The 57,671-nt window shown below is 64.2% G+C and carries 40 protein-coding genes and 1 pseudogene (1 of these 41 running past the window's edge); 23 read left to right on the plus strand and 18 right to left on the minus strand.

The features are described from left to right. Nucleotides 1-1,061 (minus strand): Ig-like domain-containing protein (locus M2282_RS30050; RefSeq protein WP_280812427.1); only part of this gene is annotated, 1,061 nt, incomplete at its 3' end. Between the two features lie 625 nt (nucleotides 1,062-1,686). Between M2282_RS30050 and M2282_RS30055 the strand changes: the two genes are divergently transcribed. Next, on the plus strand, nucleotides 1,687-2,517 hold the full coding sequence (locus M2282_RS30055; RefSeq protein ID WP_280812428.1) for a response regulator transcription factor: 831 nt from the start codon (nucleotides 1,687-1,689) through the stop codon (nucleotides 2,515-2,517). A gap of 666 nt (nucleotides 2,518-3,183) precedes the next feature. On the opposite strand, the gene M2282_RS30060 is transcribed toward M2282_RS30055, so the two are convergent. Both M2282_RS30060 and M2282_RS30065 read right to left on the minus strand, forming a co-directional pair. After that, on the minus strand, nucleotides 3,184-3,999 hold the full coding sequence (locus M2282_RS30060; protein ID WP_280812429.1) for a helix-turn-helix domain-containing protein: 816 nt from the start codon (nucleotides 3,997-3,999) through the stop codon (nucleotides 3,184-3,186). 128 nt (nucleotides 4,000-4,127) lie between these two features. After that, nucleotides 4,128-4,841, minus strand: coding sequence for a response regulator transcription factor (locus tag M2282_RS30065; protein WP_280812430.1), 714 nt, complete (start codon nucleotides 4,839-4,841; stop codon nucleotides 4,128-4,130). 27 nt (nucleotides 4,842-4,868) lie between these two features. Here M2282_RS30065 and M2282_RS30070 point away from each other — a divergent pair, with 27 nt between their 5' ends. Continuing rightward, the gene (locus tag M2282_RS30070) at nucleotides 4,869-6,959 is read left to right on the plus strand and encodes a sensor histidine kinase (RefSeq protein ID WP_280812431.1); all 2,091 of its coding nucleotides are present in this window, start codon (nucleotides 4,869-4,871) and stop codon (nucleotides 6,957-6,959) included. 86 nt (nucleotides 6,960-7,045) lie between these two features. Here M2282_RS30070 and M2282_RS30075 read toward each other — a convergent pair whose 3' ends face one another. Both M2282_RS30075 and M2282_RS30080 read right to left on the minus strand, forming a co-directional pair. Further along, nucleotides 7,046-7,393 carry a YlcI/YnfO family protein gene (locus M2282_RS30075; protein WP_280812432.1) on the minus strand — a complete coding sequence of 116 codons (348 nt, stop codon included), beginning with the start codon at nucleotides 7,391-7,393 and terminating at the stop codon, nucleotides 7,046-7,048. Nucleotides 7,394-7,545: 152 nt separating this feature from the next. Further along, nucleotides 7,546-7,827: an Imm70 family immunity protein gene (locus tag M2282_RS30080; RefSeq protein WP_280812433.1), complete on the minus strand. Its 282-nt coding sequence runs from the start codon at nucleotides 7,825-7,827 to the stop codon at nucleotides 7,546-7,548. Between the two features lie 505 nt (nucleotides 7,828-8,332). On the opposite strand from M2282_RS30080, the gene M2282_RS31080 reads away from it, so the two are divergent. The 4 genes and pseudogenes from M2282_RS31080 to M2282_RS30095 form a co-directional block, all read left to right on the plus strand. Continuing rightward, entirely contained in the window at nucleotides 8,333-9,007 is a 675-nt protein-coding gene (locus M2282_RS31080) for a hypothetical protein (protein ID WP_348541754.1), read from the plus strand. 305 nt (nucleotides 9,008-9,312) lie between these two features. Next, nucleotides 9,313-13,707, plus strand: coding sequence for an RHS repeat-associated core domain-containing protein (locus tag M2282_RS30085; protein WP_280812434.1), 4,395 nt, complete (start codon nucleotides 9,313-9,315; stop codon nucleotides 13,705-13,707). 87 nt (nucleotides 13,708-13,794) lie between these two features. Further along, nucleotides 13,795-14,166 carry a DUF4288 domain-containing protein gene (locus tag M2282_RS30090; protein WP_280812435.1) on the plus strand — a complete coding sequence of 124 codons (372 nt, stop codon included), beginning with the start codon at nucleotides 13,795-13,797 and terminating at the stop codon, nucleotides 14,164-14,166. Beyond that, nucleotides 14,145-14,527 (plus strand): annotated as a pseudogene (locus M2282_RS30095) (IS3 family transposase); the annotation flags it as partial. The gene M2282_RS30090 and the pseudogene M2282_RS30095, both read left to right, overlap by 22 nt. 69 nt (nucleotides 14,528-14,596) lie before the next feature. On the opposite strand, the gene M2282_RS30100 reads toward M2282_RS30095, so the two are convergent. Further along, nucleotides 14,597-16,534, minus strand: coding sequence for a sigma-54-dependent Fis family transcriptional regulator (locus M2282_RS30100; RefSeq protein WP_280812436.1), 1,938 nt, complete (start codon nucleotides 16,532-16,534; stop codon nucleotides 14,597-14,599). Between the two features lie 301 nt (nucleotides 16,535-16,835). On the opposite strand from M2282_RS30100, the gene adh reads away from it, so the two are divergent. After that, nucleotides 16,836-18,356 carry an aldehyde dehydrogenase gene (adh, locus tag M2282_RS30105; RefSeq protein ID WP_280812437.1) on the plus strand — a complete coding sequence of 507 codons (1,521 nt, stop codon included), beginning with the start codon at nucleotides 16,836-16,838 and terminating at the stop codon, nucleotides 18,354-18,356. Between the two features lie 303 nt (nucleotides 18,357-18,659). On the opposite strand, the gene M2282_RS30110 is transcribed toward adh, so the two are convergent. Beyond that, nucleotides 18,660-19,232 (minus strand): helix-turn-helix domain-containing protein, encoded by a 573-nt coding sequence (locus tag M2282_RS30110; protein ID WP_280812465.1) that lies wholly within the window; start codon nucleotides 19,230-19,232, stop codon nucleotides 18,660-18,662. Between the two features lie 187 nt (nucleotides 19,233-19,419). On the opposite strand from M2282_RS30110, the gene M2282_RS30115 reads away from it, so the two are divergent. The 4 genes from M2282_RS30115 (at nucleotide 19,420) to avs3b (ending at nucleotide 28,751) form a co-directional block, all read left to right on the plus strand. Continuing rightward, nucleotides 19,420-19,749 carry a helix-turn-helix domain-containing protein gene (locus M2282_RS30115; RefSeq protein WP_348541755.1) on the plus strand — a complete coding sequence of 110 codons (330 nt, stop codon included), beginning with the start codon at nucleotides 19,420-19,422 and terminating at the stop codon, nucleotides 19,747-19,749. A 454-nt stretch (nucleotides 19,750-20,203) separates the two neighbouring features. Then, nucleotides 20,204-21,472 (plus strand): hypothetical protein, encoded by a 1,269-nt coding sequence (locus M2282_RS30120; RefSeq protein WP_280812438.1) that lies wholly within the window; start codon nucleotides 20,204-20,206, stop codon nucleotides 21,470-21,472. Nucleotides 21,473-21,832: 360 nt separating this feature from the next. Beyond that, nucleotides 21,833-28,093, plus strand: coding sequence for an AVAST type 3 anti-phage nuclease/ATPase Avs3a (gene avs3a, locus M2282_RS30125; protein WP_280812439.1), 6,261 nt, complete (start codon nucleotides 21,833-21,835; stop codon nucleotides 28,091-28,093). After that, on the plus strand, nucleotides 28,071-28,751 hold the full coding sequence (avs3b, locus tag M2282_RS30130; RefSeq protein ID WP_280812440.1) for an AVAST type 3 anti-phage proein Avs3b: 681 nt from the start codon (nucleotides 28,071-28,073) through the stop codon (nucleotides 28,749-28,751). The genes avs3a and avs3b overlap by 23 nt, the downstream gene beginning before the upstream one ends. A 268-nt stretch (nucleotides 28,752-29,019) precedes the next feature. Here avs3b and M2282_RS30135 read toward each other — a convergent pair whose 3' ends face one another. Then, a complete protein-coding gene (locus M2282_RS30135) occupies nucleotides 29,020-29,970 on the minus strand; it encodes a GntR family transcriptional regulator (RefSeq protein WP_280812441.1) in 951 nt (316 codons plus the stop codon). Nucleotides 29,971-30,131: 161 nt separating this feature from the next. Between M2282_RS30135 and M2282_RS30140 the strand changes: the two genes are divergently transcribed. Genes M2282_RS30140 through M2282_RS30165 form a run of 6 tightly spaced genes read left to right on the plus strand, consistent with a single transcriptional unit; the run spans nucleotide 30,132 to nucleotide 37,718 of the window. Continuing rightward, nucleotides 30,132-31,490, plus strand: a complete 1,359-nt coding sequence (locus tag M2282_RS30140) for an aspartate aminotransferase family protein (protein WP_280812442.1) — start codon at nucleotides 30,132-30,134, stop codon at nucleotides 31,488-31,490. 50 nt (nucleotides 31,491-31,540) lie between these two features. After that, entirely contained in the window at nucleotides 31,541-32,638 is a 1,098-nt protein-coding gene (locus M2282_RS30145) for a C45 family autoproteolytic acyltransferase/hydolase (RefSeq protein ID WP_280812443.1), read from the plus strand. 38 nt (nucleotides 32,639-32,676) lie between these two features. After that, nucleotides 32,677-34,281, plus strand: a complete 1,605-nt coding sequence (locus M2282_RS30150; RefSeq protein WP_280812444.1) for an ABC transporter substrate-binding protein — start codon at nucleotides 32,677-32,679, stop codon at nucleotides 34,279-34,281. Between the two features lie 13 nt (nucleotides 34,282-34,294). Next, nucleotides 34,295-35,239 carry an ABC transporter permease gene (locus M2282_RS30155; protein WP_280812445.1) on the plus strand — a complete coding sequence of 315 codons (945 nt, stop codon included), beginning with the start codon at nucleotides 34,295-34,297 and terminating at the stop codon, nucleotides 35,237-35,239. A gap of 32 nt (nucleotides 35,240-35,271) precedes the next feature. Next, entirely contained in the window at nucleotides 35,272-36,051 is a 780-nt protein-coding gene (locus tag M2282_RS30160; protein ID WP_280812467.1) for an ABC transporter permease, read from the plus strand. After that, nucleotides 36,048-37,718, plus strand: coding sequence for an ABC transporter ATP-binding protein (locus M2282_RS30165; RefSeq protein ID WP_280812446.1), 1,671 nt, complete (start codon nucleotides 36,048-36,050; stop codon nucleotides 37,716-37,718). The genes M2282_RS30160 and M2282_RS30165 overlap by 4 nt, the downstream gene beginning before the upstream one ends. Here the strand turns inward: M2282_RS30165 and M2282_RS30170 are convergent, their stop codons facing one another. Then, entirely contained in the window at nucleotides 37,719-37,967 is a 249-nt protein-coding gene (locus M2282_RS30170; RefSeq protein ID WP_280812447.1) for a hypothetical protein, read from the minus strand. A gap of 17 nt (nucleotides 37,968-37,984) precedes the next feature. Here M2282_RS30170 and M2282_RS30175 point away from each other — a divergent pair, with 17 nt between their 5' ends. Then, nucleotides 37,985-39,082, plus strand: coding sequence for an ABC transporter substrate-binding protein (locus M2282_RS30175; RefSeq protein WP_280812448.1), 1,098 nt, complete (start codon nucleotides 37,985-37,987; stop codon nucleotides 39,080-39,082). 333 nt (nucleotides 39,083-39,415) lie between these two features. Here M2282_RS30175 and M2282_RS30180 read toward each other — a convergent pair whose 3' ends face one another. Then, entirely contained in the window at nucleotides 39,416-40,555 is a 1,140-nt protein-coding gene (locus tag M2282_RS30180) for a pyridoxal phosphate-dependent aminotransferase (RefSeq protein ID WP_280812449.1), read from the minus strand. Between the two features lie 132 nt (nucleotides 40,556-40,687). Here M2282_RS30180 and M2282_RS30185 point away from each other — a divergent pair, with 132 nt between their 5' ends. After that, nucleotides 40,688-42,124, plus strand: a complete 1,437-nt coding sequence (locus tag M2282_RS30185; protein WP_280812450.1) for a PLP-dependent aminotransferase family protein — start codon at nucleotides 40,688-40,690, stop codon at nucleotides 42,122-42,124. A gap of 203 nt (nucleotides 42,125-42,327) precedes the next feature. Here M2282_RS30185 and M2282_RS30190 read toward each other — a convergent pair whose 3' ends face one another. Both M2282_RS30190 and M2282_RS30195 read right to left on the minus strand, forming a co-directional pair. Beyond that, nucleotides 42,328-42,843, minus strand: a complete 516-nt coding sequence (locus tag M2282_RS30190; RefSeq protein ID WP_280812451.1) for a DUF3237 domain-containing protein — start codon at nucleotides 42,841-42,843, stop codon at nucleotides 42,328-42,330. Between the two features lie 10 nt (nucleotides 42,844-42,853). After that, nucleotides 42,854-43,252 carry a nuclear transport factor 2 family protein gene (locus M2282_RS30195; RefSeq protein WP_280812452.1) on the minus strand — a complete coding sequence of 133 codons (399 nt, stop codon included), beginning with the start codon at nucleotides 43,250-43,252 and terminating at the stop codon, nucleotides 42,854-42,856. A gap of 165 nt (nucleotides 43,253-43,417) precedes the next feature. On the opposite strand from M2282_RS30195, the gene M2282_RS30200 reads away from it, so the two are divergent. Next, the gene (locus M2282_RS30200) at nucleotides 43,418-43,906 is read left to right on the plus strand and encodes a winged helix-turn-helix transcriptional regulator (protein ID WP_280812453.1); all 489 of its coding nucleotides are present in this window, start codon (nucleotides 43,418-43,420) and stop codon (nucleotides 43,904-43,906) included. Between the two features lie 186 nt (nucleotides 43,907-44,092). Here M2282_RS30200 and M2282_RS30205 read toward each other — a convergent pair whose 3' ends face one another. The 3 genes from M2282_RS30205 to M2282_RS30215 all read right to left on the minus strand — a co-directional run bounded on the left by M2282_RS30205 (nucleotide 44,093) and on the right by M2282_RS30215 (nucleotide 47,735). Beyond that, complete coding sequence (locus tag M2282_RS30205; RefSeq protein WP_280812454.1) at nucleotides 44,093-44,767, minus strand: hypothetical protein; 675 nt, start codon at nucleotides 44,765-44,767, stop codon at nucleotides 44,093-44,095. 106 nt (nucleotides 44,768-44,873) lie between these two features. After that, nucleotides 44,874-46,550, minus strand: a complete 1,677-nt coding sequence (locus tag M2282_RS30210; protein ID WP_432422955.1) for an FG-GAP repeat domain-containing protein — start codon at nucleotides 46,548-46,550, stop codon at nucleotides 44,874-44,876. A 702-nt stretch (nucleotides 46,551-47,252) separates the two neighbouring features. Beyond that, complete coding sequence (locus M2282_RS30215) at nucleotides 47,253-47,735, minus strand: hypothetical protein (RefSeq protein WP_280812456.1); 483 nt, start codon at nucleotides 47,733-47,735, stop codon at nucleotides 47,253-47,255. 414 nt (nucleotides 47,736-48,149) lie between these two features. On the opposite strand from M2282_RS30215, the gene M2282_RS30220 reads away from it, so the two are divergent. The 3 genes from M2282_RS30220 to M2282_RS30230 all read left to right on the plus strand — a co-directional run bounded on the left by M2282_RS30220 (nucleotide 48,150) and on the right by M2282_RS30230 (nucleotide 49,232). Beyond that, complete coding sequence (locus M2282_RS30220) at nucleotides 48,150-48,434, plus strand: ribbon-helix-helix protein, CopG family (protein WP_280812457.1); 285 nt, start codon at nucleotides 48,150-48,152, stop codon at nucleotides 48,432-48,434. A gap of 7 nt (nucleotides 48,435-48,441) precedes the next feature. Continuing rightward, nucleotides 48,442-48,735, plus strand: a complete 294-nt coding sequence (locus M2282_RS30225) for a type II toxin-antitoxin system RelE/ParE family toxin (RefSeq protein ID WP_280812458.1) — start codon at nucleotides 48,442-48,444, stop codon at nucleotides 48,733-48,735. A gap of 218 nt (nucleotides 48,736-48,953) precedes the next feature. Next, complete coding sequence (locus tag M2282_RS30230) at nucleotides 48,954-49,232, plus strand: hypothetical protein (protein ID WP_280812459.1); 279 nt, start codon at nucleotides 48,954-48,956, stop codon at nucleotides 49,230-49,232. 60 nt (nucleotides 49,233-49,292) lie between these two features. Here the strand turns inward: M2282_RS30230 and M2282_RS30235 are convergent, their stop codons facing one another. The 3 genes from M2282_RS30235 to M2282_RS30245 all read right to left on the minus strand — a co-directional run. Further along, nucleotides 49,293-49,838, minus strand: coding sequence for a hypothetical protein (locus tag M2282_RS30235; protein WP_280812460.1), 546 nt, complete (start codon nucleotides 49,836-49,838; stop codon nucleotides 49,293-49,295). 156 nt (nucleotides 49,839-49,994) lie between these two features. Beyond that, nucleotides 49,995-51,236, minus strand: a complete 1,242-nt coding sequence (locus tag M2282_RS30240; RefSeq protein ID WP_280812461.1) for a glycosyltransferase family 4 protein — start codon at nucleotides 51,234-51,236, stop codon at nucleotides 49,995-49,997. 34 nt (nucleotides 51,237-51,270) lie between these two features. Next, nucleotides 51,271-57,671, minus strand: the 3' portion of a protein-coding gene (locus tag M2282_RS30245; protein ID WP_280812462.1) for a calcium-binding protein. It continues 2,842 nt past the right edge of the window; 6,401 of the gene's 9,243 nt are visible here — the last part of the coding sequence; its start codon lies beyond the right edge, outside the window; the stop codon is at nucleotides 51,271-51,273.

The following is a 57,671-nucleotide window of genomic DNA, read 5'->3' on the forward strand; positions in this document are numbered from 1 at the left end:
GTGTCTTCGTCGGTCGTCTCGGTGTAGTTGGGCACCGTCGGTACGTCGTTCACCGGATCGATCGTGACCGTCACCGTGCTCGTCGTCGTGCCGCCATGGCCGTCGCTCACCGTCACGGTGAACGTGTCGGTGCCGTTGAAGTTGGGGTTCGGCGTGTAGACATACGTGCCATCGGGATTGACCGTGACCGTGCCGTTCGCCGGATCGCTGCCCTTGATGTATGTCAGCGTGTCGCCATTGTCCAGATCGCTGCCGACGACCCGGCCGCTGACGGGCGTGTCTTCGTTTGTGGTCTCGGTGTAGTCGGGCGCGGTGGGCGCGTCGTTGACGGGCGAGACGGTCACCGGCACCTTCACGGTGGTGGTGCCGCCCTTGCCGTCGCTCACGGTCACTTCGAAGCTGTCGGGGCCTTCGTAGCCGGGCTTGGGGGTGTAGAGGAACTGGCCCGTGGCCGGGTCGACAGTGACGGTGCCGTGCTCGGGGCCCTTGGCGACGGTGAAGTTCAGCGTGTCGCCGTCGGGGTCGGTGGCCTGCACTTGCCCGGTCACGGGCTTGTCCTGCTCGGTGGCGACGGGTTCGGCCTTGCCTTCAGGGCCGCGGTTTTGCGGGGGGAGCAGCGGCGGGATGAAGGCCGAGCCACCGCCGCCACCGCCACCGCCACCACCGCTCGCGGCGGCACCGACGCCCAGCACGCCGAGCGCACCCAACAGCCAGCCCTGCGCGCCGTCCGGCAGCAGCAAGCCGGCGCCGTCGTTCCATTCGATTTCGGTGAAGTGGAAGTCCTTCCAGGGAGCGGTGTACTGACCCCACCACTGCACGCCGGCGGCGTCTTCGAGCACGAGATCGTTGCGACCGCCATCCGGGTATTCGGCGAAGAAGCCGCGCACGGCGACCTCCTGGCCGTCGCGCAACACGAGCACGAGGTCGCCGCCGCGACGCTCAAACTTGAGCACGCTCTCGGGCGCGATCTTCAGCGAGACGATCGACGGGCGATCCAGAACCAGAGGGGTGTCTGCCGCCGCTTTGCGGGATGCGCCACCAGACTTGTAAACAGCTTCCATGATTTGTCCTTGCTTCTTGATTCCAGACCCCGGGGCGCCTCCGTCTTGGACGAACAACCTGGGTCGCACATTGGAAATCTCGAGTGCCGTGGCTCTCGAGGACTCGGCCAGCAAGACCCGACCGGGGTCACGCGGCTTGCGCTTGCACGGGGGGCATTCTTGGTGCGGGAGGCGAGCCGGGCGTTTGCCAAAGAGGCCGCGGCTTTTGCCGCGTCGGACAACCTTTTACAAAGGTGTGCAAACATCGAATACTTCACACGTATTGCGACATAAATTAGCTAATTCGTTGGTGGGCAACACCGGGGGCGGCGGCAATGGCGTTTTTGTACTTACCGGGTTTTGCCAGAGCGTCCAATTACTTTGAAAAAGCGAATCGTCCGGCTATTCCCCCGCTTGCGGCAACACCGGATTGGCCGCTTCCCGAGGGTCAGTTCCCTCTGTCGGCGTCCTGCGGGGCGATGATTTTTTTGGAGGTCATCGAACTCAATGGCCGTCAGATCCACAGGCGTTACCTCTGGTCATTGGATGAATCTGCGAACTTTGTGAGAATGATTGCCAGTTAATTTCCTGGTTCACAGCTTCAACCCAAAGAGCGCGGTCCCACTGCGCCGCGCCCGTTCTTTCCATGTCTTATTGGTCACCTCCGGAGCCCCGGAGAGTTCATCTTCTGGTGGTCCACGACAGCGTCGACGAACTCAAGCTCTTGCTGGAAACGCTACGGAGCGCCGGCTACCGCATCACCCTCGCTTTCGACGCGATGGAGGGCTACCGGCGCGCGACGACGCTGCAGATGGACTTGGTGCTGCTCGACGTGCGTCATGGCAACACGGACGGGTTCGCCGCCTGCCGCCTGCTGAAGGCCGACCCGGCCACGGCGGACATTCCGGTGATCTTCCTGACCTCATCGAGCAGCCTGGAAGAGCGCTTGACGGGCCTGCGGGCCGGCGCGGTGGACTACATCGTGAAGCCCGTCGATCCGGCCGAGGTGATGGCCCGGCTCGAGATTCACCTGGCACTGGCGGAATCCCGCAGGTCGCGCAGTGCCCCCGCGAAATCTGCGCCCCCACCCGAGCGTCCTGCGGCGAACGATGACGGCGCGCCGGGCTCGGGCATGGACCGCGCGCTCATGCAGGCGGCGGAGCGACTGATCCTCGCCGACCTGAGCCACGTGTTGCCGCTGCGCGAGCTGGCTGCGCGCGTGGGCACGCACGAGAAGCGCTTGTCGCGCGTGTTCAAGGAACTCGCGAACCGCACGGTCTTCGAGTTCGTCCGCGAGGCACGGCTGCACGAGGCACAGCGCCTGCTGCTCGAATCGGCCATGCGCATCGAGGAGATCGCCGCGGCGGTGGGGTTCTCGAGTGCGGCGAATTTCGCGACGGCATTTCGCGAGTACTTCAACTGCACGCCGTCCGCCTGCCGCCAGACCGGCGTGGGCGAACGGCCCCCCGATGCGTGATGCACCCGCTGCGCACATGGCCCCCAGGGGCACGCTGCTTGCTGCTGGGCTTGACGCTGTGGCTGTGGGTCTGCGCTGCCGGCGCGGTGGAAGCGACCAGATCCGGCGCGCTCAGCCGGGGCGACCTTGTCGTCGAACCACCGTCGAAGCACTGGAGGCCCCACGGCCCGCCCCTGGGCCAGCGAGGCGCGCACCTTGCCGACCGGTGAATCCGAAGCCATGAACAGGTCCGATCGGCAGCAGGGGAACTCGGATGGCGAGAGTCGATCCCTCGGGGACAACGACGCGAGGCGCATGGACTCCCGCTGAGCGCTTTGTAGCCGGGGCCGCACCGCCGCCAGCGCAACAAGCCCGTCACTAGGTGTGCCGTCTGCGCTTCGGTTCAGGTGAGCTCTTTCGTCGGCAGCAAGGAATACTGTCATCAAGAAAGAACTTCTCAAGAGCACAACGATCGACTGCGCGGGAAGTCCCTGGCGCCCATGCAGGCGCAGCCTTGATGCTGAGCCCGGTTGTGGAGTGCGGCCAGTGACCGGCCGGGCCCTGCCCCGCACTTGAATCGACCAAGGCCTGCTGCAGCGCGAATCGCGCCGCCCAGTGCTCGCGCAGCAGCACTTCGACAGCGCCATCGGCTCGGGTCGCGGCGCTGGCTGAGCGGAACGCTGCTTTTCAGACGCCGCACGCGCAGCCGCCACACAGCCGCCGATACGCCGCAGGCGTGCTGCCGAAGCGTTCCCTGAATGCCGTCGTGAAGTTCGCCGCGCCCGAGAACCCGATCGCGTGCGCCACCTCCTCGATGCTGAGCGTCGTCTGGGCGAGCAGATGCTGCGCCCGCGACAGCCGCTCCTCGCGCGCGAACTCGAGCACCGTGCGCCCCGTGTGGGCACGGAACGCCCGCGTCAGCCGCTTCTCGTGCGTGCCCACGCGTGCGGCGAGCGCCGGCAGCGGCGGAATGTTCGCAAGGTCGTTCTCGATGAGCCGCTGCGCAGCCGTGGCGATCACGCGGTCCAGGTCGTGGGGTGCTTCGTCTTCGGACGCCGGCGGCCTGCGGGGCGCCTCGGCGGCACCGTCGGGTGGTTGCGCGCCGCGGCGTGCGAGCGCGAGATGGACCGAGATGCGGACCAGCACCTCTTCGGGTTCGAAGGGCTTGAGGATGTAGTCGACACCGCCCGCTCGCAGGCCCGTCAGCCGCTCCTCGAGCGTGGCCCCGGCGGTGAGAAAAATCACCGGGATGTGCGCGGTGGCGGGGTCCGCCTTCAGCAACCGGCAGGCCTCGAAGCCGCTGGTGGCCCCCAAGTGCACGTCGAGCAGGATCAAGTCCGGCAGCAGCACCGCCGCGCGGCGGTAGCCCCCGAGCGCGTCGAAGGCAAGGCTGATGCGATGGCCGGCGCGACGCAGCGCGGTGAGCAGCTCCTGGAGCTCCTCGACGCTGTCGTCGATGACCATGATGTGGGCAGGCTCGGAAGATTGGAACCAGTAGGACATGAAGATGCGGCGCGTTGCGCGTACCGCATGGTGCAAGCCCTGCTCGCTTGTTTCATGCGCCCTTCCTGACCATTTCTGACGGTTCCTGACCATGCGCCGGGCCCCCTACGCCCTGGCAGCCGGCAGCGTCAGTTCGCGAGCACGTACCCTTTGCCGCGCACCGAATGCAACGGCAGGCGCATGCCGAGCTTCGCGGCCTTGCGCCGCAGCCGGCTGGCGATCGCATCGATGCGGTGCTCGTCGAAATCGAACACGTCGCCGCCGAGCGCGCGGATCAGGTCGTCGCGGCTCGCCGCCGTGCCGCGCTGCCCGAAAAGGCAGCCGAGGAAGGCGCGCTCGCTGGTGGTGAGCGCCATCTGCCGCCCTTCGGGGTCGCCGAGGATCCAGTCGCCCTCGAGCAGGCGCCAGGCGCCGGGTGCGGGCGGCGCGGTCGCTGCGTTCCCCTGCGGTTCGACCGTGAGTCGCCGACCGACGGCCTTCAGCGTCTCGGCCAATTCCAGCATGTTCACCGGCTTCACCAGGTAGGCGTCTGCACCTTCGCGCAGCCCCAGCAGCCGGTCTTCGAGCTCGCCCCGCGCGGTCACCAGCACCAGCCCGAGCCGTCGCGGCATTGCGCGCAGATGTGAGACGACCGCGAGACCGCTCTCGCCTGGCAAGCCGATGTCCACCACCGCGATGTCGCAGGGCTGGACCGCGAACGCCTTGTAGAACGACGGGGCGTCGCCGAAGCCCTCCGTGTCGAAGCCGAGCTCTCCGAGTGCGAAGACGGTTTCTGCACGGATGTCTTCGTCGTCCTCGATCACATGGACGAGAAGACCGGTACGCTGGCTCGGGGATGGCATGCGCGGAAAGTATAAAGTCGCGTCCCAATGCGCCTCGACGTCGAAACCACCCGGGCAGGTCCGGGACGCCTGCTCGCTCTTCTGTTCCTGCTGCTGTGGTGCTTTGCGATGCCCGCCAGGGCGCTGGTCCTGTCGGCCTCCGATGGCCTCGGCCGCGGCGTCCAACTCTCCGGGGGCCTCGAGATCCAGCGCGACCCCTCAGGCGGGTGGCGTATCGCCGACGTCGCGCGCGGCGCGCAGCAGAGCGGCTTCGAGCCGCTCGAAGGGCCGGTGCAGGAAGGCTTCAGCCGCAACGCCGTGTGGCTGCGCTTCTCGCTCGCGCGCACGGTCGACGCGCCCGCACGATGGCTGCTGCGCGTGCGACCGCCGCGCATCCACGAAGCCACCTTGTATGCGCCGGACGGGCGTGGCGGATTCGTCGAGACGCCGCTCGGCGACGCCCGCCCGTTCACTGCGCGCGAGATCCTCGACCACAACTTCGTGTTCCCGCTCCACATCTCGACCGAGCCAGCCGTCTATTTCCTGAGGGTGCGCAACGACGGGCCGTCGCTGCGGGCCGAACTGGACCTGTGGCAGCCTGCCGGCTTCGAGCGCGACCACACGGCCGACTACACCATCATGGGCATGCTGCTTGGCGCCGTCCTGCTCGCCGTCTGCATGAACCTGATCTTCGGGGCCTGGCTGCGGGACGGGCTCTACGCCCACTACGCGCTGTACGTGCTCTGCATCGCGGCTCTGTCGATCAACCGCCAGGGGTTCGCAGCGCAGTGGCTCCTCGACGCTCGCCCCGAACGCGTCGCTCAAACGCTGCTTGCCGTCAATTGCTTCTTCAACATGGTAGGTACCGCGTTCATGTCGCGCATCTTCCAGTTCCGGCGCCATTGGCCGCCCGCGGCACATTTCTTCAATGCGGTGGTGGCGTTCAACTTCGTTGCGTTCGTGCTGGTCCTGGCCGGCCATCACGCGGCCATGGCGACCTGGGCGAGCGCAGGCAGCACTGCGTCCACGCTGTTCGGCGCGGTCTTCGTCTGCTACCTGCTCTTCGTGCGGCGCCAGTTCCAGTACCTCCTTCCGGCCTCGGCCTTCGCGGTGGGGACGGTGCTCGGGCTCTACGGGCTGTTGAAGCTCTGGCTCGGCGACGGGATGCCCGGCGTGCCGCCTGATCGCATCTATTGGCTCGGCACCATGTGCCACCTTGTCCTGCTGAATGTGGCTGTGGCCGACCGGACGCGGCGCGCCGAGCGCGATTACCGCGCCGAGCGCGAGCGCGTGCGCGCAGTGCGGCTGGAAGCCGAACACGTGCTCGAAGGCACGGTCGTGCGGCGCACCGCCGAGCTGCAGCAGACCAATGCCGCGCTGCATGAGGAGATCGCGGCCCGCGCCCGTCTGGAGGCCCGGCTGCGTGAGTCGCTCGAGGTCGAGCGCCAGGCGATCGTGCAACAGCGCGAGTTCGTCTCGATGGTGTCGCACGAGTTCCGCACGCCCTTGACAGTGATCGACGGCGCGGCGCAATCGCTCGACATCTCGAAGCTCGGCGGGGAGCCCGTGGTGAAGCAGCGCACCGAGCGGATCCGGCGCGCCGTGCAGCGCCTGACCATGCTGATCGAGAACATCCTGCTGGCCGACCGCCTGCAGCCCGAGAACCGGATGCTTCGCCTCGAAACCTTCGACATGGCGGCGCTCGCGCGCGGCCTGTGCGAGAGCTTCCACTTTCCCGGCGCTTCGCGCCTTTTCATCGACGTGCGCGAACCGCTGTCCAGGGTGCGCGGCGATCGCGCGCTGCTCGAGATCGCCCTGCAGAACCTGATGCAGAACGCGTTGAAGTACTCGCCGCCGGAGCGACCGGTGCATGTCGTGCTGCGGCAGACGGGCGACATCGTGCAGGTCGACGTGATCGACCGCGGGCCCGGAGTCGCGATGAACGACAAGGCCCGCATCTTCGAGAAATATTTCCGAGCCGGAACCGCGAGCGCAGTGGCCGGCACGGGACTGGGGCTTCACCTGGCGCGAGAGATCGCGATGCGCCATGGCGGCGACGTCATCCTGCACGAAACTGGCACCAGCGGGTCGACATTCCGCCTTGTGCTTCCGGCTGCGCCGCCCGAACCAGGCACATGACCGTCGCACGGCATGCGGGAACACGGCCTATGGCCTATGCACCGACTGCGGCTTCGAGAAGGGGAAAGCGCTTCACGCAGGCCCTCTCACATCCATGCCTTCTGGCTGTCCGTGCAGTCGGTTCGTGTCAGGTACTTCATCGGTCTGGAGACTGCACCTCGCTCCTGTCCGATCGCCTTGCGCGCGATGTCGAGCCGGGATTTCATCGCATCGAGGACCTCGTCCGCCGCATAGGATTCGTCCGTCTTGAGCGCGCGGGCAAGCGATGCGCGTCCGCGCATCACGAAATCTTGCTGCGCCTTGCGCCGACGTGCCGCATCGATCGAAGCCTGCTCGACGAAGTGCGACAGCGTTTCCCCTTCGAGGAGCACGTCCTCGATCTGTTCTCGAACCGCAGCCGTCACTCGAACCGGCGGGAGTTGGGTCGTCTTCATGGTCAAATTATTGCAAAGGCTATGCGGCGGCCGGTCGCGATAAACAGGCCGGTGGAACTGGAACTCTCTCCCGCAGCCTCGGCCGAAAGCCTCATCCGCCTGCGAGGATTTGCGAAGCTGTGTCGCCGTCTCCGGAACGCCACTCGATCGGGTCACTGAAGAACCGCGTCCTGCAGTCCCTCGGCAGAGGCCACCAGCGCGCCCTCGAGCAGGTCGAACACGTCGCGTCCCGCACTCGACACGAAATAGTGGCCGAGGCTCGTGATGCGCGGCGCGATGTTGTCGCCCCAGGGCGGCATGGCTTGGCGGTTGTCGATGTCCCACACCACCGACGTGGGCGGCAAACCACTCAGGGTCGCTTTGGCCTGCCGCAGTTCAGCGAGCGCGAGCAAGGCATTCACATGTGACAGACGGCCTTGGTAGAGCGCGTTCATCAATTGGGGGAAGCGGCTGCCCAGCCAGCGGGCTCGCAATGCGCGCTGATGGTCGAGAAGAACGCGTGCACGAATGACGGTGCACCGAGCTCGACAGTGATTGAGCCCACCTTGACTCCGACTGCCATTCAATCCTCCTCGTGAAACCGGCGTCGCCCCTCGCGCCGCCTCGTATGACTGCGATCGGGGAATTCTGCCTTGAAGCCTGGACAGCAGGCCTGGGGCCGGTGGAAGGCTCAGTCCCGGCGCAGAGCATGAGTGAACGCGAAGCACTGCGTTCGCAGCCCCGCTTGGCCCGGCACCTCAAAGCAGTCTCCAGATCCTGATGCGCGGACCTCGAATGGCAATGGCGAGGCGCACGGGAAGCCGCATCGACCACTCATCAGTTGGCGAGCCCGGCCCCGCGAGCCCCTCCGTGATGCCGCGCATTCGCCAACCAACTGCTCCCGACCAGCCCACCGCAACAAGCTCTGCGGAGTGGATGGGCCGTCTCGCCCAGTACGCCATGACCAAGGCTGGCTTGGCCGATGCTTTGCGCCAAGCTTCCACTACGTCAGAGTGCTCGGAGGAGTCCAGATATGCGCCAGTGATCGCTGCTGCTCAGCGGCTGCTTCAGGCCAACGAGGAAGCCGGTACCATCCGCCCAGGCTTGACCACGGATGACTTTTTTTCTGGCTATTGCAGGCATTTGGCAAATCGATTCCAAAGGCGAATGGCAACCACGCCTGACGCGCCTTATGGATCTCGTGATGGATGGACTGCGCGCAGGTGCGCCCGCGCCCGGTTCCCATCATCAATGAAACCGGCGCGCCGCACCGACCCCGCCGCAGCGCGCGCAAGGCTGAACGCGAGAACGAACAGGGTAGCCTCGGGGCACCCTCCCCCGCCCTTCGCAGCGCCCCGAAGGATCCCGTGCCCGACCCCCGCCTTAGCTCGACCGGGACGCGGCGACGACCTTCACGCAGGGCGCCGCCGAAGCCTCGACATGCCTTTTGCGCAGCGTGGGTCAGAGGTCAGTGGAATCCAACAAGTACGCAACGGTCGACTTCCGGACGGTGCTGTGTATCGGTCCCGCCAAGTCATCCAGATTTCGTCTGGCATGCTTCCTTTTGCGTTTGAAGCAGCTGAAGAACACAGCGAATCGGCTGAAAGAATTCAGTCCACGGGCAGGACAACTTAACTATTCCAAAGCCCCGATGAAACACGATGTGAATTTAGTTCTGCGTTTGTAGATCGAACGGCGCTCGCGTATCTTCCGCCCACCTTCGATGGCCTCAAGACCCATGAAGGTGCTGCCGGGAGGGCAGGGATGCAAGAGGAGGGAGTGTCAGTTGCCATGGCAAGCCATGCGCAGCGGCGACACATCGCGCAGCATCAACGCACGACCTGCATGCCTTGGGGGCGATGCATGAAAGATCCGCGCAGCTTGCTGGCGCAGGATCCGCAGCGCTTCGCTTCGTCCAAAAATAGCGAGGAGTGGGGTCGATGAAATCATGCATTGCCAGGTGGCTGTGGATCAGCCTGGGGTTTTTTGCGCTGAGCTTCGGAACGCACGCGAACGCCGCGAGCTACTGGCTGGACTCGCGCTATGACACGAGCCAGACCCACTATCCCACGCCTGAAGACGCCTGCGTCATCGGCGAACTGCAGCGACGCATGGCGGGCTACACAGCCACCAGTTCCCTGCCCCATCGCTACAGCAATGCCTACACCGGTCCCGACATGGGACTGGGTGAACAGATCTGCCGGGGGAACATCGAGAAGCGACAGTTCAACATCTGGCTTCCCGTGGAAGTGGTCGATACCCTCGTGTACGGTCCGCTCGAGGAGCCAGCGCCAGCGTGCGACCCGTCGCTGGTCGATCCGATCACGGGCAAGTGCGCGGCACCCGAGCAGTCGTGCCGCCGCGACGGCGCCATGTTTGGCGCGCCGATCCTTCCGCCCACCGCGGAAAAGTACCGGTCGGAACTCGACTTCATTGACGGCGGGCCGTCGCCGCTTTCGTTCCAACGCACGTACCGCAGCACGTGGGGCGCCGATGCAGCCCGCCCGGCCGGCTCGCTGAGCAAGGCCTGGGCCCACAACCATGCGACGGTCCTGAAGTTCACCCCCGCCGTCAACCCCACGTCGGTCGCAATCAACAATGCAGAAGGCACCCTGCGGGCATTCACCAAGCCTTCAGGCGCCACGACCTGGACGACCACGAACAGCGCAGACACGCTGGTGCAGGCGGGCAATGGCACCTGGTCGTACCGTCGGGCCGACGACGACGCCACGCTGGCATTCGCCGCCGACGGCAAGCTGCAGACGCTCATGCAGCGCAACGGATGGGTCACCACGTACGCCTACAACACCGCGGGTCAGTTGGCGACCATCAGCAACGGGTTCGGCCGGATGCTGACACTGAACTACAACGGAAACGGGCTGCTCGCCTCCGTCTCGACGCCCGACCTGCGCAGCATCGCCTACGCCTATGACGCCGCGGGACGGCTGTCAGTGGTCACGTACCCCGACACGAAGACCCGGACCTATGTCTACGAGAACGCGACGTACCCGCAGGCCCTGACGGGCATCCTGGACGAAACCGGAGCGCGCTTCGCGACCTTCAGCTACGACGCCCAAGGCCGTGCCATCGACACGCAGCTTGCGGGAACGGTGAACCGCTACCAGGTGAGCTATCCCTCAGCGAGCTCCGCGACCGTCGTCGATCCCCTCGGCACGAGCCGCAGCTACAGCTACGGCACTACCAAGGGCACGTTGGCCGTGACCGGTGGTTCCCTGCCCTCCGGGAGCGGCGGCGCCGACGCGGCCTCCCGCATCCAGGACAGCAACGGCTTGGTGACCTCCGAGACCGACTTCAAGGGCGTGGTCACCGCCACCACCTGGGACCCGGTGCGACGCTTGCCGACCACCGTGGTCCGGGCATCTGGCACTCCCGAAGCGCAGACGGTCACGACGCAGTGGCACCCAACGTTCAGTCTTCCCGCCACGGTCACGGAGACCGGCCGCACCACCACCTACACCTATGACGCGAATGGCAATCTGCTGAGCCGCGCCGTGACGGACACAGCCACTTCGCCCAATACCACGCGAACCTGGCAGTGGACCTACAACGCACAGCGCCTGGCCGACACGCAGACCGAGCCGAACGGGGCAGTGACCAGCTATCTCTACGACACGCGGGGCAACCTCACCACGGTGACCAATGCGCTGGGACACGTGACCCTTTATGCCTATGACAGCGCGAACCGGGTCACGAGCACCACGACACCCAACGGCCTTGTCACCACCTACACCTACGACAACCGGGACCGACTGCTCACCAAGACGGCCGGGGCCGGGCTGGCCGGCCAGCAGACCACCACGCTGACCTACAAGCCAACGGGCACTGTCGACACCCTCACGCTGCCCACAGGCCTGGTGCTGAGCTACGCGTACGACGCCGCGCACCGTCTGACCGGCTGGAGCAACAACCGCGGCGAGAGCGGCACCTACACGCTGGACGCGATGGGCAATCGCACCGGCGAGCAACTCAAGAACAACGGTGGCGCGGTGGCCTGGAACGCCGTGCGGACCATCAACAACCTCAATCGCCTGGCGGCCAAGACCGAGGGATCGAACCAGACGAACAGTTTCGGCTACGACGCCAACGGCGAACTGAGTTCCGAGACCAATGGCCTGAGCCAGTCCACGCAGTACGGACTCGATGGCCTGCGGCGCGTGAGGACCATTACCAACGCCGCGAACGCCACCGCCGTGCTCGCCTACAACGCACTGGATTCCGTCACCGGCGCTACCGATTTCAAGGGGGTCGCCACGAGCTATGCGCGCGATGCGCTGGGCAATTCGACCGCCGAGGCCAGCGCCGACACAGGCGCCGCAAGCGCGCAATACGACAGCCTCGGACTTCCCAAGCAGATCACCGATGCGCTGGGACAGGCAACCACGATCACTCGCGATGCGCTCGGCCGCCCGACCCAGTTGCTCTTTGCGGACGGCCGCACGACCACGCTGAGCTACGACGCGACGACGGCAAGCAGGGGCTACCTGAGCTCGTTCACCGATCGCAGCGGTACCACCGCCTACACCCGTGATGCCTTCGGCCGGGTGGCGGTCAAGCAGCAGACCCTGGCGAACGGCAGCGCGCAACAAGTGCTGTACGGCCACAACGCGAACGGCACCCTCGGCAGCATCAGCTATCCCAACGGCAGCCTGCTGCTGTACAGCTATGACGCCACGGGGCGTCTGACAGGGTTGAGTTGGAACGGTCAGCCGCTGGTCACCGGCATCTCCTGGAACGTGCTCGGCCAGCCGACGGCGTGGACCTGGGCTTTCGTGTCGCCGGCGCTGTCTGCAAGCCGGGCGTACGACACGGCCGGTCGACTGACCGCCACCGAGTTCGGCAGCTACGTCTATGACGCCGCAGGCCGGATCACCAGCCTGACCCAGAACCTTTACAAGCCCGGCGACACCAACCCTGCGAACAGCACGATCGCCAATGGCAACATGACCTGGACCGTGGGCTATGACGCCGTGGGGCGCATCACCGGATTCAATGCGACCGGTGATACGGCGGGCTTCGGATACGACGCGAACGGCAACCGCAGCAGCAGCACGCGAGGGATCGGCGGCCAAACCACCAGTCGCTCATACACGGTAGGCAGCGGCAGCAACCGGCTCACGGGCTTCAGCCAGACCGCAGGCACCATCACCACCAACGTGACCTATGGCTACAACGCCAACGGCGACCTCACGAACGATGGTCTGCGCAGTTTTGCCTACGACCCCGAAGGACGGCTGAAGACGGCGACCACCGGTGCGACGGACAGCAGCCCCACCGTCCGCTATGCGCACAACGCCTTGGGCCAACGGCTGTTCAAGACCGAACCGGTCTTTCCCCTGCAGGGGACAGCGGGTGCCGCGCTGAGCGCCTTCTTCGCGAAGGAATGGACACCGTCGACCGTTCAAGCCGAGCAACTGGGCTTCGCATTTGCTTATGACGAAGCTGGCGCGCTGCTCTCGGAAACCGGCAGCGGTGGTGCCAGCAGCGCTGGCCAGGCGCAGTACATCTACCTGCCCACGGCCAACGGTCCGATGCCAGTCGCGGTCGTGATCGACGGCAGCATCTATGCGATCCACAGCGATCACCTGAACACGCCAAGAAAACTCACCAATGCGAGTGGACAAGCCGTTTGGCAATGGAGCTACAGCGCATTCGGGGAAGACAAGCCGACGCTGGCGAGGAACCGCTTCGCCAACCTCGAGACCACACCCAACCCGGGCACCACGAACATCGCCGCGGTGAAGTTCAACCTGAGGTACCCGGGACAGTACGCGGATGAAGAGTCAGGGCTGTTCTACAACTACTTCAGGAGCTACGACGCGAGGACAGGGCGTTACAGCCAGCCTGATCCGATTGGACTCGACGGCGGATGGAATCGGTTCAGCTATGCGGGCGGAGATCCCATTAGCTATAGCGATCCGAAGGGTCTCTACGGATGTCGACCCATCGCCGGGGGTCTGGGAATGGAGTGCGAGTATGGACCTTCACCTTGGGTCGATCCTGAGTACCCCGGGGAAGGCCGCCCCCTTATTCCGATGCCAAGCATCCCGATGCCATCGCTGCCCGAGGCTGGGTTGCCCGGGATGCTGATGAACGGCTGCAAGGCGATCGTTACGTCAGCAAGCGATCTCATCATGGAGATGGCAAAGGGCGGCAAGCAGAATATTCGAGACTCTGGTCTTGTAGGGGTATCTTCCGAGGAGATTAAACGACGCCTCAAAGAAGCCGGAACAAGCGCAGAAGAACGGAAGAGACTCGTCAAGGAGCAGAAGGCACGAGGTGAGCGGAATACGGATAAAGATAGTCGGAAAAAATAGCGATGCTGCCGATGACGGACCGACGCAGGGACCATTCGTACGAACGCACCAGTCAAGTGTTTTTAATCCCAAATCGAGAGGAGTTCTATGTGGTACGCCGCACACGCACTGTTTTACTTCAAGCTGATCGATGAGAGTCAAGAGTCCTTTCTTCTGCATGAAAACGTGTACATCGTCAATGCAGCCGACTCAGATGAAGCGAGAGTCAAGGCAGAAACTATCGCCAGAGCAAGCGAGGATTCCGGAGAGGACGGGCATCTGGAGCTAAACGAGAAGAAGGCGAGCTACGTCTTCGCAGGCATCAAGAAAATTATCGAAGTAGAAACCACACCATCGCCCGAAAACGCGCCGCTAGTGAGTGGACAGGAGCTGACGTACTCAGTGCTTGAAGTCGACACGCTTGATGAAGTCCTCGCCTTGGCAAGGGGGGAGATGGTGAACGTCTTGTATCGCGAGTGATCCACCTGCGCATGGAGCGCGACCTGCTGAAAAAGCGGCGGCCTACTCCCCAAGGAGTCGATGTGAAGTTCGGCTTCGTTGCGAAACACCGAGGAGCGTGGTCGTTGGCAACGATGTGCGAGGCGCTCGGTGTCTCGCGAAGCGGGTTCTATGCGTGGCTGGGCAGGCCGCGAAGCAAACGAAGTCTGGACGACGAGGTGCTCGGCAGCCAGGTGCGTCAAAGCTTCCTGGGTAGCGCACCTATGGCGCCGGACGTGCCTGGCATGACGTGCTGACGCAGGGGCAGCGATGCGGTTTGCAGCGCATCGAGCGACTCATGCGCGAGCAAGCCTTGCGCGCGAGGCCACGACGCCGAAACCTATCGCAGGGCTGATCCGGCGCGGCCGGTCATCGAGCGCCATGTCTCCGAGCTGCGTTACACGCGACAGAGTTAGCGCGGATCGAACTCACGCAGCTTCCGATACAGCGTGTTGCGACTGATGCCCAGGCAACGCGCAGCCTCCGAGAGGTTGCCGCCGCTGGCATGCACGGCCTGCTTCACCGTTCGTTCCGATTGCGCACGCAGATCGACGGTCTCGTCGATGGCTTCGCGCATCGTCGCTGCACCGCGCAGGTCGTCGACCAGGTCGTCTGGCAAGTGGCGCCAATCGACCACCGTGTCGCTGTCGTCGAGCAAGGCGCATGCAGTGCGCAGCGCATGATTCAACTGACGAAGGTTGCCAGGCCAGCGGTAGCGCGACATGGCCGATGCCAGGTCGGGCGCGATCTGGAGTTCGCGATCCGGGAGGATGTCGCGCAGCATTCCGGCCATCATTTGCAGCTTGTCCTGCCGCTCACGCAGTGGCGGCAACTGCAGCGTCAGGCCGTTGAGCCGGTAGTACAGGTCTTCCCGAAAGCGCCCTTTCTCCATCTCGGCGCGCAGATTGCGGTGGGTGGCGCAAACGAGCCTGAAATCCACGGCGACCGGCTTGCCGCCGCCCAGCGGCGTCACCTGGCGATCCTGCAGAACGCGAAGCAGCCGCGTCTGCAGGCCGAGCGGCATGTCGCCGATCTCGTCGAGAAGCAGCGTGCCGCCGTCGGCCTCGCGGATGCGGCCAGGCGCGCCATTGCGGCCCGCCCCTGTGAAGGCGCCCGGCCGGTAACCGAAGAGTTCGGCCTCGATCAGCGTCTCGGGCAGCGCCGCGCAATTGACCGCAACGAACGGCCCTCCGCCACGCGCTCCGCTCGCATGGACGGCTTTGGCGAACACTTCCTTGCCGACACCGGATTCGCCCAGCAGGAGCAGCGAGATCGGCTTGTCCATCACGCGTCGCGCGCGATCGATGGCCGCCTGCATGACCGAATCTCCCGTGTCCAGTTGCTCCAGGGCGTCGGCCGGTGCCGCGGCCTGGGGCCGGGGGGCGCTGCCGCCACGGCGGGCAACCAGCACGCCTCGACCCGCCTCCACCCGGGCCCAGAGCACGCTTCCGTCATGCCGGCGCACAGCCCGCGGCGCGGCCGCGGGACGGCGGCACCAATCGCCAAGCATCGCCATGTCCAGCTGCAGCACCCGCTCGATGGTGCTGGCGCCCATGTCGGCGTGCGAGAGCCCCAGCATCGCCAGTGCCGTGGCGTCGGCGCCGATGAGCCAGCCGTCGTCCGACAGGGCCAGCAGCCCTTCGGTCGCGCTGCCGATGCCCTCGGGCTGCGCGTGCAACCGCAGGCGCAGGTTCGTGGCGTGGCGCGTGTCGAACAGCTTCTGCTCGATCGTGCGCGCCGCCAGGCGCACCAGGCCCAGCGTGTGGCGGTGGTAGCTGCGCCGGTCCCCTGAAATATCGAGCACACCGAGCACCCGACCGCAGGGATCGGCGATCGGAGCGGCGGTGCAGGTCAGGAAGCCATTGCGCTCGAGGTAGTGCTCCCCACCGCGCACCTCCACCGGCACGCCATCGGTCAGTGCAGTGCCGATGGCATTGGTGCCGCGCCACTGTTCGTGCCAGCTGGCACCTGGCCGCAGCGCCACGCGCTGGGCCCGGCTTGCGAAGCCTGCATCGCCCATGGCCCGCAGCAGCGTGCCCTGTGCATCTGCAAGGATCACCATGCTGCCGGTGTCGCGCATCTGCTCGTGCAGGAATTCCATCATGGGCTGGGCATGGGACGCCAGTTCGCGCTGCCGGTCCAGTGCCCGCATCAGTTGCGCCGCGGAAGCATGCGGCGCCCCCTGAACACGGCCTGCGGGGACCAGGCCGAAGCCGCGGCTGCGCTCCCAACTGCGGCGCAGGGAATCGTCGACCAGGCCGTCCGCGACCTCGCCGGTGCCCAGCAGTTGGAGGCGCGCCTCTCGCAAACGCGACTCCCGCGTTCGAGTGACGAGCGTATGAGCATGCATCTTGTCTCCATGCGGGCTCTTTGAGCCTCGGTATGTGCGGTTGCCGGCCAGCGTCCGGGCAACACGCGATGGGTCTGCAGGTGGTTGATCACGTATGCGGCACCGGACTGTCCCGTTTCGTGACAGATGTTCAACGCAAGGCACCGCTTGCACAGTCTGGCGCCTGGAACTGACGCGGTTCTTGCGCCAGATCAGGGGAATCGCCGCTGAACCCCGGCTGGCACGCCGCGTGCGATGCGCCATCCCGGGTCCGCACGACATCCGGTTGGCGCGGAGCCTCAACAAACGGAGACACAAGACCATGAAATACGCCGATCCCCACACCCCGGGCGCGAAGATCGACTTCAAGCCCGCATACGACAACTTCATCAACGGCAAGTTCGTGCCGCCGGTGAAAGGCCAGTACTTCGATGTGATCACGCCGATCACCGGCAAGCCCTACACACGAGCGGCCCGCTCCGGCGCGGAAGACATCGAGCTGGCCCTCGACGCAGCCCATGCGGCCGCGGACGCATGGGGCCGCACCTCGCCGGCCGAACGCGCCAACGTGCTGCTGAAGATTGCCGACCGCCTGGAGCAGAACCTCGAGCTGCTGGCCTATGCGGAGACGGTGGACAACGGCAAGCCGATCCGCGAGACGCTCAACGCGGACCTTCCCCTGACGGTCGATCACTTCCGCTACTTTGCCGGTTGCCTGCGGGCGCAGGAAGGTGCACTGAGCGAGATCGACGAGAACACCATCGCGTACCACTTCCACGAGCCGCTGGGCGTCGTGGGCCTGATCATTCCGTGGAACTTCCCGATCCTGATGGCGGCCTGGAAGCTTGCGCCGGCCATCGCCGCGGGCAACTGCGTGGTGCTCAAGCCGGCCGAATCGACGCCCGTCAGCATCATGGTGATGGCCGAGCTGATCGCCGACCTGCTGCCGCCGGGTGTGCTCAACATCGTCAACGGCTACGGGCGCGAAGCGGGCATGGCGCTGGCCGGGAGCAAGCGCATCGCCAAGATCGCGTTCACCGGCTCGACCGCTACCGGACGGGTGATCGCGCAAGCCGCGGCCGGCAACCTCATTCCAGCGACGCTGGAGCTCGGCGGCAAGAGCCCCAACATCTTCTTCGAAGACGTCGCCGATGCGGACGACGACTTCTTCGACAAGGCCATCGAGGGCCTGGTCCTGTTTGCCTTCAACCAGGGCGAGGTCTGCACCTGCCCGTCGCGCGCGCTGATCCAGGAGTCGATCTACGACAGGTTCATGGCGCGTGCGCTGGAGCGGATCAAGACCATCAAGCAAGGCAGCCCGCTGGACACCGAAACGATGATGGGCGCGCAGGCCTCGGCCATGCAGATGGACAAGATCATGACCTACCTGGAGCTCGGCAAGCAGGAAGGCGCCCAATGCCTGATCGGCGGCGGGCGGGCCGAACTGGGCGCCGAACTGGCCGGTGGCTACTACATCCAGCCGACGCTGTTCAAGGGCCACAACAAGATGCGGATCTTCCAGGAAGAGATCTTCGGTCCCGTGCTCGCCGTCGCCACATTCAAGACCGAGGCCGAGGCGCTGGAGATCGCCAACGACACCCCGTACGGCCTCGGGGCCGGCGTGTGGACGCGTGATGGCAGCACCGCCTACCGCATGGGCCGGGCCATCAAGGCGGGCCGTGTGTGGACCAATTGCTACCACGCCTACCCAGCGCATGCCACCTTCGGCGGCTACAAGGAGTCGGGCATCGGCCGCGAGACGCACAAGATGATGCTCGATCACTACCAGCAGACCAAGAACCTGCTGGTGAGCTATTCGCCGAAGAAACTCGGCTTCTTCTGAAGCTCGGGAAGCTTGCGAACAAGGGCGGTGGGGGCGCCTTGTCTCGCACGCGATCAACATCAACGTGTGGGAGCGCGACGCCGATGGACGCCGCCGAGCCATAGAGGTGGAGCGGGATCGACAACCCCAAGGAGCAGCCGGCCAGAACGACTCACGCTCTGCTCGGGCGCCGACAGCCGTATTTGCAGTCCTTTCGGCGCGCCGCACCTTGTGCTCTCTGCAACGGATGCTTGCGAGCCAGTGTCAATCGTCAAGGGCCGCCGCAAGACCATTGAACTTGGCTGAAGGGACCGCCCTCCCCACTCACTCGCGCAGCGTGAACACCACCGACAGGTACGAGACCGGCTGATCCTGGATCGTCTCGATGCCATGCAGCGCCGTGGCCTCGAACAGCAACGAGTCCCCTGACCTCACCTCGACCACTTTGCCGCCATACCGATAGCGGACCTCTCCGGAGAGGAAGTACAGGAACTTGAGGCCCGGATGCTGAAAGGTTACGTAGGGATCGGCACCCGGCAGCAACGTGACGAGGTAGGGCTCGACGAACAGGTTGCCGGACAGCAGATGCCCCAGCAGCTCATAGCGGTAGTCTGAAACAGCGCCGACGCGATCGACGACAACGCCCTGCCCCGCGCGCACATGGCAGAAGTCCGTGCGGCGTGCCTGATCGCCAAAGAAGCGCGACGCCGGCACACCCAAACCATTCGCGAGGCGCTCCAAGGTCTCCACCGAAGGCGAGACCAGCCCGCGCTCGATGCGCGAGAGCATCGAGGATGAAATACCCGAGACCTTCGCCAGCGCACCGCCGGACACGTCGGCCGCCATACGCAACGCCCTCACCTGCGCGCCAATGCGTGCCGCGGACAGGCTGCGCACGACCGGAGCGGGTTGCCGCGGCCGCGCACGCGTCACCGAGACCGGCAACCTCAAAGGCCGGGCAGTGGGTAGTGGGGATGCAATTGCTCGATTGGGCACGTGTGACTTGCCTTTGCGCAGGATTTGCAAGTGCAAATTCTACGAAAAACGTAGAGACGTGGATAGTCGATATTACGACTATCGTAGAGTGTCGTCCAGCCAATCTCCTCGCTCAGTCTTCGGTGCACGTCTGCGGCTTGCGCGAATGGCAGCCGGGCTGCCGCAGGACAAGCTTGGAGTGAAAGCGGGGCTGGACGAAGGCACCGCAAGCGCGCGCATCTCTCGCTACGAGAGCGGAATTCACGAGCCAAACATCGCGTTTGCCCATCGACTCGCAGGCGAGCTCGGCATACCCGCCGCTTACTTTTACGCAGTAGACGACGAATTGGCCAAGCTCATCCTCTGGTTTGGCCAACTGAGCACTAAGCAGCGAAAGTCACTTCTCGAGTTTGCCGGTCAGCTCAAAGCGCCTTCTTAGATACTGGCGTCGATTGCTACCCGCTCGTTGGTCCAGCTACGACGATGCGATTCGGACACTGAAGCGGCACTGCGGGCAAACGAATGGCTTGAGTTCACAGATGCTTCTCGCCCGGCCGTTCACTGCGCTTCGTGTGGCGCAGTCGACCTCACAACCAGCGACCTAGCACCAGTAGCCCTCCGCGCTTGTTCTTGAAGGCGCTACTGCCTATGGCCAGATAACATTGACTGCTATGCAGCGGTTGCTGCCGGTCGCCGGGGTATGCCAAGGTCCCAGTTCCTGCTCAAATGCGGCCATTGAACCCACGTGCCTAAGGAAGCGCGCCGACCGCTACCTTGCCCGCGGTTGGAGCGAAACCGCCGTCGCGATCGCTTCGTTTAACACCTGCCGACTGTTTCGAGACTCCGCTTACGAAAGAGCTCCGGCACCCGCCGAAAGATATCCGGGTACACGCATGCCGCTGAAATCAACGCGCAACTTCCTTCAAACAGACGAGGGCCAGCTGGCTCAATACCGTTCGCGCAAGTCCCGCCGGCTCCACGTAGCGGTCCACGATGTCGAACCTCAGTCGAAGCGGATGTCCGAGGTGGATCGCGACAGGTTTCAGGCCGAGGTACTCGCCGGCATGTTGATGAGAAAACGGATGGCTTTCAAGGGCAGCCTCGCTTTGCGGATCGACCTGAGCACGAGTTCGAAGAATCCGCCTCAGGCCCACACCATCGCCAAGAACATTCTGGATCTGCTCGCCGCACGAAGGCCGAACGTGAAAGGGCGGGAGGCCTGCGTGCTGTACAAGGATGACAAGCAGATCCAGGCGCTTTCCGTGTCGTGCCGTCACGGAGAAGCGCAGCCACTGACCATGCTTGAGGCTCGACCCATGTCCGCGATGCTCAAAGACCTGGAGACCGCCACCGAAGCCTCAAGGCAGCTCGAACTGTCGGACCCGTACGAAGACGATCGCAATGACGAATGGGTCAAGTCACTGAAGGACCATTTCAAGAACGAAGAGGCCCTGCGAATCCGGCTTGGTGACGCCACCTACGACGCATTCACGAAGTTCTATCGCCATCACGCGCAGCGGGCGTTGTTGTCTCGCAGCACAGTGAACGTTTCCGTGCTCCATTGGATGTACGGGCAATCCGAAGTTGCCTCGCGCATCTTCGCCCCGGACGCTTGGGTGGAACTGATCCGCTGGCACGGGGTTCGCCTGGAGGTTGGAGAACTGCCCATCGCAAAAGGAACTGGCGACGCCTTCAAAGCGCGTATCGCCAGCGCGATTACGGATTTCAAGACCAGGTGGAACTGGCTTCTCGATCCACTCGAGATCGCCGTCGCGCTTGAAGTCGTCGTTCGACCAAATCCTGGGACGCCGCGGGGTGTGTTGCACGACCTCGACAACATTGTTCGGGACTATCTCCTGCCCCAAGTTGTGCCCGCATTCGACACGGTGAGTGATCAGCGATGGACGATCGACTTCGAGGACCTGAAGCAAACCGCTCCCGAACTGGCCGCAGCTTGGGGCGCGAATCCTCTCCCGCCGAAGGGGACGCGCTCGGGCGTCACTCGCTATGAGGTCTGGCGTCTTCCTCCGTCGAGCGAGAGCGGGCCAGGATTTGTCAGCGCTGCCCTGGTTGCCGATATCGATGCAAAGGGCGGCTTGATGGAACAAATGGACGACTTGGTCGAGGAATGGTCCACGATGCTGTCGAGGAAGCGGCTCTGATCGCTTATTTCGCCAGTTCCAAAGTCGAGTTGCGTATTCCACTGATCGCGGACACCCATTCCAGACGATCGCGGGCAGCGTTCCATTCTGTGGCAAGCAGATTCCACGCCGATCGGCATATCGGCAGCCGCCGTCACGGGTTGGCCCAACCCGACCAACTTCCCTCAGTCTCAAGCGGCGTCGTGGCATGGTCCGGATCGCAGCGGTTGCAGTCACACAGCAATTGCCACTGACGGCACAGTCTGGCGCTCACAGCGGTCATTGATCCAGCGGAGAGGGCAAACTGGCGCTGGAGGAGCACCAGTGCCAAGCTTGCCAGTAAGCTTCGCGGGAAGACAATTACGGGAAGCGTCAAATCACATGGCGGAACTAGGTTCTGTAGGTCCTTCTAGAAGCGGAGACCAGTTTCACTACCAGTGGGCTGCCCGGCAATGCCTTGGCCTTCTTGCTGGGAAAGAGGGGCTTGTCGCGGTGTCGATAGAAGGGGCGTCGCTGGCCGAAGGTGATGCGTCCACAGATGCTGGCGATGAGGTCATCGACGTCGGCCTTTACTACGGCAGCGAGAAGCTTGCAGAGGCCACGGCGATCTGCTACGTGCAGCTCAAGCATTCATCCAAGCGCGCCCACGAGCCGTGGAAAGCGAGTGGCCTGAAAAGAATCATTGATGGCTTCTCGAAGCGCTTCAAGGATCTCGAGGACACGCTTGGCATCGATATCCTGGCTGAGAAGGTGCGATTCTGCTTTTTGACCAACCGGCCCATCGACGCAGACGTTCTCGAGGCCTTGGTCGACATCGCCGCTGGTACCGCGGCACCTCGTCACTGTGCAATTGACCGATTGCTGAAGCGCTACGCGAAGCCGGCCGGCAGTAACCTGCAGCACTTTTTCGCAGCTTTTTCGGTTGAAGCCGGCGAGCCCGATCTTTGGGAGCAGCGCAACCTGCTGAGCAAGGATCTGAGCGCATACCTGTCCGGGCCGGATGCTGACGCTCCGCTGCAGTTGAAAGAGTTGGTCACCCGCAAAGCCACAGACGAGGGGGCGAAAGACCGGTCGATTCGCCTCTACGACGTGCTTCGCGTCCTGCAAGTGAGCGAGGTCGACCTTCTGCCGGCGCCATCGCTGATTGCCGACCCAAAGCAGGTGCTGACCCGGGCCCAGGAAGCGGAGATTCTCTCGACGCTCCTTGCCGCACAGCACCCTATGGTCATCCACGCCGATGGCGGCGTCGGCAAGTCCACTTTGTCGGCACGACTGTCGCGCGCAATGCCAGAGGGTTCGGTGGCAGTGTTGTACGACTGCTTCGGCGATGGGACATACCGCCAAGCGTTGAAGTATCGACATCGGTACCGCGACGCGCTTGTCCAGATTGCGAACGAGCTCGCAGCGCGACAACTCTGTCTGCCGCTGATTCCGTCTACCGGCACAGATCCCAAGGCGTTCATGCGAGCCTTCGTGTCGCGGCTCAAGCAAGCAATCGAACTGCTACGGGCACGCACTCCTCATGCGAGCCTTTGCATCATCGTCGACGCGGCCGACAACGCGTACATGGCCGCACACGAGATTGGTGAGCGTGCCTTCGTCCATGACCTGATCAACACCGGCATGCCCGACGGAGTGAGGGTGGCCCTCACGTGCCGTTCCCATCGCCGGGAGCACCTGCGAGCTCCCCTCGACTCCATCGTGGTCAAGCTGGAGTCGTTCTCGAAGGCGGAGAGCGCCATGCATCTACGACTGACCTATCCAGATGCGACTGATGCCGAAGCTGCGGAGTTCGCCTACCTTAGTAGCGATAACCCTCGAGTTCAGGCCTTGGCCATGGCAGCGGGACAACCCATCGACGACATGCTTCGCGCGCTGGGCCCGACACCGACAACCGTTGAGCGCGCCATCGGAGACTTGCTGGCCAAAGCCGTCGCCAGATTGAAGGCTGAATCGGGCCCGACGGAAGCGGAGCAGATCGACCTCATCTGCAAGGGTCTTGCCGTCCTGCGGCCCCTCGTACCGATCTCCATCTTGGCCAAGATCGCTGGCGTTTCAGAGAGCGCCGTGCGGACCTTCGCGACTGAGTTTGGTCGCCCCTTGTTCGTCAAGGACGCGAGCCTGCACTTCTTGGATGAGCCCTCTGAGACCTGGTTCAACGAGACCTTCAAGCCAGAGGCAGCTGCGCTCGACGCATTCCTTGCAAAACTCAAGCCACTCGCTGCAAGCAGTTCGTACGTCGCAGCGGCGTTGCCACAGTTGTTGCTATCTGCGGGCCGAATGGACGAACTGATCGCCCTCGCGCTGTCGGACGAAAGCCTCCCTGAGCTCAATCCTCTGGAACGCAGAGACGTCGAACTGCAGCGCCTGGTGTTCGCGCTCAGGGCTTGCCTGCAGCAAGGACGCCATGTTGCGGCCGCCAAGCTCGCGCTGAAAGTCGGCGGCGAAGCAGCCGGTGAAGCACGTCAAAACGCCCTCATCCAAAAAAACACGGATATTGCCGGCATCCTGCTATCCGCGGATCGCATCGAAGAACTTGTCTCCAGGCGCACTTTCGGTGGTGAGTTCCTTGGCGCGCATCATGCGTGCGAGGCCGTGCTGCTGTCCGGGAAAGATGACCTCGTTCCTGAGGCAAGAAGCAGATTGCGGATGGCGTGGGAATGGCTGCTGGTTTGGAGCAAGCAGCCGCGCAATCGCCGTCGCAACCAATCGCTCGACGACGCAGAGCGCGCTGAACTGGCGACAGGTCTCTTGAGGTTGAGAGGCCCCGCAGAGTCCACGAAATTCCTCAAGGGATGGCGCCCTCGAACTACCACCCTACGAGCCACCAAGCTCGTTGCCGCGCGACTGGCGGATCTCGGTGACTACAAGAGACTGGACGAGCTTGCTGAGCATGCCGACGGCGACGTCTGGATGCTGCTAGGCCTTGCCGCAGAAGCAACCCGAGTCGGGCATCTGCTGCCACAAGCGCCACTGCGCCATCTGATGGCAATCCTGACAGACCCCAAGGTCAAGCTGCCGGACGAGGAGCCCATTTGGAAAGCGGGTGGGGACTTGTTGGATGCAATCAGGTCTGCAATCACGCAGGCTCTGCGATGTCTGCCGCGCGATGATGCTGCCTGGTCAGGCGTGTTGCGACGTTACCTGCCGATAGACCCACCCCGCCAACTCCACGATGGTTTTAGCGCCGACCGAATACAACTCGTTAGGGCTTATGCGCTTGAAGCGGCACTTCGCGGCCAACGACTTGCTCTGATTGACCTCGCATCGAAGGACATTCGCCAAGAGTTTGAACCCGCACGCTCTCAGAGCAAAGGGCAGGAAGCGTCCTTGCTCGAGCTTGTGACCGGAGGCGTGCTCGCTTGGTTCACCCTGAGCGCCGAGCTTGCATGTGGCCGTCAGCCCGATGACCTCAATCAACAGATCAAAGCTGCTCTAAAGCAGACGAAATCTGCTTCGTCACAGGACTACCAACGGAACTTCAATCTGGACAGAATTGCTGCCGTCGAGTGGACGCAGATTCTGCGTGATGCAGAGGCCACTCAAACAGTGCAGGCTGACCAGCTGCTGCAATGGGTCGATGAAAACGATCGAATTCACTCGACCACCCTCACCGCAATGTGCCGCGTCGCCGCGCGCACAGCCGGTCTTGCCGACGTGGCCCTTCAGCTCAGCATCAGAGCTTTTAACCAGTTGGCGGCATCGCGCGACGACGCGGAGATGCGCGTTGACGATCTGCAGGAACTGGCGCGTGCCATCTTTTGCGTTAGTAAGCCCGAGTCCGCCGCCTATTTCGACCGGGCTATCGACATCGCTAGCAAGATTGGAGAGGAGCATTTGTCGCGATGGACAACGTTCCTCGATCTAGCCGGTGCCGCATATCGCCCTGGCACCTCGAGGCCTCGGACCGCCTATCGATTGGCGCGGATGGCGGAACTCACCTACGAGCACATGGCTCGAGACAAGTACATGGATTGGGATCGATTGGTCGAAGGCTTGGCGGACCTATGTCCACCCTCCAGCCTGGCAATCTTGAGTCGGTGGCGGGACCGATCGTTCGGGCTGGCGAGCGAGCTTTTGCCGACCGCGATCTACCGGCTGGTGGCGACCGGGCATCTGCCGAAGGCGACCCCAGTCGCACTCAGCGGCACCGTGTCAGAGTGGAAGCGCGTTGACGACATCAAGGTCGCCATCGAGGCAGAGCCAAACGCCGATCGAAAGAAATTACTTCTCCAGGTTGCTTATCGATTCCTGCGAATCCAGCATGCTGACGCTTCGACGTGGCGCCGGCTCAAGAGGCTGGCCGATGAGTTGGCCGTCGCACTTCCAGATCTAGAGCGCTTGCTTCGCGCCTCCGAGGTCCAAGAGTCCATTGAGGCGTCGACAAAGGTTCCGACACCCTCTGGCGCCATCCGCGATGACACCAAAAAGCCTGACTGGGACGCTGTCTTCAATGGAGTCGATCTTTGTGATGCCGCAGCAGTCCACGGGGCTCGGCGGAATCTCAAGAAGTATGGCCATCGCACATATGTTGGGGAGTTCTACGAACAAGGGTGTCGGCGCGCAACCTTGTCGCAGATCGATTCGTACCTCCGGGCAATCTTCTCTGACGACGGCTTCGACCTGTATCACTTCACCAACGTTGTCCGAAACCTGTCAGAGCCCAGCAGGAAGCTGCTGTCCGTTCGCAAGGAACTGAAGAGGACCGTTCTCGCGATAGCCACCAGTGAACCCAACCGCGTTGGGCGCCGAGGTTGGGGGCATGAAGGCCCCTTCAATGATCTCTATGCCACTGGCCTGGTGGCAGAAAAAGAGGTTGCATCCGCTCGGGTCAACGGGTACCTCTTGCAACTCGACACGCTGAGTGCCGAGGAACTTTTCCATCTTGTGGATCCGCTGGCGTTGCAAATGACCGCAGATGAGGCAGATGAAGTGCTGAACTTTGGCCTTGATTTGCTGGAGGACGCCCTGGAGGCTGAAGACGGCGACGGTGCGTGGGATAACTCCCTTAAGCCTTCAACCTCGTGCGAGGAGGCCTTAGCTGGGTATCTTTGGGCGGGCCTGGCGCGTCCCTCCACATCAGAGCGATGGGAACATGTGCACTGTGTCCGGAACTGCCTCCAACTGGAGTGGACATCGCTGATGGCTGCGTTGGCGGCTCGCGCGTGTAGTGTGGACCCCGCCCCATTCGTTGATCGCGGGCTGGTTTTCTACGAGTGGCACGCCCGGCAATGGCTCTGTCTTGCCTTGGCGCGCGGTGCAATGGACGAACCTAGGGCCGTGGCAGCGTTTCTCGCGTTTCTCAGCACTGCAGTGAGGGAAGATCACGTCATCATCCGGCATTTCGCGTCTGATGCGCTGAGGCGGCTCCATCAGGTCAGCGAGCTGTCGGCGGATCTGCTCGCTATCGTGAACCGCGCGAACCGCCCGGAGCTTGCTGTTGAGACGTACGCCCGCGGCGACATGGACGTGGTTGATGCCACTTCGGATGCGGATATCGCGGAGGGGGAGGAGAAATATTACTTTGGCATCGACATCGGTTCGTATTGGTTTGCGCCCTTGGGCCGTGTCTTCGGGCTGAACGAGCATTCTGTCGAGCGGCGGGCTCGCTCGGTGTTGCGCGAGCGACTGTTGTTAGAACCGTACCGGCACGTCGACGATCAACGCTACAAGCGCGGACTCTATCGCGGGCGAGAAACCACGCACTCCCACGGTTCCATGCCCGAGGTAGAGGACATGCGCGTTTACCACTCCTATCACGCCATGATGCTGGCGGCAGGCCAACTTCTGAAGACGCTGCCTATACGTCGCCGTGCCGATGAAGAAGAGAACCCCTTCGACGACTGGTTGAAGGGGCAGTTGCTGACCCGCGCTAATGACCGGTGGCTCTCTGACAGGCGCGATCCCGAAATCACAATTGCCAGCACGGCAAGCGGCTCTCCGCCAAGCGGCACATGGTGTTGGGAGGTAACTAGGCAGTACTTGGACGATCAATTGACGACGGACGACGGCATGAAAGTCCTTTGGGGGCATTGGACGACTACCGACGCGGCGAATGGCGAGACCGTCTCAGTCGGATCGGCGCTCGTATCCACCCGTCACGCACCGGCGCTCCTGGCAGCCTTGCAGACCAGTCCTGACCCAGGAAATGTCTACTTGCCTGACGCCGACCACGTTGAGCATCGGGACGATTCACCTGACCCAGAGATGCGGCTCTTCGGATGGGTCACGACCCGAAACGATTCTATGAACCTTGACGAATACGACCCTTGGGCCGGCAAGGTAGCCAGCCCAGGCCCCCGTCCTTGCCCTACGATCCTCGACGCCCTAAAGCCAACAACGGACCCGGATTCGAGATCTTGGGCACTTTCAGCAGGCGGGACGCTGAGAAGCGAAACATGGTCGCGCAGCGTCGGTTATGGGAACGAGCGTGACGTCTTGACCGGCACTCGGCTGAGTGCCGACGACGAGTTCATTCGCGCACTGTTGAAAGGTCGTCAGGAAGACTGCCTGATCGTTCGTGTCAAAGTCCGCCGCAAGCCGCCGAAAGACCAGAGTGGCGAGGACGAATACTCCTTCTACAACTGGCCCTACAACCGCTTTTACCTGGTCGGAAACGATGGAATCACTCGATCGCTCTAAGGCGGTCATCGAACTCGGCAAGCGAATTGTTGCCGGCCTAAAGCTCGGTGACGATGTCATGGCTCAGTGGATGGCGCACTTGGTCGCTGAAAAGATATCCGCTGCAGAACAAGCGCCCGACGACACGCGGAATGCCGCCGTGGCTGCTTGCATTGAAGCAATTCTGAAACTTTGGGCGGATCGATACGCGCTGCCTCCGTACATGAGGCCGCTAAGGGAGTTGGACCCACTGCTCCATACCCTTAAGTCTCTCAGCCTCGATGAAGCTGACGGGTACAGGTATTTCTCACGGGCCCCGCGCGACGAAGAGCTTGATGGTGCCACCGGGGACGAAAAGAGACTTTTCGAAATCGCGATTGGCCTTGACCACTCTGCGAGAGAGTTGATCCGCTACTTTCTTTGCGTCGCTGCGGAGCGGTCGGCCGATTCGGTGAGGTTGTGGCTGGAGGAGGCGGTCAAAGGCGGCTTGGACGTCAACGTCGAGCTGAGTGTTTCCAGGTTCGTCGCGGACGGTCTCCTCAAAGCCAAGGAAGAGGCCCAGCAGAGGGCGATGTTGAAACGGATCGAAAGGCTGGAGAGCTTTGCAGATACCGCACTGGCGCTGGCCGCCGAAATGAGGAAAACGCTTCCTTCAGGCGCGGACAGTTCGGAAGGCTGACGAGCGAGGCTTGAATAGGTGCGCGGCTGCCAGCGTCTGCTTTTGATCACAGCAGTCGTTCTGCAGCGAACCGGCGATCGACAGCTGACAGTCTGAAGGCGACATCGAAATTCTCGATACGGCACTTGGCTTGCTGCCGGCGAGCTCGCGAGCAACGAAGGTCCATCCTGTGGTGAGGGGGCGGGCTTTGCCCGAATCGCCCAACACAGAATTTGCAGTCCGCTATGGGAGGCGTCGTTTCTCGGGGGTCATAAAAAATGCGGTGGCTTCATTCGCCGAGCGCATCGAGGTCGCCCATCACGCGGCGTTCCAGGATGTCGCTGGCACGGCTCAGGTGGGCGTGCATGTACCTGGCGGCGACTTCGAGCTTGTTCTCCTCGACCGCGTCGAGGATCTGCAGGTGCTCGCGGCACGACTTGCGCAGCAGGTCGATGTTCACGAGCGGGTAGTCCGACAGATCGGAGATGCGGCGCAGCCGGTTCTGCTGCTTCACCGCATCGAGGATGAAGCGGTTGCCCGAGGCGCTGGCCAACAGTTCGTGGAACTGCGCGTTGGCCTCGAAGAACTCCATCCACGAATGGCGCGAGGCGTGCGCAAGCAAGCTCTGCTGCTGCTCGCGGCAGGCCAGCAGCCGCTCATGCTCGACCTTGAAGCCGGGTTCGCGCAGGCCCGCGCATTCCACCACCAGCCGAAAGCGGTAGCTCTCGCGCTCGCTCTCGACCGAGTCGAGGGTTTCGGTGAACTCCCAGCGTTGGTAGTGGCGACCGCGCAGCACGCCGTCCTGCAGTAGCGTGGTCATCACGTTGCGCAGCAGCGGGCGCGGCACGCCGTAGGTCTGGGCCAGCTCGAGTTCGTTGACGCGCGTCGGCAGCTTGCCCGCGAGCCGGTCGCGCAGCACGCGGTAATAGAGCGTCTTCTCCTCATCTTCCGGCATCTCGCGGCACGCGCGGTCGAGCGCCTCCCGGTCGGCCACCAGCGTGTAGCCGCGGTTGGGCACATGCGCCAGCAGCGCACGCTCGTGCAAGAGGCGCAGCGCGGCGCGCACCGGCGTGCGCGAAATGCCGAGCCGCCCAGCAAGGTCGGTTTCGGTCATGTGGCGGCCGTTCTCGTAACCGCCGGCCAGGGCCTGGTCGAGGATGTAGCGGCTCACGCGCTGGGTGAGCGGCGGGATCGACTTGTCCATCGGCGTCTGCATCGGCATCTGCTGTTGTGGCGTCATCCATGGTCTCCGGAAGCACGGGCTATGCCGATCATCGCGGATGTTTTGTATTTATGGGCCGAAAAAACCATGTACATCTTCCGCGAAAAATACAATTTTCATTTCAAGATCGGCCCCACGCCGACCCGGATGACGGGTCGTTCCCCAAGGAGAAAAACACCGTGGCTTCCGCCGATACCCTGACAACGCAACCCGGTTCGCTCGACGCGTTCTGGATGCCCTTCACGCCCAACCGCAAGTTCAAGCAGGCACCGCGCCTCATCGTCGGAAGCGAAGGCCTGTACTACGACCTGGCCGATGGCCGCCGCGTGCTCGATGCCATCGCCGGCCTGTGGTGCGTGAACGCCGGGCACCGCAATCCGCGGGTCAGCGCGGCGATGAAGGCCCAGATCGACGTGCTTGACTACGCCTCCAATTTCCAGATCGGCCATCCGGCCGCCTTCACGCTGGCGCAGCGCCTCACGCAGATGGCGCCGGCCGGCATGAACCGCGTTTTCTTCACCAACTCGGGCTCGGAGTCGGTCGACACGGCGCTGAAGATCGCGGTGGCCTACCACCGGGCGCGCGGCGACGCGGGCCGCTACCGGCTCATCGGGCGCGAGCGCTCGTACCACGGCGTGGGCTTCGGCGGCATCTCGGTGGGCGGCATCGGGCGCCAGCGCAGCACGTTCGGGCCGCTGCTCAACGGCGTGGACCATCTGCCGCACACGCTCGACCTAGCGCGCAACGCCTTCTCGCGCGGCGAGCCGCCGCACGGCATCGACAAGGCCGACGCGCTCGAAGCGCTGGTCTCGCTGCACGACGCCTCGACCATCGCCGCCGTGATCGTCGAGCCCGTGGCCGGCTCCACCGGCGTGCTGCCGCCGCCGCGCGGCTACCTCCAGCGCCTGCGCGAAATCTGCGACCGGCACGGCATCCTGCTGATCTTCGACGAGGTCATCACGGGCTTCGGACGCGTGGGCAGCAACTTCGCGTCCGACCTGTTCGGCGTGACGCCCGACCTCATCACCACCGCCAAGGGCCTGACCAACGGCGCGGTGCCGATGGGTGCGGTGCTCATGCGCGGCGCGGTGCACGATGCCTTCATGCACGGCAGCGTGAGCGCGGTCGAGCTCTCGCACGGCTACACCTACTCGGGCCATCCGCTCGCCTGCGCCGCCGCGATGGCCACGCTCGACGCCTACACCGAAGACGGCCTCATCGCCCGCGCCGCCGAGCAGTCGCCCTACTTCGAAGACGGCCTGCACAGCCTGCGCGGCCTCCCGGGCGTGATCGACGTGCGCAACGTCGGCCTCTTGGCCGGCATCGAGCTGCAAGGCTGGGACTCGGGTCCCGGCACGCATGCGCAGGCGGTGGCGCAGCATTGCCTCGACAAAAACGGCGTGCTGGTGCGCTCCGTGGGCGACACCATTGCGCTGTCGCCGCCGTTCACGCTGGAGCGCCGGCACATCGACCAGATCGTCGACAGCCTGCGCGCCGCCATCGCGCAGACCGCACAAGCCACCGACAACGCGGCCTGACCGCCTCACGCCGCTCGCACAGACAAGACAAGCCCCGGAGAAGACACACCATGGACATCGAATCGTTCCCCCTCTACGACATCGAAGGCAACGCGCAGCAGCGCGGACGCCAGTACGGCCGCGCCGCCGGCGACCGGATCGACCTGAGCCTGCGCACCTACCGCGCCGCCTTCGAGCGCGTGGGCCTGAGCTGGGAGCGCACGCGCGCGCTGGCCCGCCGCTTCATGCCGATGGTCGAAGCCTTCGACGCCGACATGCTGCGCGAGATCGAGGGCGTGGCCGAAGGCGCGGGCGTGCCGGCCGAGGACATCGTGGCGCTCAACGCGCGCAGCGAAATGCTCTACGCCTTCCAGCAGCTCGAAGCGACCGAACCGCCCGACGGCTGCACCGGCGTGGTCGTCATGCCTTCGGCCGCGCGCGACGGCAAGCTCATCCATGCGCAGAACTGGGACTGGCGCGTCGAGAGCCTCGAACTCGGCGTGGTGCTGCGCATCCAGCCGGACGAAGGCCCGGCCATGCTCACCTTCGCGGAAGCTGGCACGCTGGCACGCGCGGGGCTCAACAGCGCGGGCATCGCCGTCACCGGCAACTTCATCAAGGCCGACAACGACGGCAAGCAGCAAGGCGTGCCGCTGGCGCTGATCCGCCGCGGCATCCTGCAGTCGACGTTGTACGCCAACGCGCTGGGCGTGGTGTGCCGCAGCGCGCGCTCGATCTCCAACAACATGATCATCACGCACGCCGAGGGCGAGGCCGTGAGCCTGGAGACCTGCCCAGAGCAGGTGTTCTGGCAGCAGCCCGAAGGCGGCATCCTGGTGCACGCCAACCACTTCAAGACCCCGGCGGCGCTGGCACGCGTGGTCGACCGCAGCCTGGAGACCACGCCCGATTCCCTCTATCGCGACCGCCGCGTGACCGAGGCGCTGCAGAACAAGCGCGCGGCGGGCCTGCTCACCGAGCAGGACGTGCTGGACGCCCTGCAGGACCGCTTCGGCGCGCCGCGCGCCGTGTGCCGCAGCCCGAGCGCGGGCCCTGGCGGCGCCTCGTCGGCCACCGTGGCGACCATCGTCATGGACCCGGCGACCCGAAAGATGCGCATCGCGCCGGCGCCGTTCAGGGCGCACCGCTTCACCGAGTATTCCCTCTGATCCGCCCGCCCCGCCCAGCCATCGCCAGGAGTGTTGCCATGAACCTGCCCACGCCCCCGTCCCTCCCTCCCGCTGCACGCGCCGCCGCTGCGTTGGCGCTCGGCCTCGGCCTGGTCACCAGCGCGGCCTTCGCGCAAGCTCCGGCCGGCGCCGGCCAGACGATGCGGATCCAGATCAACTCAGACATCCGCTCCACCGACCCCGGCGGCAACCGCGACGACAACACCGACAACGTGCTCATCCACGTGGTCGAAGGGCTGGTCGCGCTGCGCGAAGACACCTCTGTCGGCCCGATGCTCGCAAGCAAGGTCGACACCTCGGCCGACGGCCTGACCTACACCTTCACCCTGCGCGACGGCGTGAAGTTCCAGAACGGCGCGGTGCTCACGGCCGACGATGTGGTGTGGAGCTGGCAGCGTTACCTGAAGCCCACGAGCGGCTGGCGCTGCCTGCCCGAGTTCGATGGCAAGGGCATGACCAAGGTGCTCGCGGTGGAAGCGCCCACGCCGAAGACCGTGGTGTTCAGGATCGAGCGCCCGAGCGCGCTGTTTCTCACGATGATGGCGCGCCCCGACTGCGGCGGCGCGGCCATCCTGCACCGCAGCTCGCTCGGTGCCGACGGCCAGTGGAAGGAGCCCGTGGGCACCGGCCCCTACAGGATCAAGGAGTGGAAGCGCGGCCAGTACATCGAACTCACGCGCTTCGACGGCTACAGCTCGCGCCCCGAACCGCGCGACGGCCTGACGGGCGGCAAAAAGGCCGAGATCGAGAACCTGCGCTTCGTCGTCATTCCCGACTCGGCCGCGGCCAAGGCGGCGCTGTACAGCGGCGGCATCGATGCCTTCATCAGCCCCAGCCCGGCCGATGTGGTCGAGATGCGCGGGCGCAGCGACGTGGGCGTCGACACCACGCCGGTGATGACCATGGTGGCGCTGCTGCTGCAGACCACCGATCCGCTGCTGAAAGACGTGCGCATCCGCCGCGCGCTGGCACTGGCGCTCGACACGCCCGAGATCGCCAAGACGGTCACCGAAGGCCTCTCGGCCGTCAACAACTCGGTCGTGCCTTCGTCCAGCCCGTTCTACAGCGCGGTGCAGGCCGGTGGCTACAAGCGCGACATCGCCGGTGCGAAGAAGCTGCTGGCCGAAGCGGGCTACCGCGGCCAGCCGATCAAGCTCGTCGCCAACAAGCGCTACGAGGCGTTGTACTCGGCCGCCGTGCTGGTGCAGGCCATGGCCTCCGAAGCCGGCATCAATGTCGAGCTCGAAGTGCTCGACTGGGCCACGCAGCTCGACCGCTACACCAAGGGCCAGTACCAGAGCATGGCCTTCATCTACTCGGCGCGCATCGACCCCTCGCTCAACTACGAGATGGTCAGCGGCGACAAGGCCGCGCAGCCGCGCAAGGTGTGGGACAACGCCGCCGCGCAGGCCCGGCTCACCGAGAGCATGGTCTCGCGCGACAAGGCGCGCCGCCAGGTGCTGTTCGACGAGATGCACAAGCAGATGCTGCAGGACGTGCCGATGATCGTGCTGTTCAACGCCAGCGACGCCACCGCCATGCGCAAGAGCGTGACCGGCTTCAAGGGCTGGGCGCCGGCGAAGCCCCGGTTCTGGAACGTCCGGCTCGACGCGCGCGGCTGACGGGGGCGCCGCCATGCTCGCCTACCTCTTGCGCCGGATCGCCATGACGGTCCCGACGCTGCTGCTGGTGTCGATAGCCGTCTTCACGCTCATGCGGCTGATTCCGGGCGACCCGGTGCAGCTCATGCTCGGCGAAGGCGCCGACCCCGCGCAGCTCGAACTCGCACGCCAGCAGATGGGGCTGGACCAGCCCCTGGTCACTCAGTATTTCGTGTGGCTGCGCCACGCGCTCGCCGGCGACCTGGGCGTGTCGACCACCAATGGCCTGGCTGTGCTGCCGCTGATCTGGGAGCGCTTTCACGTGAGCGCCGTGATCGTGCTCACCGCCGTGGCGCTGGCCTCGCTGATCGCCGTGCCCGCCGGCCTCGTCGCCGCCTGGCGCAAGGACCGGCCGACCGACCTCGCCATCATCGGCGCGGCCACGCTGATGCTGTCGGTGCCGAGCTTCTGGCTCGGCCTGCTGCTGTTGATGTTCTTCGGCCAGTACCTGCACTGGCTGCCGGTGGTGGGCTACGTGCCCATGTCGGAAGACTTCTCGCAGGGCCTGCTCTACGTCATCTTGCCGATCGTCACGCTGGTGCTGGTCGAGACCGGCGTGCTCACGCGCATGTCGCGCGCCAGCACCATCGAGGTGCTGCGGCTCGAGTACGTGACGCACGCGCGCGCCAAGGGCGTGCCCGAGTCGCAGGTGCTGCGCCGCCACGTGCTGCCCAACGCCTTCAATCCCACGCTCACCATGATCGGCCTCATCCTGGGCCACCTGCTGAGCGGCATCGCGGTGCTCGAAACGGTGTTCACCCTGCCCGGCCTGGGCCGCCTGATGATCGATTCGATCTTCGCGCGCGACTACCCGGTGCTCCAGGGCTGCCTGCTGTTCACGGCCTGCATCTACGTGGTCATCAACCTGATCGTGGACATGTGCTATCCCCTCTTCGATCCCCGGGTGTCGGTGCAGTGAAAAAGATCAAGACCCATACCCTCGTGGGCGGCATGCTCATCGGCGTGCTGCTGGTCCTGGCGCTGGTGGCCGCGCTGTGGACGCCCTACAACCCGCTGGGTATCGACCTGCGCGGCAAGCTGCAGCCGCCGTCGATGGCGCACTGGCTGGGCACCGACGAGTTCGGGCGCGACGCGGCCAGCCGCGCCATGCGCGCGGCCTCCACCAGCTGCCTCATCGCGCTGCTCACCGTGGCGCTGGCCACCGCCATCGGCCTCGTGGTGGGCGTGGTCGCCGGCTTCGTGCGCGGCTGGACGGACCGCGTGCTCATGGCCTTCAACGACACGCTGCTGGCCTTTCCGGGCCTGCTCCTGGCGCTGGGCGTGATGGTGATCGTGGGCGCCAACCAGTGGGGCATCGTGCTCGCGCTGAGCATGGCCTACGCGCCCTCGGTGGTGCGCGTGGTGCGTGGCACCGTGCTGTCGCTGCGCGAGCGCGAGTACGTCGAGGCCTCGCGCATGATCGGCAACGGCGAGATCTACACCATGTGGCGCCACATCCTGCCCAACTGCGTGGCGCCCATCGCCGTGCTGGCCACCAGCATGTTCGGCTGGGTGCTGCTGTCGGAAAGCGCCCTGAGCTTCCTCGGCCTGGGCGTGCCGCCGCCCGCCCCCACCTGGGGCAACATGCTCTCCAGCGCGCGCCCCTACATGGCTTCGGCCGTGTGGCTGTGCCTGGTGCCAGGCCTGTGCATCGCGCTCACCCTTCTGGGCATCAACCTCTTGGGCGAATCGCTGCGCGACCGGCTCGATCCGCGCACGGAGAAGTCATGACCCATCCCTCTACTTCCGCAGCAGCCGTCCTTTCCGTGCGGCACCTGAAGATCGACCTGGTCGGCGGCGCCCAGACGCTGGTGCACGACCTCTCGTTCGACGTGCGCCCCGGCGAGTTCCTTGCCGTCGTGGGCGAATCGGGCAGCGGCAAGACCATGGCCGCGCGCGCCATCCTGCAGCTGCTGCCGCCCGGCATTGCGCAAAGCGGCGGACAGATCGTGTTCGACGGCGAAGACCTCACCGCCGCAGCCTCGCGCGACGTGAAAGCCATGCGCCCGATCCGCGGGCCCGGCATCGGCATGGTGTTCCAGGAGCCGATGGTCTCGCTCAACCCGGTGCACCGCATCGGCCAGCAGATGGCCGAAGGCCTGCGCATGCACACCAAGCTGTCGGCCATCGAGATTCGCGCGCGCTGCCTCGACATGCTGCGCCGCGTGCAGATCGCCGATCCCGAGCGCTGCATGCACGCCTACCCGCACGAGTTCTCAGGTGGCATGCGCCAGCGCATCATGCTGGCCAGCGTGATGCTGCTCAAGCCGCGCCTGCTGATCGCCGACGAGCCGACCACCGCGCTCGACACGCTGAGCCAGCGCGAAGTGCTCGACCTGATGGTTGGCCTCGCGAAGGACCAGGGCACGGCCGTGCTGCTCATCACGCACAACCTCGGGCTGGTCGGGCGCTATGCGCAGCGCGCCATCGTGCTCGAAAAAGGCAAGCTCGTGGAGACGGGCGACGTGCCCGCCATCCTCGTCGAACCAAAGCAGCCCTACACCCGCAAGCTGGTCGAGGCCCTGCCGCGCCGCCAAGCCGCGAAGCCGGCCCCGGCCGCGCCCCAGCAGCCGCTGGTGCAGGTGCGCGGCCTGTGCGTGAGTTACCCAGGCCCGCGCGCCGGCTTCTTCAAGCGCCATGCGTCGGTGCAGGTCATCGACCAGCTCGACCTGGACATCCACCCCGGCGAGATGGTCGCGCTGGTGGGCGGCAGCGGCTCGGGCAAGACAACACTGGGCCGGGCCATCCTGCGGCTTGCGCCGTCGCACGCGGGGCAGATCCTGTTTCGCGGCGATGACGTGCGCAGCGCCGACCGCGCCGCGCTGCACCGCTTCCGGCTGGCCTGCCAGCTTGTGTTTCAAGACCCGTTCTCGTCGCTCGACCCGCGCATGCGCGTGCAGGAGATCGTGGCTGAGCCGCTGCGCCACCTGCCCGCGCTCGGTGCCGCCGCGCGCCTGAAGCGCGTGCACGAGACGCTCGACGAAGTCGGCCTGGGCGGCTTGGGCGCGCGCTACCCGCACGAACTCTCGGGCGGCCAGCGCCAGCGCGTGGCGATTGCGCGCGCACTGGTGCGCCGGCCCGCCTTCGTGGTGGCCGACGAGCCCGTGTCCGCGCTCGACATGACCATCCAGGCGCAGGTGCTGCGCCTGTTTCAGAGCCTGCAGGCGCACCACGGCTTTGCGTGCCTGTTCATCAGCCATGACCTCGCGGCCGTCGAGCAGATCGCCGACCGCGTCGTCGTGATGGAGCACGGCCGCATCGTCGAGCAAGGCCCGCGCGACATCGTGTTCGACCGGCCGAGCCATGCGTACACGCAGGCGCTGCTGGCGGCTACGCCACGGCCGCTGGCTTCGTTGGCCGAACCTGTCTGCTGCTCCTCAAAGAAAGCGTTCACGTGACTACCTCTCCCCGTTCGTTTCGGCGCCCGGCATCCCGCAAGCCCGTGTCTTTGGGTGCCTGAAACTCCCTTTGAAGCTATCCTGCGCACCGATGTCGATGTCGATGTCGATGTCGATGTCGATGTCGATGTCGATGTCGATGTCGATGTCGATGTCTGATCCTCGAGTTACATCGAATGCCGTCCCGGCCCGCCTCAGACATCGCAGGGCGAAATTCCTTGCATAGCGCCAACGGCCTTTGGCAACCACCCTAAGGATGTGAGTCCGTGACGTCCCTTCTCGATGCCAAGCCCGCAGACCAGCCTGCACTTCAACTCGGTGCGTTGGTGCCGCTGACGCGGCCTGGCTGGGTGGAAGCCGGCCAGCACCTGCTCGCCGGGCTCGAGTTGGCGGTTGCCGATGTCAACGACGCCGGCGGCATCAATGGCAGGCCTCTTGAATTGATCGTTCGCGACACTGCGGCCGATCCCCAGAGGGCGGCCGCCGCCGTCGACGAACTGGCCGCCCTGGGTGTGGTGGCCCTGGCGGGGGAATACCACAGCGTGGTCGCCCGAGCTGCGGCTGCCCGCGCAGATGCGATCGGCCTTCCCTTCCTCTGTTCCTCCGCAGTGCTTGATGCGCTGACCGAGCAGCCCAGCCGATGGGTTGCACGCCTTGCCCCGCCGCAATCGCGCGGCTGGCGGGTCTACGCAGACCACCTGCTCGAAATGGGTCACAAGCAGATTGCCGTCGCGAGCCAGCCGAGCGTCTACTGGGCGTCGGGCATCCAGATCCTGCGCGATCACTTGAGCCAGCAAGGAGCCACCCTCATGGAGCTGGGCAGTCTGGCGCCCCTGAGCGTCTGCGACGAGCTCGCCGAGAGCCAGGCCACGGCCCTCCTTCTCCTGGTCGGACACCCGGAACCGGCCGTGTCGCTCGTCCGGGGGGTCCGCCACGACACCCGCCTGGACGGCCTGTTGATCGGCGCGCCGGCAGGGCAGCCCGAGCTTGCGCAGTGGGCGCAGGTGCTGGGCGAGCAAGGCGCTGCCATACCGTTCTTGCGCTACCTTCCCGAGCGGCTGAGCCCGCTCGGGCAAAGGACAAAAGTGGCACTGCAGGAACACCTTGGCGGACCGCCCTCCTTCGTGGCATTCGAGGGCTACGACACCGTCGCGGTCCTTGCCCACGTGACTCAGACCCACGGCGAAGATCGGGCGCGGATCGCAGACGCCTGGCCGCTGGTCGTCGTCGAGGGAACCCGCGGAACCATACGGTTTTCTCGTGTGCCAGGGATCGGCGTCTGGCAATGGGCAACGGCCCCGGTGCAGATCGTCGACCGGGATCCTGCGGATACGGGACGTTTCCGGATCCTCCGATCCGGTTGAGTTTTCGAAACAAGTCGACGGAGGCGGTCCGGGCGGACGTTGTCTTCTTGGCTGTCCGTTTCTAATCGCATCCGGGATGTTGCGAAGACGCTGCCGAGCTGGCAGGGCAAGATCATCGTCGATGTGACCAATGCCCACAGCGTGTCGGCCGAGGACCTGGGCGGCCCCGCCTTCGGCCAAGGTCGTCGAGGAGGCCTTCGCAGGCGGGGCAGTCTTTAGCTCAATGGCGCCCAGCGATACCGATACACCGGGCTGCAGGTAGGCCTGCACGGCCGAGGCCTTGAACTCGGCGCTGTGCTTGCGCCGCCGTCGCCGACCAAGCGCCCCTATCTGTCAAACCCCGGTCCTATCGGCACTCCCCTGCGCAAGGGCGACCGATACGCACTCCAGCGCGATGGCCAAGTGCGTGAGCGTTGGCAGTCCGAATCCCAGTCGGAACACCCACGGATCGTCCTCGAACCACGGACCGGGCGCCACGCGCGCGCTGAATTTGGTCAACGTCGCGTAGAAGCCTTCGATGCCCGCGGCATCGAAAACCTCGCGCTTGAGCCGCACGCAGCACAGCGCTCCGGCGTCGGGGCGGACCCATTCGATAAAAGCGCTATGACGCGACACCCAGTTCTCGACGAGTTGCAGGTTTTCCGCGAGGAGTTTTCGCCGCTCGCTCAGGATCCGTTCGCGCTGCCTGAACACGGCGAGCGCAAGCGCTTCGTCGACCAGCGAGCATGAAATCACGGTGCTGAACTTGGCCGTCATCAACGTCTGCCGCAGCGCCGTGTCACGCGTGATGGCCCAGCCGATGCGCAGACCCGCCGAGCCGTGGCATTTGGACAGCGAAGACACCGAGATCACTCGGTCGCCCAGCCTGGCAGCGCTCGGTGCGGTGGCATCGCCGCCGTAGGCTGCCTCGCGGTAGGTCTCGTCAACCACCAGCCAGGCCTGGGGCGCGTGCTCGGCCAGCATCATCACGATCTCGCGCAGGGTCGACATCGGAATCGCAACGCCCGACGGATTCTGCGGCGAGGCCAAGCTCACGATTTTTGTCTGCGGAGTCAGTAGCTTTCGCAGCGCGTCCAGGTTGACCTGGTAGCCGGTGTCGAAGCTCAGCGGCAGCACGCGCGTGGTGGCGCCGACTGCGGCCACCGCGTTGCGCGGCAACGGAAACACCGGCTCGGTAACGATGGCTTCGTCACCTGCCTGGCACAGCGTGAACGCGATGAGGAAAAGCGCGTGGGCGCCGCCTACCGTGACCACCACGTCGTCGGCGTCCACGCCATGATCCTTCGCGATTTCCTGGCGAAGTTCGGGGCTGCCCGCCGCCGTGCCGTAGTCCAGCGCAAAGTCGGCAGCGTCGCCAAAGGCACTGTCGAGCAGTTCGGCCAGCCGCACGCTCGGCCCCACGCTTTCGGCAAGGTCGAAGCGGGGTGCCTTGCCGACCAGGGAGATGATCTTGTTGTCTTGAAACCGGGACATGAACTGCTGCTTGATCCATTGCTGTCGATGGCATCGATGTTGCAGATTCATGTCCGGCGATAACAGCCACAATTTTCCGAAATTATGTGCAGTACAGTTGCGCAGTGCACCACGCGCAAGCAGGAGTGATCGATGTCGTTGTCTCCCCGATTCCGCTACGAAGAAGTCGCCGATTTCGTCGCCGGCCTGGCCGGCAGCGGCACGCTCAAGCCGGGCACGCGGGCGCCTTCGCTGCGCGAAATCAGCACGCTGCAGCGCACCAGTCTGAGCACCGCGGTGCAGGCCTACCGCCTGCTCGAAGACCGCGGCATTCTCGAAGTTCGGCCGCAGTCAGGCTACTACGTCGCCAAGGCGCCGCCCGCCCTGCCAGTGCCCACGACTGCGCGCCATTCGATCCGGCCCGCCAAGGTGGAGCTGTCCGACCTCATGCTCGACCTGCTCAAGCATGCGTCGGACGACTCACTCGTGCCGCTCGGCTGCGCCATTCCGAACCAGCGTCTGCTGTCTTCGTCCAGGCTCGACCTCGTACTGGCCCGCACGGCCCGCGTGAAGGGCAGCCAGTGCAACACCTATTCGCCGCCGCACGGCGAAATGTCGCTGCGGCTGGAGATCGCACGCCGCGCGCTGCGCTTCGGGCAGGCGCTGGCACCCGACGACATCGCCATCACCTGCGGCTGCACGGAGGCATTGGCGCTGGCGCTGGACGCGGTCACGCAGCCCGGGGACACCGTCGCCATCGAGTCGCCGACCTACTTCGGACTGCTGCAAGTGCTGCGCGCCAAGCGGCTGAAGGTGATCGAGCTGCCAACCAGCGCCGACACCGGCGTCGACGTCGATGCACTGGGCAACGCCGTTGCCTCGGGTAAGGTGCGCGCCTGCGTGCTGGCATCGAGCTTCAGCAATCCACTGGGCTGCACCATGCCCGAAGAGAACAAGCGCGCCGTGCTGCGTCTGCTGGCCAGGCACCGGGTGCCGCTGATCGAAGACGACGTTTACGGCGACATCCATTTCGGCGAGGAGCGGCCCCTGCCCTTCAGCGCGCTCGACACGCACGACAACGTCATCTATTGCGGCTCGTTCTCGAAGACACTCGCACCCGGTTACCGCATCGGCTGGATCGCCACGCGCCGCCACATGGCCCGGGTGCTCGAAACCAAGTTCACCACCAGCCTTGCGACGCCGGTGCTGACCCAGGTGGCGCTCGCAGCCTTCCTGTCGAACGGCGACTATGACCGCCACCTGCGTCGGGTCCGCCGCGAATTCGCCGACACGCTGGCTCGCATGACGCAAGTGATCGAGCAGGCATTTCCGCCGGGCACCAAGGTGTCGAGGCCGAAGGGAAACTTCGTGCTGTGGATCGAACTTCCGGAGCCCGTGGACACGCGGCTGCTCTTTGCGCAGGCGTTGGAGAAAGGCATCTGCTTCGCGCCCGGCGGGGTGTTCTCGGCGAGCGGCCAATACGGCCACTGCCTGCGCCTGAGCGGCGGCCACGGCTGGGATGCAAGGATCGAGAAGGGCCTGCGCACGCTCGGCGCCATGGCCGCCCGGGAGCTGCGATCGGCGACCTGAGATCGGTGGCACATGGCCAGGCCCTGCAGCAGCACGCGCGCCATGCGACGGGCCGTATTGCTTGTCGGCTGCGAAAGCTGCAGCTGCTTGCTCAAGCGCGCGCATCGCCGATAGCCAAGGCCCTGGGCCAAGACTGTCCGGTGGCGAAGCGAAGCATGAGACTGCCCGGCGCAGCACCGCCTTCGCGCGCTGCGCGGCTCATGTCACAGAACGCAATACATCCGGTGATCGATGCGGCCCGGCCCGTATTCGCCGTAGCCGACGGTGACCATTCCGGAAAGCCAGGCGTAGCGCTCGTCGGACGTCTCGAACCGAGGCGTCGGGCGGATGTATGTTTCATCAAAGGAAAGCCGTTCGCCCTTGGCGAGCCGCTCACGGCCATCCGCCGGGTACCTGAGCAGGCCTTGCGAGTCATAGTGAACGAGAACGCCATCATGGGTGCGAAGGGTGGCGCGAACATCCATGCGGCTGATCCCGTCGGCACCGAGGTGGACCCAATCGCCGCCGCCTGGCAGCAGTTCGCCCCGGAAACGGGGACCTTCGAAGCGTCCGCCCTTGACCACGAAGGTCAGGCGGGTGCCGAGGTGGGTTTTGATCACCTGGCCGAGTTCCAGGTCGATGCTGAGGTCGCACAGATGCTCCACCGGCAACGCGCCGATCAAGGGCCGATCGAAGAGCGGCGTCACGGGTGCGGCGGTGGAGGTCGTTGACTTCGTCATGTTCTGTTCCCTACTTCGCTTCGAGCGCTGCTTTGACCTGGGCAAAATCGAAGAAGGTATCTTTCCTCGTGACAAGACCATCGTCATCCACTTCCACGACGTCGAGCGCATGGAACTTCCGGGGGGCCTTGCCGGGCGGTTGGAACGTCAGGTCCCAATCGAGGGTCCAGTGCTTGTCGCCAAGAAGAAGGCGGCGTATTTCGACGCCGAAATTGGGATAGAACTCAAACACCCCGGCGAACTCTTTGAGCAGCGCCGCCTTGCCCTTGACCTGTCCACTGCGGCCATGCGCCTGAAAGGTGGAGTCAGGCGCGTGCAGCGCGACAATGGCTTGAGGATCGTGCGAGAGCCAGGCCGCAGCGTAGCGGTCGGCGATCGCGGCAAGATGGAGCTTTGTAGCTTCAGACATGTTGAAAACCTTTCTGTATCAGTAGCTCTGTTCGCGGTGCATCAGCTGATGCCGCGGCTCGCGACCGGTTGACAAGCCCTCTCGCGAACATAACCACTATACCTATGATTATCATAGGTACATGAAATTCGAGGAAAAACAATGGCTGGAAATGCGTCGCCATCGGTGACACAGGACACCGTTTGCCCGGTCGCGCTGGCGCAGAAAATCGTCGGCGACCGCTGGACAGTTCTGGTGCTGCGCGAATTGTTCCTCGGAAGCCATCGCTTCGAGGAGATCCAGGCGCAAATTCAGGCGACGCCCCAGATGCTGGCAAGTCGGCTGAAGAAGCTCGAATCAGACGGAATGATCGAACGCCGGCCTTACAACACCAGGCCGCTGCGCAACGAATACCACCTCACCCAGATGGGCCTCGGGTTCTACCCCGTATTCCTGGCATTTCGCGCGTGGGGTGAGACCTGGTGCAAGTCCAGGGAACAAGAGGTCGCCATTCGCTACACGCACGTTCCGTGCGGAAAGGATCCGGGATTGGGTCCGATGTGCCAGGCGTGCGGGAAAGAGATGCGCCAGGAAGAACTGTCCTCGACGCTCAGCAAGTCGTTCAATGCTGAGCGGCACGAGCGCAAGGAAGCATTCAAACGCGATCAGGTCTGACCCGCTTCCTCTGGCCCCGGCGGGCACTCCATCTGCCGCTCTTCCAATGCTGATTGCCTTCGTTCCCGAACGCCCGGATCGTCAGGCCGGCAGCGCTCCTCGATGCGGGGGTCGCCCTGTTCTCACTCGGTCGATCTCCGCTGAGAACTCTTCCCTGCCGGGGCCGCGGGAATCGACAGAAACTTCCTAGCTGAAGACGGTGCGCACATCCTGCCTTGCGGTCGGATTGCGTGGCGGGAAAGCGATGACGCGGCAGACGGCGTCGGCCGGCTTGAAGGCACCGTACTGATCCGTGCGCTGAAGGTTCGGCCTGGGAACGCTGGTTCCAACACCTGGCTGGCTCTGGGTCGCAATGGCACAGATGGGCACCAGAGCCGTCGCGGGGTTCAGCCCGCCTCCGCTGTAGCTCGCATGGTCGTGAGCCACTTTTCGATTCGCCTGGAAATCGAAGTACCGGACGACACCGCCTGCCTTCAGCGCATTGAGCCAGTGAGTACAGGATTTCCCGTTTCCGCGAAGGAAGCCCTCGATCCACATCGCATAGACCGTTCCGTCTTCAAAACCCGCCATCCACGCGGCAGCTTCGGCGTAGGGGCGCTTTCCGCAGTAGTCACTCTCCCGCAGGGTACTGTCCTCGACGAGCCAAAGGATCGACTGGATCTGCTCATCGGGGGTGGAACCCAAGGTCATCCCCCCCTTCGGGTACCTCTGCGCCACCATCTTGGTCGAAAGAGTCGCCCGTCCCATGGTGAGGTTGATGGCACCGGCGACCGTGCAGAGCGCGCAGTTCTCTTCGTCATCGTGGCTCGAGGAATAGTAGAGACTCTGCCCGCGGCGCTTCCCCTCGTTGACGAATCTCATGGTCGCGTCTCCCCTGATATGGTGCCGCTCGCTGCAGACCGGCCCAGACTGCACCGCGCAATAGATCGTCTCCCAAGGGAGCACATGCCGACGCCGTTCGCGATCGCTATGCCGCCCCGGCGCCAGCGCCCTGTGCGGTGCCGTAGGCAATCATCCCCAAACTGCCGCTGTTGTCCCAGAACTGCACCACCTCGCCGGCCTTGCGGGCTTTGAAATTACCTGACAGCCAGCCCGGGTTCCCCGCCGTGTTGGGGCCCTCGTACAGATCGCCATTGGTCGACTGCACCGCCAGGGAGTTGCCCGAGCCACCGCCATAGACGATCGCAGCGAGGTTGCCGCCGCTGTTTCTCAGTTGAACGATCTCATCGCGACCGTCGCCGTCGAGATCGGCCACCTGCCAGGTGACGGTGTCCGCAGGCTGGTCAAGATTGCCTCTCCACAATTCTGTGAGGCCATCGCTGCCATTGGCGCCGAAGACATTGGCGAACACCTTGCCGTTGTCGTTCCAGATCTGGACGACCTCGTCGCGCCCGTCGCCGTTGATATCAGCCACGCACCAGGCGATGGCCCCGTAGCCCTCGCCGAGATCGTCCTGGTGGCTGAGCTTGGCGAACAGCTGGTTGCCGCTGGAGCCATAGACGACGGCCCCGACATGGTCATTCGACTTGTTGTGCCAGAGCTGGATGATCTCCTGCTTGCCGTCGCCGCGCAGGTCTGCGACCAGCCAGGCCAGGGCATCAGGCCCCTCGCCGAGATTGCTGCTCCCGGCATTCAGGTTCGCGAACCAGTCGTCGCCGTTGGCACCCCACACGATCGCCCCCACCTTGCCGTTGTCCCAGAACTGGACCACCTGGTCCGTCCCGTCACCCCGCAGGTCGGCGACCGAAAAGTTCACGAAACCCCACCCCTGGCCCGTATCGTCGTGCTGCTGCAAGACGGTTAGATCATGACCGCCGTCGGAGCCGTACACGATGACACCGAGGTGACTATGCCCGCCTTTGTACAGCTGCAGCGCCTGTTCCTTGCCGCCGCTGCGCAGCCCGGCGGAGAGCCAGGCGATCGCGTTGTAGCCCTCCTGGGGAGCGTTGGAGGCCATCCCGCCGGTGCGTGTGAAGCCGGACTGGCCGTCGGGGCTGAAGATCGTGGCATCGACCTTCTTGCTGTTGCTCCAGAGATCGAGCACCACATCCGAACCCGAGCCGGTGAGGTCGAGCGCGAAGCGCGCCAAAGAGTCGCTTGTGATCCCCACGTTGTCGTTCGCCCAGACCGCCAGCAGTTCGTTGCCTGACATCTGGCCGCTGCCCGGTTTGATCCAGTACCGCGATCCCGGCCCCGTCGGCCCCTCTCCCACCGTCAGGTCCTTGAGGATCGGCGAAGCGAAGAAGTTGATCGTCTTGAGGTAGGCCCATTCCGCGCCGGACAGGTTGCCGCCGGCCCAGTAGTTGCCGCTCACGAGCGAGTTCGTCTGCAGCTGACCGAGATGCCCGGCATATTTGGCCCAGACCTGATCGTTCACCGGATTTCCATTCCAGTCGAGCCCGATCTGGACAAGGGGCGACTGCTCGGCCGGACTCCAGATGACGAGGGACCACGGATCGGCGGGATTCCAGAGCGGCGCATCCGGCGGCGGAGGGGGCGCCAGCACGCTCACCACTTGCAGCGCGACATAGTTTCCGTCGTCGACGACCGGGCACCCTTTGTGATTGCCCGTAACCTGCATCTGGATATTGGTTGAGGAATGGCCATACATCGCGGGGTACACGACGATGCGGCCGTTCAGCATCGGAACCTGCCCCGGAGGAAACCAGGTCTCGTCGCCATGGCGCTCGTAGCAGACCTCCAGGATGCGATAACCGCCGCCCTCCGCCGGCACCAGCCGCACGGCGATCCGTTCCAGGTCGCCCTGGTGCACGCCATAGTCCCAGGTCACGGGATCGAAGGGGTACGGCGCCGTCGCCCAGAACGTCTGCCCGCCCTGGAAGGCGTAGAGGAAGATGTAGTCGATCTCGATGCCGTCGTCGAACTCCTGCACCGCATAGTAGAGAGGCGTGCCGCCGGGATCGTTCTTCAGCGTGCCGGGGTATTGGCTCGGGTCGATGATGACGTGGTTGGCGCCCTCCGGGTGATCGCACAGATCCTGCTGCGTCGGGTTGTTGATGGTGGGGCCCCCATCAACCTGCAGCTTGCAGTTCTTGCCGCCCAGTAGATAGTCGATGCTGCACGGAAAATAAGCTTCGTACTGGCTGAAGATCGCGATCGGTGCGAATTGCTTCACAACATCAATTGAGACTGTCATTTCTATCCCTTCAGGTTTGGATTTGGAATCGATGAATTGCGCTCGCTTTCGTTGAACCCCTGTCGTTCGAACATCCGTCGAAGGGCAGCTTTTGTGCGCATCCTTCTTCGGAAGCGCCAATCTAGTCGACCTACAAGTCGTCGCGAAAATGATTAAAAATTGCGCGCTTCTTGGAAGCAGTCGAACCCATTACTTGCCAGCGATCGCCTGCTTCTTTCGTGTGATAAACGGCGGAGGAATGTTGGATTCGCCGATCACCGACCCGACCGGCGCCGTCATCCTGTCCACACGCGCACCGGCGCACTGGCGCGCGTTCATCAGATGCGGGAGCAACTGGGTATCGTTTCTCCAGACTTCTGAACGCGCGCGAACAGAGCGAGCAATTGCGTCCCTTTCGAAGGCAGGAAGGAATGACGCTGTACATGCTCGACACAAATGCGGCGAGCGAAGCCGTCCGAGTGCGGCTGTGCGGCTGTGCGGCTGCATCGGATCGTTCAGCACTTCCTGCGCATTGGGCCGGTCCTGCCTTAGGACGTGCACACAGCGCTGCGACATGGCGATCTGCGTGCACAGCGGAAAGCGGGCGGCACGCCCATCGGCGATTTCGACGAGATGATCGCGGCCCACGCGCTGGCGTTCGGCGCCATCATCGTCACGGACAACACGAAGCATTCGCGCGCGTGCCCGGCGTGGTGCTGGACAACTGGCTTCGCGCGTCGACCGGGCGCTGAACCCGCGCCGAGCGACCGGACCTTGGCCGGCCTTTGCGCCAGATGACCTCGAAGCGCGCGATGGGCATGAACGGAAGAACGACGCGAGGTGACCGAGCCTCCGCTCAGCCGGCGCCGGGCAACCCACTCCCCGCAAAGCGCTGCGGCGCCGCGCCCGCGTCAATACCGCCTCGGATAGGAGCCGAGAAACCGGAACGCCGCATGCTCCGCCAGCAGCTTGGCGATCTCCAGCTGCGGCCGCAGCGCCCCCGATGATCCAGCCAGTCACAGCCGGACCGGCACGGCAGCCGAAGGCCCGATGTGCTACAAGTGTGCTACAGTGTGCATCACCGCCAACGTCATGAGGTCCATCAACATGTCGACAACGACCATCCGCCTTGAAGATGAGCTCAAGGCCCGCATCGCGGCTGCGGCTGCGAGGTCGGGCAGGTCTTCGCATGCGTTCATCCTGGACGCTCTGTCCGACATGGTCGAGCGCAGCGAATTGGACGAGGAACTGCATCGAATCGCGGACAAGCGATGGGCTGCGTTGCAGCGCACCGGCGAATCGGTCGCCTTGGAGGACGCTGCGGCCTACTTGAAGGCACGTGCGGCCGGCCAGAAACCTCGCCGGCCTCTGGCGCGCAGGCCAGGGCTCTGACCGGCCCATGGTGCGCATCGAGCTGGCACCGGGGGTCCTGGACGACATCGACCGATTCATCGACCATCTGGAACAGCACCAGGTCGCCGATGTGGCGGACCGGGTCGGGGAAATTCTCGAGGCCATTCAGATCCTTTCGCGCAGCCCGCTGATCGGCCGCCCCGTCAGGGGTGGAAAGCGCGAGCTGATCATTGGCAAGGGCAACCGCGGCTATGTCGCGCTGTACCGTTACCTGGCCGAGATCGAGACCGTCTTCATCCTGGCATTGCGAGCCCAGCGCGAGTCCAGGTTCAAGCACTGAGGGGTCGCCCGCCCACGCCTTCGACCTTGCGCTTCGAGCGCCGCTCACCTTCCCCTCTCGCTCTCGCCTCGACCCAGGCGGCACAGTACCGGGTCGAGCAATTCCACACACGGCGCGCGCCTCCACGGGATACTCAATATCTTCGTGAAGCAAGGTATACCAGCAATAGCAGCCAAACCGCCCCAATGCACAGAAACTCGCGGAAGGATTGAACCCGCATGAGCTCCAAGCAAGAACAGCTTGGCTCGTTTATCAATGGCGTCGCAGTGAAGCGCCTGCTCTCCCCGGCGAAACGGCGTTATGACTTCACGGGAACGTGCGTCTTGCCATCGAACAAAGGGGAAGGACATGCGCGAGTCCATTCTCTGGAGCGCCTTCTCGACCGGTGCAGCAATTGGCAGCAAGAACTGACCGCATGGCACGCTCACAGCGGCCTCGAACGTCGGCGCACCCAGCACGGCATTCGTGACGAGCCCAAGAATCAGCGCGATCCATGAGGCAGAGAGTACAGCTGCAGTTCGAACCCAAACGGGGCGTTATTTTTGCGTCGAGTCCACTTACATCTTTCGCGCCGCTTCGGCGACAAGCGGCCTGAGCCGCCCTTTCAATCCAACGCTATCAATTGCATCTTTCCAACGTGAATCGAACAACAAGAATCGATTTCCTTTGAGTACGGTGTAGCCGTACGCCTCGGCCCCGCCTTTCCACCATGCGGCCTTCTCCCCTAAGCCTCTCTCGAATGAAAACGTTAGGAAATCGGTGTTGGTTGTACCTTCTGAGAATGCCTTGGTCGCCGCAGATGCATCGGGATACTCGATCAGCAAAACCTTCAGGTTGCTTCGATCGCCGAAAAAAATACAGTTCGAAAATTTCATTCCATCGCCAATCTCAAATTTTCGATTTGGCGTGTGCTGCTTGATCGGTTCCCGAATCAGCATGAACGCTGCATCACTGTGAATCAGGTCGCATGCAGCAACTTCTGCAGCATGCGCGTTCAGACCTATTGAGGCAAAGAGTGCTGCCGTCACCCGAGCCACATTCGCATACTTCATATTGACTATCTTGTCGTTTTGGATTTTGAGATGCCTCGGGGTGGTTTTCACGCTACGCAGAGGGTCGTCGATTCGCCAAGTTTCCTCAGCCAGTGAAATGAATTTCTTCTAACGCTGCTGCGGCGTGTGGGCACGCTCGCGCGCTTATTTATCGAGCCAATCAACGCGGCCGGATCTCGGCGCCTCCTCCAGGATCACTTGCGACAGCTAAGTGCAATGATCCAGGCCGTTCAAATGAACTTCGGCATTGCGAACCTGGAACAGTTGCTCGTAGCCACGCAATCCAGCCTGAAGCCCATACTCCTTCGCATCGGCACACGCCTGTCGGCGTAATGGCAGTTGGGACTTTAAGTCATCGAGTACCTCTAGGACATTCTGTCCAATCCCCTTCGAATCGAAAAACTCCACAAGCCGGCCATTCGATCCGTCACGCAGAACCTCGCGAACCGGCGCGGTGTCCGAGGCGATGATCGGTACGCCACAGGCCATGGCCTCCAGCAGCGACCAGCTCAACACAAATGGATAGGTCAGGTAAGTGTGAGCCGCTGACACCTGCAACACGCGCAGATACTGCTCGCGCGGAAGACGCCCCAGGAAGTGTGTCCTGAAGGGGTCCAGCGTGACTTCCCTCAGCATCTTCTCGCGCCAGTTCGCCGCATCGCGCGGGCCGCGTCCGTAGCTCGTCTGATCGCCACCCACGATCAGCGCGTGGCATTGAGGATGGACCTTCTGAATCCGCTCCAGGGCCCGCATGAAGATATGGAATCCACGGTATGGCTCTAGATTGCGGGCAACATAGGTGATCACAGGATCGCCAGCCTTGAGCACCACCCCGCTTGGCGTTGTGACCTGTGCCTGCGGATTGGGTCCAAGCGACTGCGTGTCGATCCCTTCATGCTGCACCACGATCTTGGATTGCAAGATGTCTGGAAAGCGACTGCGCTGCCAATGGGTCGGACTCACGGCCGCATCGCATTGCACGAGATTGAGTGCGTGCTGCGCGTTCCAGGTGCGAACGCGCGCACGGTCATCGAAGCTCAGCGGAAACTCAGGATCGAATCCCAGGTCGGCGCCTTCGGCGTTGTAGTACCACTCGCAGAGATGGATGAGCCGGGCATCGGGGTAGACGTCCTTCGCATAGAGCGTCTCGCCCCACCCCGGATGCGCCAGGATCACATCGGGGGTGAACCCTCCTTGACGCAGGGCGAGCATCGCTCTTGCAGAAGCCTGGCCATGCAGCGTCGCGTCCTCCATCTGCTTCAGATAGTGGTGCTGCCGCGCCTGCACGGGCCGGGACGGGCGGTAACGCACCAGCTTGTCAAAGCCCGGCAAGCCCGGAGCCCCACTGCTGCCGAGCGCGCGAACATCCCACCCGGGACGCTGGCTCCAGGCTTTCACCAAGTGACCAAACTGCCCGGGGAAGTTCTGATGGATGACAAGAATCCTCATCACCATCCCCTCAAGGCCGCGCCGAAGGGTCGTCTCATTGCCAATTGGCCGCGATGACAGTGTTCAAGCTGCTCTGGTAGTTCGCCGGCAGCGTGGTCTGCCCCGCCGCGGGCGGCGAGAAGCTCGCCATCGCCTGCACCAGGTTCTGCACGTTGCTGTCGCTCAGCATGCGTCCGTCGCTCGTTTTGAACTGCTCCAAGTGATACTGGTTGCCCAGGTACCAGTTGTTCAGCGCGAACTTGTCGCCCGAGCCGATCACACTCACTTCGAGGTTGTTGCCAGCCTTCGCGAACCACAGCTGATCGGCCGAGATGCCGGCACCAAACAATGCCAGGTCCGTGTTGTCGGCAGTGCCGTCGTTCTCGGTGACGGTATCGGTGCCAGCGCCTCGACCCAACAGGTAGGTGTCATTGCCCGCGCCGCCGCTCAAGGTGTCGTTGCCTGCACTGCCATCGAGCACATTGGCACTCGCGTTGCCCGTGAGCGTGTCGTTGAAGTTGCCACCTTGCAAGTTCTCGATGTTCTTCAACGTGTCGCTGCCCGAGCCGCCCGTCGATTGCGCTGCCGTGTTGGCCAGGCTTACGGCCACGGCCGAGCTCGCATACAGGTACGAGGCTGTATCGCTGCCGCCCGCGCCGTCAAGGGTGTTGTTGCCCGCGCCGGCATACAGCACGTTGTCCAAGCCATTGCCGGTTGCGTTGAGGGCGCCAGCACCATTGATACGCAGGTTTTCGACCTCATTGCCCAACGTGGAGCTCACGCTGGCAAGCACAGTGTCGGTGCCTTCGTTGGCCAGTTCGGTGACCAGGTCGGACGCGTTGTCGACGTAGTAAATATCATCGCCCGCACCGCCTTTCATGGTGTCAGCGCCGCCCTGACCATCCAGCACGTTGGCGGCGGCATTGCCGTTGAGGACATTGGCGACAGAGTTGCCTGTGGCGTTGACGGCGCCCGTGCCGGTGAGGGTCAGGTTCTCGATGTTGGCGCCCAAGGTGTAGCTCACGGCGCTTCGCACCAGGTCCGTCCCCGCGTTGGCGCCTTCGGTGACGACATCGCCGGGCGCATCGACCACGTAGATGTCGTTGCCTGCGCCGCCGACCATGCTGTCGTTGCCCGCACCACCGTTGAGCACGTTGGCGCCCGAATTGCCGGTCAGCACGTTGGCCGCATCGTTGCCGGTGCCGTCGATCGCGTCAGAGCCCGTGAGCGTAAGATTTTCCAGGTTGGCACCGAGCGCGAAACCGATACTGGATTGGACCAGGTCAATGCCCTCGTTGGCCTGCTCGACGGTGACATCACCAGCAGCATCCACGACATAAATGTCGTTGCCCCCGCCCCCTTCGAGGATGTCATTGCCCGCGCCGCCGTTGAGCGTGTTGGCTGCGGCGTTACCCACCAGAGTGTTGTCGGACGCGTTGCCTGCTGCGTTGATGGCGTTGTCACCGACGAGTGTCAACTGCTCAACGTTGGCGCCAAGTGTGTAGGTCACGCTGCTTCGTACCCGGTCGAAGCCCTCGCCGGCCAATTCGCTCACCACGTCCGAGGTTCTATCGACCACGTAGCTGTCGTCGCCCGCTCCCCCTACCATCGAGTCGGCACCGCCTTGGCCGTCTAGGAGGTCATTGCCGTCGTTGCCCGTGAGTGTGTTGCCTGTCGAATTGCCCGTGAGCACGTTGTCCAGCGCGTTGCCTGTGCCAGAGATCGCTTTGATCCCCGTGAGCGTCAGGTTCTCCACGTTCGCACCGAGCGCATAGGTTGCTGTACTTTGGACGAGATCGACGCCTTGCCCCTGGTCCTCGACGACCAGATCACCCGTCGCGTCGACGATATAGGTGTCGTCACCCAGGCCTCCGCGCATCGTGTCGCTGCCGCCCGCGCCATCAAGCGTGTTGTTCGCGTCGTTGCCCGTCAGGATGTTGGCCAGGGTGTTGCCCACCGCATTGATGGCGCTGCCACCGGCAAGCTTCATGTTCTCGACATTGACGCCCAGGGTAAAGCTTGCACTTGAAATGACGGTATCGGTGCCAGCCTTCGAACTCTCGGTGACCACGTCCGAGGCGCTGTCGACAATGTAGGTGTCATCGCCAGCGCCGGCGGCCAGGACGTCATCGCCCGCGCCACCATCGAGCGTATCGTTTCCACCTGCGCCAACGAGCGAATTGTTCGCATCATTGCCCACGAGCAAGTTGTCCAATGCGTTTCCGGTGGCGTCGATGGCGCTGGCACCTGTGAGCTTGAGGTTCTCGAGGTTGTCATCCAGCGTGAAACTCACGCTGGATTCGACCGTCTCGAAGCCACCGCGTTCAGCTTCCACCACTACGTCGGCCACGTTGTCGACGATGTATGTGTCATCACCCGCGCCCCCATTCAAGGTGTCCGCACCGGTTTGGCCGTCCAGGCGATTGGCCGCGGCGTTGCCCAAGAGCACGTTGTCCAGCGCGTTGCCCGTGGCGTCGATGGCCGCGCTGCCCGTCAGCCTCAGGTTCTCCAGATTCGCCCCCAAAGTCCAGCCCACGGGTGCGGCGACCGTGTCGATGCCTTCGTCTGACGCCTCCAACACCACGTCTCCGACGTTGTCCACGACGTACGTGTCGCGGCCAAATCCGCCCGATAGCGTGTCGTCGCCGCTGCCTCCATCGAGCCAGTCGTCACCACCTGCGCCGGTGACAACATCGTTACCCGACAGGCCAAACAGCATCTGCGAGTTCGAGGCCCCCTGCAGCACATCGCCGCCCTCGGTGCCGCGCATCGGCGCCTGCGACGTCACCATGGCCACGAGCGTATAGGCATCCCAGGTGGTGCCGTCGTCGAACTGGACTTCCTGAATCGCCGTCATTGCGCTGAGCTCTCCCTTGTCGTCCAAGAAATCTCTCGTAGTGATTCGATCGTTCGTGCCAGCAATGCTCAGCTCCAAATAAGAGCCCCCGCCAAACGAGCGTTCATCGAACACATACCTGACGATGACCTGCGACGGCAGAATGCCCGCCTTGAAACGCAGCACATCGAAGTCGAGGGCGTAGTAGTTGCTTCGGTAGATCGTGTCCTGACCGTCGCCTCTCCCAAAAAGAAAGACTTGGTCACCTTCGCGACTGAACAAACGGTCGTTGCCCGCGCCACCGTCGAGCGTGTCGCGCTCTCCGATGACATGCAACGAAGAGCCATTGGCATCCAGCGAATCATTGCCCGCACCGCCTTGCAGCAGATCGGAGCCCGCACCGCCGGCAAGGTCGTCGTCGCCGTCTTGGCCTTGCAGGGTGTCGTTGCCCGCGTCACCCTCAAGATCGTCGGTCTGGCTGCCACCGAGCAAGAGGTCATTGCCATCGCCCCCCATCAGGTGATCGTCGTCGGCACCACCGTCCAGCGTGTCGTCCCCTGCACCGCCACTGATCTCGTCGACCCCCGCCAGCCCCTGGACCACATCGGGGCCGGCGCGTCCGCGAACGTCGTCGTCCCCGTCAGTCGTCGCACGTGCGCGTGCGACGAGATCCGCGGCGTGCCAGACTGTGCCATCGGGGAAAACCACCTGATCAATGCGCTGATTGCCACGGCCATCGCCATCTTGCGCGAAGAAGCGTTCAATCGTCACGCTGTCCGAGCGCCCCCGCAGACTCAGCAGAAGGTCCGACTGTCCGTTGAAAGTTGCGATCACATCGGACGGCGCGATCCCCGCGCCAAAGTGCAATTCGTCCACGCGGGTGGGCGCGTCGTCAAGATTGCCGATGGTGTCCTTGCCGCCGCCCAACTCGAACACATACACATCGTTGCCCGCGCCGCCTTCGAGACGGTCATTGCCCAGGCCGCCTCGCAAGGTGTCGTTGCCCCCTCCACCGCTCAAGGTGTCGTTGCCCGTGCCGCCCTGCAGGAGGTCGTCCCCGTCGCCCGCGCCGAGATTTTCCCCGGCAGGAGAATCGAGTTCCTGCACCCGGGCGGCGATCTGCGCGAGATCCCACACAGTGCCATCCGCGAAGACAATCTCCTCGATCCGTTCGTCTGCAAGACTGTCTTCATAGACCGGGTAAAACTGTTTCACGGCCTCAACCACGTCATCGGTGCCGTTGACACGAATGTAGAGCTGGTAATCGTCTCCACGCGTTAGCGTCACCTCCGAGGGTGCGATGTCCGGACCGAGGACCAGGCGGTCAAAGCTCGCGCCGGGCGCGCCAAAGTCACGGAGGCTCATGGGACCGTACCCGCGATTGAACAGGTAGGTGTCGTTGCCGTCTCCGCCCTCGAGATAGTCACCGAAGCCCGCCATGCGCGGATTGGAACCACCGCCATCGAGCGTGTCGTTACCGTCGTCGCCGTACATGAAATCTCTGCTCTGGCCGCCGAGCAGCACGTCGTCGCCCGCGCCACCTTGGATCGTATCGGCGCCCGCGCCACCGTCCAGGATGTCGTTGCCAGCGCCGCCGGACAGTGAGTCCTGACCTGAGCCTGCCTCCAGCAGGTCGTTGCCACCCCAGCCGGTGAGCGAATCATTGCCCGCCTGGCCGCGAAGGGTGTCGTTGAGGTTCGAGCCGACGAGCTCGTCGTTGTCCTCGCCGCCGCTCGAGGCGGATGCACTCGCCACCACCTGAGCCAGGCTCAGAGTGGTGCCGTCGGCGAACTCGATGCGCTCGATGGGCGCGGTGGTGCCGCTAGCACCTTGGTCCAGGGTCGCCAGCGTGATACGGTCTAGGGCGTTGGCTCCGACTTGGATGACCAGATCGCCGTTGACGTCGGTGCTCCAGCGCAGGTCGCTCGCGACGATGCCCGCACCCAGGCGCAAGCGGTTGCCCGCCGCCGTGCTCGGAGCGCTGCTCCAGATGCTTGCGGCGATGGTGTCGGTGCCATCGCCCAGCCCGTACAGGAAGGTGGTGTCACCGCCAGAGCCTCTCAGCGTGTCGTTGCCACGTCCTCCGCTCAGGATCGCACCCGCGGTGCTTGCGCCGAGGTCTTCGTCGGTCTTGCCGCCCAGGACGTGTTCACGCCCAGCGGAGTCGCTGGTCCGCATAGCTCCCGGCGCGAAATTGCCAACCAAGCTGCTGTAGGTGTACGAAGTGCCGTCGTCAAGCTGGTAGATATTGTTGCTGTTGGACGCGCCGCCGACGACGGCGATGCGGTCAATGGGCGAGGTGTCGAGCACCAGGGCTCCCTTGCCGTCCGTGCGTACAACGAGCGTTCCGGACTGTGCGCCTTGCAGTATGACCTCGTTGCTTCCTTCGTTGTCGTCCAGCGTCTCCGACTCGCCCTTGGCATTGCGCGGGCTGTCGCCCGCGGCAAAGACATAGACGTCGTCGCCCGCACCACCGCTGAGAAGGTCGGTGCCGGCCCCTCCGATCAGCGTGTCGTTGCCTTCGTCCCCGAAGAGACGATCGTCGCCTTCACCGCCGTCGAGGTGGTCATCCCCGCCACCGCCGGTAAGCTGATCGCTGCCGCCCTGCCCTTCCAGGATGTCATCGTCGTGCGCCGAGAGCGCGATGAGGTCTACCTCGCCATCGCCCCACATCGCGTCATCGCCCTCTCCGCCGAGGAGCACGTCCCGGCCGCCACCGCCCACGAGCTGGTCGCGGCCATCTCCGCCGTCCAGGGTGTCGTTGCCCTGAACGCCTGCTGGCACATCCTGCAGACTCTCGCCGTCGCCCCACAGCAGGTCATCGCCGGTGCCGCCCAGCAGGATGTCGTCGCGACCACCACCGTGAATTTGATCGTTGCCCTCACCGCCCTCAAGGGTGTCATCACCATGCACCGCCGCTGGGGCGTTCTCCAGACCATCGTCACCCCACATCAAATCGTCGCCGACGCCGCCGGCCAGGAGGTCGGCGCCGCCGCCGCCGGTCAATTGGTCGTTGCCTTCGCCGCCATCGAGGAAGTCATCGCCCTGGAGCGTGTCGTCCGCAGGAGAACCGTCATAGTCGCCCCACAAGCTGTCGTTGTCGGTGCCGCCGTACAGCACGTCATCGCCGGCCTGGCCGTACAGCGTGTCGCGACCGTCATCGCCCGATAGCGTGTCATTGCCGCGCGCATCCAACGGCGTGCTGTAAGTGCCGTCGGCGCCCCACTGGCTACCCTCGCCCGCGATGAAATCATCTCCGGCATCGCCGAACAGCACATCATCACCTTCCAGTCCTATGATGGTGTCGTTGTCCTCATCGCCATGCACCACGTCTGCGTCGGTGCCCGCGAAGATCAGGTCGTTGCCCGCACCACCCTCGATGACGTTGCCCGTGGACTCCACATACGCATTCGCCCCCGAGAAGCCGGGCAGGTTCGATGTACCCACGGTGTAGAACGTCTCGTAAGGCACTGCAGGGGTCTTGGATACCACCCACGAGAAGCCCCGAGCGATTTCGATGCTACCGGCGGCGACCGGCGGGCTGAAGCCGACCGACAAAGGGCGATTGATCTGGCCCATGGTGTTGCCCTCGATCACGTCGTTGCCAGCCCCGCCGTGCA

Source organism: Variovorax boronicumulans (assembly GCF_029892485.1).
Lineage (GTDB): Bacteria > Pseudomonadota > Gammaproteobacteria > Burkholderiales > Burkholderiaceae_C > Variovorax > Variovorax boronicumulans_B.

What these genes read in the sequence shown, in the direction of transcription:
- M2282_RS30055 (WP_280812428.1), top strand. Translation starts at nt 1,687, where the DNA reads ATGTCTTATTGGTCACCTCCGGAGCCCCGGAGAGTTCATCTTCTGGTG.
- M2282_RS30060 (WP_280812429.1), bottom strand. Translation starts at nt 3,999, where the DNA reads ATGTCCTACTGGTTCCAATCTTCCGAGCCTGCCCACATCATGGTCATC.
- M2282_RS30065 (WP_280812430.1), bottom strand. Translation starts at nt 4,841, where the DNA reads ATGCCATCCCCGAGCCAGCGTACCGGTCTTCTCGTCCATGTGATCGAG.
- M2282_RS30070 (WP_280812431.1), top strand. Translation starts at nt 4,869, where the DNA reads ATGCGCCTCGACGTCGAAACCACCCGGGCAGGTCCGGGACGCCTGCTC.
- M2282_RS30075 (WP_280812432.1), bottom strand. Translation starts at nt 7,393, where the DNA reads ATGAAGACGACCCAACTCCCGCCGGTTCGAGTGACGGCTGCGGTTCGA.
- M2282_RS30080 (WP_280812433.1), bottom strand. Translation starts at nt 7,827, where the DNA reads ATGAACGCGCTCTACCAAGGCCGTCTGTCACATGTGAATGCCTTGCTC.
- M2282_RS31080 (WP_348541754.1), top strand. Translation starts at nt 8,333, where the DNA reads ATGACCAAGGCTGGCTTGGCCGATGCTTTGCGCCAAGCTTCCACTACG.
- M2282_RS30085 (WP_280812434.1), top strand. Translation starts at nt 9,313, where the DNA reads ATGAAATCATGCATTGCCAGGTGGCTGTGGATCAGCCTGGGGTTTTTT.
- M2282_RS30090 (WP_280812435.1), top strand. Translation starts at nt 13,795, where the DNA reads ATGTGGTACGCCGCACACGCACTGTTTTACTTCAAGCTGATCGATGAG.
- M2282_RS30100 (WP_280812436.1), bottom strand. Translation starts at nt 16,534, where the DNA reads ATGCATGCTCATACGCTCGTCACTCGAACGCGGGAGTCGCGTTTGCGA.
- adh (WP_280812437.1), top strand. Translation starts at nt 16,836, where the DNA reads ATGAAATACGCCGATCCCCACACCCCGGGCGCGAAGATCGACTTCAAG.
- M2282_RS30120 (WP_280812438.1), top strand. Translation starts at nt 20,204, where the DNA reads ATGCCGCTGAAATCAACGCGCAACTTCCTTCAAACAGACGAGGGCCAG.
- avs3a (WP_280812439.1), top strand. Translation starts at nt 21,833, where the DNA reads ATGGCGGAACTAGGTTCTGTAGGTCCTTCTAGAAGCGGAGACCAGTTT.
- avs3b (WP_280812440.1), top strand. Translation starts at nt 28,071, where the DNA reads ATGGAATCACTCGATCGCTCTAAGGCGGTCATCGAACTCGGCAAGCGA.
- M2282_RS30135 (WP_280812441.1), bottom strand. Translation starts at nt 29,970, where the DNA reads ATGACGCCACAACAGCAGATGCCGATGCAGACGCCGATGGACAAGTCG.
- M2282_RS30145 (WP_280812443.1), top strand. Translation starts at nt 31,541, where the DNA reads ATGGACATCGAATCGTTCCCCCTCTACGACATCGAAGGCAACGCGCAG.
- M2282_RS30150 (WP_280812444.1), top strand. Translation starts at nt 32,677, where the DNA reads ATGAACCTGCCCACGCCCCCGTCCCTCCCTCCCGCTGCACGCGCCGCC.
- M2282_RS30155 (WP_280812445.1), top strand. Translation starts at nt 34,295, where the DNA reads ATGCTCGCCTACCTCTTGCGCCGGATCGCCATGACGGTCCCGACGCTG.
- M2282_RS30160 (WP_280812467.1), top strand. Translation starts at nt 35,272, where the DNA reads ATGCTCATCGGCGTGCTGCTGGTCCTGGCGCTGGTGGCCGCGCTGTGG.
- M2282_RS30165 (WP_280812446.1), top strand. Translation starts at nt 36,048, where the DNA reads ATGACCCATCCCTCTACTTCCGCAGCAGCCGTCCTTTCCGTGCGGCAC.
- M2282_RS30180 (WP_280812449.1), bottom strand. Translation starts at nt 40,555, where the DNA reads ATGTCCCGGTTTCAAGACAACAAGATCATCTCCCTGGTCGGCAAGGCA.
- M2282_RS30185 (WP_280812450.1), top strand. Translation starts at nt 40,688, where the DNA reads ATGTCGTTGTCTCCCCGATTCCGCTACGAAGAAGTCGCCGATTTCGTC.
- M2282_RS30190 (WP_280812451.1), bottom strand. Translation starts at nt 42,843, where the DNA reads ATGACGAAGTCAACGACCTCCACCGCCGCACCCGTGACGCCGCTCTTC.
- M2282_RS30195 (WP_280812452.1), bottom strand. Translation starts at nt 43,252, where the DNA reads ATGTCTGAAGCTACAAAGCTCCATCTTGCCGCGATCGCCGACCGCTAC.
- M2282_RS30205 (WP_280812454.1), bottom strand. Translation starts at nt 44,767, where the DNA reads ATGAGATTCGTCAACGAGGGGAAGCGCCGCGGGCAGAGTCTCTACTAT.
- M2282_RS30210 (WP_432422955.1), bottom strand. Translation starts at nt 46,550, where the DNA reads ATGCTGAACGGCCGCATCGTCGTGTACCCCGCGATGTATGGCCATTCC.
- M2282_RS30215 (WP_280812456.1), bottom strand. Translation starts at nt 47,735, where the DNA reads ATGCTTCGTGTTGTCCGTGACGATGATGGCGCCGAACGCCAGCGCGTG.
- M2282_RS30220 (WP_280812457.1), top strand. Translation starts at nt 48,150, where the DNA reads ATGTCGACAACGACCATCCGCCTTGAAGATGAGCTCAAGGCCCGCATC.
- M2282_RS30225 (WP_280812458.1), top strand. Translation starts at nt 48,442, where the DNA reads ATGGTGCGCATCGAGCTGGCACCGGGGGTCCTGGACGACATCGACCGA.
- M2282_RS30230 (WP_280812459.1), top strand. Translation starts at nt 48,954, where the DNA reads ATGAGCTCCAAGCAAGAACAGCTTGGCTCGTTTATCAATGGCGTCGCA.
- M2282_RS30240 (WP_280812461.1), bottom strand. Translation starts at nt 51,236, where the DNA reads ATGAGGATTCTTGTCATCCATCAGAACTTCCCCGGGCAGTTTGGTCAC.